Genomic DNA, 49,913 nt, shown 5'->3' on the forward strand with positions numbered 1-49,913 from the left:
TGTGCGCCGTCTCTTAAATGCACACCTGAATTTACAATTTTGATGTTTTCACTGCGCTCAAACAAAAATCCCATACCTAACGCATGATGCACGGTGACATCATCAAATACGATATTACGAGAGTTTTTAACCTGAAAGGCAGGGGCGTATCTATCACTATGACGATCACCTTTTGAACTGGTCAAAGAGCCAACCGGCGGATAGTGTTTTAGTTTTTCATGCAAGCGCAACACGCCATTCCCTAAGTCTTCAACCTTTGTTGGCTTACTGTGGCGATCAAAACCACCGTGTACAACACGCTTTTGCTCTTTTTCAAAGGCTAAGGTTGAACCCAAGTAGTCGTAATTAAAGCCATCGATATTTGGAAACAGTATTTTACTGTCTTGCAATTTCCAACTATGAGTGCCTGTCCAAGGTTTGATATCGCGGTATGCCTTTTCTTTATTCACGGCTAATATTTCAGCCACAAACGTAAACGGAATATCCCAATCAATCGTTAGGTTACTGACCTTTACTTGTTGGTTATTGTAAAGCTGGAATGGGGCAGTTTGGCCGTGAAAAATAAATTCCGAATGGTTACCTTCAATTTCTAGCGACTTAAAGTCAGACAACGGAAAAACAACTTTCTTCATCCCATTACCATGATTTGTCACAGCACTATAGCGGCTTAATGCGTATTCAGGCGAAAAGGTGTATACCCCCTTCTTAAACACTAATTTTACTTCATCATCAGTGACGTTATCTAACGCATCGCGGATGATAGGAGTCATGTCTTTCTCGGTTGCTTCAAATACCAAGGTTTGTTTTGCCTGAGCTGAGGTAACCATCATTGTTGTTATTGAAAAACATAATACAGCTAATGGTTTTGCTGTGTTCGAGAATAATTTCATTATTAAGCCTTTAAAATTTGCAGCAGTGAATTGCTTTTAATTAGTGCTAGTGTAAACAAAGGGATAACGTTATCCCTTTTAAAACCTAATAGTATCCCTTGAGTTGGCTAAAGTCTACAAGCTGATAACATTTGAACAACATTTTTAATGTTGGTTGAAGTAAGCAAAGAAAAGTAAATAACGACTCGCCTAAGTGCTAGACGAGTCGGTGAACTGCTTTGAAAACAGTATCTTACTGAAGATTTTTACGATATAAGTTTTCTATTTCAGGTAATGCTGGATGGTTGGGCTTTGGCAAATAATTGGGCCATTGTAAAGGTTTGTAAACTTGGTCACCCGGTAATTGTAAGGTATCAGCATGCTCACGTCTGTAAGTCTGGCACTCTTGACTTACGCATGATTTTCCCCAAAGGTCTAAGGTCTCCTTAATCGCTTGCTCTGACTCGGGATAAGCTCCCTTGTCATCGGTAGACTCAATCCAATCCTGCAATACTTTTCTATGCTCTAGGAGTGCAGCTTTGTATTCTTCGCTGCTGGCTAGGTTATTAATTTGATGAGGATCCTTTTCTAAATCATACAGCTCCTCAGCAGGTTTTGTTTTATCGAAGTAGCGAGCTTGAACAGGGGTCAACTTACCTTGTTTAAACAAAGTTGCAAATTCAATACTGAAAGCTTTGCCGTCTCGATACTGGGGCTGCGAGCGTGGTATTTCAGGATGAAAATTGCGGATGTAGCGGTATTTTTTACTGCGCACAGAGCGAGAACGATCAAAAGAGTAGTCCATTCGGTCTTTCGCAGAAATCACATAGTCACGGCCAGTAAAGTCATCGGCAAACAGATTTTTACCATCATAATATTCGGGCACTTCAATACCAGCTAAGGCTAAACTGGTGGCGGGAATATCTAGGCCACTTATTAAATCATCGCGCACCGAGCCTTTTTTAGTTAACAGATGGTTACCCGCTGGCCAATTCACAATAAAAGGCACTTTTACACCACCTTCGTATAAGTCTTGCTTATGCCTTAGTAAAATCATGCCGTGATCTGAAAACCAAAATATTGCCGTATTTTCTAGCAAACCATTATTTTCTAGGTTCGTCAGAATTTCCTTCAACTCCCTGTCTGACTCTTCTATCGTCGCGTAGTGTTTAGCCCACTCTTTTCTATGCTCAGGCGCGTCGGGGTAATATGGCGGTATAACCATTTTATCTGGATTAATTCTATCAACCGCTGCTTGTTTGACATGATGCTTACCACCTTTAAGCTGAATTTGCCCAAAGAAGGGCTTATCTTTTAAGGTCTTAGCCCAGTCAAACTTCTCACCGTCGTAAGCACCTTGCCAACCTTTTATGCCCTGTTGAGCGTTATATAACTTGCTTCTGTCATATTTAAAGTTGTAATCGTCTTTACCGATATTAAACGTTTGATAACCCGCATCCGCGAATAACTCTGGTACCGTTTTATAACCTTCTGGTAAAAATACACCATTGTAACTACTGCGATTCGACCTGTGCTGATGCAGTCCCAAAGTTGTTTGATACTGCCCTGTGATTAGTGCTGAGCGCGTTGCCGAACATACAGGTCCTAGTTGCATGGTATTGTTAAAACGAACACCAGTTGCAGCGAACTCTTTAATTGTAGGCGTAGACACAGTGTCATCACCATAGGCACTATTCCAAGGGTTTTGATCTTCAATATAGATCCACAAAATATTAGTGGGCTTTTTCATATTCTGCTCAGCAGAAAGATTTTTTTGCGTGGCAACAGGCTGAGAACAAGCGGTAAAAACCACTATGACTAAGAAGCCAATTATTCGTGTAAACATTTTGAGATCCTCTCTATTTTAAAAATTTATGTTGCAAAACTAGACTACGCAAGCTAACCCCTCACTAGTCAAAGTTCCATTTATCTATCCAAGAACGTGTACGGCTGGTATCCATTAGTGCCTTATATTTAGCCACTAAACTAGGATGAGAACTGGCTAAATCAGTAGTTTCAGCTACATCCTTTGACAGATCGTAGAGTTCAAACTCAGTGGTATACCCTTTTTCTTTAACACCTTTATACAACCGAATTGCTTTCCACTTACCATCACGGATGGCTTGCGCTTTATGTTTACCTTGCGGAAACTCCCAATATAAATAATTATGCTCTGCCTGCTCACCTTGGCCTAACAGGTCAGGTAAAAAGGACATACCGTCAGTTGATTCAGGGGCTGACTGTTGGGTCAAATCAGCCAAAGTAGGCATCACATCCCAAAATGCACCAATATGCGTAGACACAGTGCCAGCAGCTATTTTTCCAGGCCACCACGCTAACATGGGCATACGAATTCCCCCTTCGTATAATTGACGTTTAAAACCGCGCAGGTCGCCATTTGCTTTGAAGAATGCCATGTCTGCGCCTCCTTCTGGGGTAGCACCATTGTCGCTGGTAAATATCACTAAGGTGTTATCAGCAATATTTAATGCTTTTAATTTATTGAGCACTTCTCCCACATGTTTATCTGTGTAACTCACCATAGCAGCGCGCGTCGCTCTTGGTTTTTCGACAGGCATGTAATAGCCCACTTTTTCTGGCGGATCGACTTCGAAATCATATTGTTCTATTTCTTTATCAGGAGCCTGCAATGCTGCATGAGGCATGGCATAAGCGAGATATAAGAAAAAGGGTTGATGTTGGTTTTGTTCGATGAAATTTAGAGCATCTTGATTCATCCGTGCTTGAGCAAAATCAGTACGTTTAAATTGTGCGTAACTTTTGGGGTCGTTGTAATCAAAATTAGGCAGTTTAAGATGATGCATATCCAAAAAATCGTTATCTAAAGCGGTCCACTTTTGATTACGCCACAAGTGTGTGGGAGCATGGTTATGAGCTTGTTTTTGATCTAGGTAACCAAAGAAATAGTCAAACCCTTGCAGGTTAGGTCGGCCTACCGAATTCTGCCCTCCTAAACCCCATTTCCCAATGGCTGCCGTTTTATACCCTGCTTGTTGCATCATAGTGCCCAAGGTTACTGTGGCCGGTAATAAAGGCAGTTGGCCAAATTCAGTTTCGTCACTAAAGCCACCTAATTCGTAGTTACCACGAATATGCGCATGGCCAGAATGTTTGCCCGTCATTAGTGATGCTCTTGAAGGCGCACATACAGCACTACCGGCATAAAACTGAGTAAACCTTTTCCCTTCTTTAGCCATTTGATCTAGGTTGGGCGTGCGCATCACCTTTTGACCATAACTGCCCAACTCACCATACCCCATATCATCTACCATAATAAAAATGACATTCGGTTTGCGTTTATCCAGCACTTTATTGCTCAACTGCGGCTTTGTACTCGCGCAACTCAGTCCAACTAAAGCAAGGGATAACGGCAGTAAAATCCCGCGTAGTTTATTAATCATTTAACATACCTTCTTTTACAGTGAACAAATGCCACACTAGCGTTTTTGTACAATCTAAATAGCCGTCAATTGAATCGGAGTGACCTGTAAATTATCAGCATAGGCCGACACGTTGATCTTTCCTGTTTGACCTTTTTTAGTTTTGAGGATCAACATTGCCTTGCCATAAAACGCTCTACGATAATCAGCATTAAATGGTGCAGTAGTCGCCGAATCTCCATTGCCCACGGCTGCGACTTCTGCCGCTCCGGTTACCTTAAATTGAATTAAATTATCAGCATCGGGCACTAAGTTACCGTCTTTATCTTGCACTTCAACCGTAATATAAGATAAATCATAACCGTCTGCAGTCAGTTGTGATCGATCTGGAGTAAGCACTAACTTCGATGGGACTCCCGCTGTTTTTATATCCTTAGTGGCCACTACTTTACCTTTATTGTACGCCACGACTTTGATCTCATCAGGTTGGTAATCAACATTCCACAATAGTCGGTAAGGTGAATCAAAAAACGTAGTTTCTTTATCGTATTTTAACGCTACCGGTAATTTAACAGTGTCGACTCCTTTGGTTTGACGGCCCATCGAATTCCCGTTGACAAACAGTTCAACTTGTTCAGCATTGGTATAAACCATTACTGGTACGTTTTCTCCTACTTTGTTTGGCCAGTTCCAATGGGGAGCACGTGTACCATTGGCTTCTTTGTCCACTGACTTTGATACAAATAGAATCTATCTTTTTTGAAGCCGACTAGATCTACTGCCCCAAAAGATGAACTACGGGCCGGCCAATCTTGATTCCAGTAAAATGCGTTACCATGATCTCGACCTCCGTATGGTGTGGGCTCACCTAGATAATCAAAACCAGTCCAAATATATTCACCCATCACATTTGGATTCTTCTTCAAATTATCAAATTCGATATCAGGTACGTACGCCCAGAGAGGGGTTATCACATCGTAACTGGTGACATACTTAGACGGGTGTTTACGATACTTTTCAATAGGAAAATGATACACACCGCGCGTACTGACCACTGAAGATGTTTCGGTACCTAACATAATCCAATTAGGGTGATTCTGTTTAATCTCATCGTATAAATAAGCTTTGTAATTGAAACCTGCAATATCAATTTGTTCACCAAATCCATTTTCTGTCGGTTCTGGGTACATACTCATGCCATGCGTCACTAACCGAGTATGATCTTCATCATGCATAATGTCTGTTAGATGCTTAGCCAGTTTCCAACCTTCGGGCTCTTTTTGTTCATGCACTTCATTCCCGCTACTCCACATGATCACAGAAGGGTTGTTACGATTTTGTTTGATCATGTCGCGCAAGTCTTGTTCATGCCATTTATCGAAATCTTTGTGATAACCATTCACCACACTCGGCTTTTCTAATTGCCACATATCAAAAGCCTCGACTTGCAGTAAAATCCCCATTTTATCCGCTAGTTCCACTAGTTCAGGAGAGGGAGGATTATGCGAAGTACGCACTGAATTCACTCCCATTTGTTGCATGATTTGCAACTTTCTTTCAATTGCGCGGGTATTGGCAATCGCCCCCAAAGGGCCATTGTCGTGGTGTAAACAGACACCTTGGATCGGCACCCTACGACCATTCAACCAAAAACCATCATCAGCTTTGAACTCTATGTTGCGAATCCCTAGAGGCGTGTGATAAACATCTACTACCTGACCTGCCCGTATCACACTCGTCACAATGTCATAGCGATAGGGATTGTCGATATCCCATAGAATTGGCGAGTCGATAACAAACTCAGCAGCAAAATTTAGATCGGATTTTTGCGCTAAATTAAAACTTCTCTCCAGCGTCTGTACCACTTTTCCATCGGCTTGCTTAACTTCTGTAACAACCGAAACGCCAGTGGCCGACCCAGAGTTTTCAAGATGCGTATCTAATCTAACTGTGGCTTGGGATTTATTAACCATTGGAGTGTTAACAAATGTTCCCCACTTTTTGACGTGCACTTGGTCGTTGATTTCCAACCAAGTATTACGGTACAAGCCCGCTCCTGGATACCAACGAGCAGAGTAGTTTTCAGGAGATAGGCGCACGGCAATGACGTTTGCCGTACCGGCTTGGTTTAGATATGGTGTAATATCGTAACTAAAGGCAATATAACCAAAAGGCCGTTCGCCAACTAAGTGACCATTCACGTAAACCTTTGAATTTGACATGGCGCCATCAAATGTCACAGACACGTATTTATCAGTAGAGGTGTCTGGAAGGGTAAACTTTTTACGATACCAAGCCGTACCAAACACGGGCAAGCCGCCGTTGCGCGCACTGTACTTTTTATCAAAGGGCCCTTCTATAGCCCAGTCATGAGGTAAGTCGAGTGCTCGCCATTTGTCGTCTGCATAACGAACAGATTCAGCGCCCTCATTCTCGCCCTTAGCAAACAACCAACCTTGATTGAAGCTTTGTTTTTCACCAATGGCCATCGCATTTTGCGCATTTAAGATTAGAACTAATGGCGCTACCAGCCGACCTAGTAAAAGCAAATATCTGCTTCTCATTTTTATATTTAACATACACACACCAAAGGGATAACGTTTTCCCAAATAATAATCACAGATCCGTCACAGGTCAATTAATATTAATAAAATGTTAAGGAAAACGATATTCTCTTAATCTTAGGTTGAAGCAGGAACACGCTAGGTTGGTATTTTCTAGGCAAATAGCATATTTTATGCAGGGAACTAACAACAACGATAATTAAGAGTGCTTATGTTTAATCAATTCATGTCTAAGTGTTTATGTCTGCTATTTTGTTATATAGCTACTGCTTGTACCGCACTTCAGCCACCACAAAAAAGCGCGTTCCAACAACAAGAACTCGCCGACAATTGGCAGTTTCAAAAAAGCCCACATCTCGCCCAACAATTCCATGCTTCCCCGGAAAAATGGCAGACTGTTAATTTACCTCACAGCGCTAATATCGAAAATAAGGTCATTAAAACCCAGTGGCAAGGCCTAGCTTACTATCAAAAACAATTTATGATTGATCCGCAGCAGAAGGGAAAGCTAGTCTCACTGTATTTCGATGCCGCTATGAACATTGCCGAGGTTTGGCTGAACGGTAAAAAATTAGGCACACACTTAGGCGGTTACCTACCCTTTAGCTTTGATATTACTGAGGTTATTCACTTTGAGAAATCAAACAATTTGCTGGTCAAATTAAGTAATTTAGACAGCACCATTACCGGCCCTAAGCCAGTCTACAACCTAGATTTTAACATGTACGGTGGATTGTACCGTTCTGTTAGATTGCAGTTCAAACCTAAGTTACATATCACCGACCCCATCGCTGCAAACAAAGTGGCCTCTGGTGGTATATTCATAACACCGAAGGTAGATATAGTTAACGAACAACATAATAGGGCCAAGCTAGATATACAGACTCATATACAAAATAGTTCTGATAAGGCTATGCATTTTCAACTATTTCAAAACCTCACTTACAAAAACAAAGTGATTACGCTGACGGCAGAAAGTTACACCCTGGCTGCAGGCGCAGAACAGAGTATCAGGCAAAAACTAGAAGTAGATAATGCTAATTTGTGGCATCCGAATTCACCTAATTTATATCGGCTCACGACAAAACTGACGCTCGATAACCAGATATTGCAAACCGTAGAAAACGACGTTGGCTTTAGAAACTTCACTTTTGATAAAGACAACCAATTACAAATAAACGGACAAACGACTTTTCTAAGAGGGGTCAATTACCATCAAGATTACCCTTACATAGGCTACGCGAAGTCTGCACAGGCAGAATACCGCGACGCACAACTAATCAAATCTGCTGGTTTCGATTTTGTACGTTTATCTCACTATCCCCATTCTCCTGCATTTCTAAAGGCGGCTGACGAGCTAGGTTTGGTGTTGCTTAACCCGTTTTTAGGATGGCAATACTACAACGAAGATCCAGCCTTTAAACAAAATGCTTATCAAAGATGTAGAGACTTGATCCGCCGAGATCGCAACCATCCTAGTGTATTGGCATGGGAGTGCTCTCTCAATGAAACCGCTATGCCTAAGGAATTCATTGCGCAACTGGACAAAATAGTGAACTAGGAAAGCCCCAATTCATATTCTGCAGGATGGCAACAAGGATTCGATATTTACCTGCAGGCGAGACAACATGTATATAAACACCCAAATGAAGTCAAACCAAACCTTCCTTACTTAGTGTCTGAATACGGTGATTGGGAATACTACCGTTACAATGCTGGGCACAATCAAGCTAATTGGTACAAACTACCAGAAGAAGCACGTTTTAGCCGTCAATTGATCAGCGCAGGTGAACAGCGCCTACTACAGCAATCAACCAATTTACAAGAGGCCTATGTTGACAATAGTAAACACCGACCAGTGGCAGATAGCTACTGGGTGATGTTTGACTACAATCGCGGCAAATTTACTAACCTAGAATCGTCTGGCATTGCCAGTATCGATAGACTGCCCAAATACAGTTATTACTTTTATCAAAGCCAACGCAGCCCACAGGTGAAATCGACTAAATTTAAATCAGGTCCGATGGTATATATAGCTAGCGATTGGAATCAGCATTCTGCCCCCAAAGTCCGTGTATTTACTAATAGCGAACGGGTTGAGCTGTATTTGAATAACAAACTTGTTGCAACGCAGGTCCCTAGCCGTCAAGTTTCAAGCAAGGTACTACCTCATCCTCCTATGACGTTTGACTTAGCTAAATTTGAACCCGGTACCTTAACTGCTAAAGCCTATATCAAAGATCGTCTAGTAGCAGAACATCAAGTGTCTACAGCCAGCAAGGCTAGTGCACTGCAGCTGAAAATAGCCTCACACGGCGTGACTGTTGCTAGCAATGATACTGTGTTTGTGCATGCTCAGTTGATCGACAATAAAGGAAGGCCTGTGACAGACAACGACGTAGCCGTGCAGTTTACAATCGGTGGCGATGCATACGTGGTTAACCCTGAGAATTCTCAAGGGGTTTTGACGACCAAAGGTATTGCGAGCGCCTTAATTAGAACCGGCAAAAACCTGTCGAACATATCAATCGAAGCTAGAGTCGTAGACAGCTCTATATCGCCCGCAAAGATTGCGCTCTAGTTGCGCTACCTTCATTTAACATGGTCATGCCAGTGCTCGGTTAAATGTTGCTAAAAAATAGCCGTATCAATACGGCTATTCTGACTACTTAGACGAGAGCCTATTAGATTTTTCGCTTATGTAAGCCCATCTGGCTTCGAGCCACACTGCAAAAAATCGATCTCTAAAGGCGCCACCTTTTGCCGGCTCTGGCCAAGTATTCACTGCGGGTCGAATAAACACAGCATTAACTTGTTCATGTAAATTAGTGGCGATATTGAGCAACTCAAGCTGTTGATAAAAATTGTCGGTGCTTGCGATCAAATCGCTTAAAGGCCCAACGGGGTCGATAACCTTATTCAGTCCTAGAAACTCTATGGCTCTAGCTTTTACATGCAAACTATCATCATTGTTAGCCAGCTGCTGAATTTGTTGACTAAACTCTGCTGCCTGCTGTCCAAAACTAGTTAAGCCAATCAACGCCCAATATCTTTGCCACTGGTTAGTTGAACTGAGATATTGAGTCAACTGTGGCTTAGCTTGTTGATAGGTCAGCAATTGCAAATCAGCAATATCTATCAACTTAGCAATGGCAGACTTGCTAATTTGACCAAAGCCCACCGCCGTCAAGTCTTGGGTTGTTTGTTGCGAGACTAATTCAGACTCTGGATAAAAACCTAAATCAGGCCAAGATTTAACTTCTTTTTGCAACATATTACGCAATGTTAAGAGCTTGCCTTTGTATTCTGGCAATTGAGCAAGGTTGCGGGTTTCATGAGGGTCATTAGCAATATCGTATAAAGCTTCCGCTGCTTTAGGTTGAAAAAATGCAGCTTGCGCAGGACTCAGCTTTCCAGCTTGAAACAGAGACTTCCACTCTCTATAGGCATATTGACGATAGCGGTACTCAGCGAACAGGCTATCAGCATAGAAAGGTTGATAGTTACGTATGTATTTAAAGTTACCTTTTCGTACGGCCCGGACCAAATCAGACTTTTCATCAAAACGATCGGCATGGCTGAAGCTAACATCACGCTTATTTAGCGCTTCTAAACTAATATTTTTCCCTAGAAAAGCACGACCATCATGGTAATCCTTAGCTTCAATCCCTGCTAACTCTAGCAAGGTAGGAGCAAAATCAATAAAACTCACAAAGCCATCAACATGAGTATTACTAGGGTTTTGCATGTCTTTCGATAGTAAATGTCGGAAGTTTTTAGGCACTCGAACAATTAAAGGCACATTTAAGCCTCGTTCAAAAACATACCCTTTACTTGCAGGCAATACGCCGCCATGATCACCAAAATAAAAAACGAAAGTATTTTCCAGTTCGCCATCTTGTTTTAGCATATCCAACACTTTGCTCATCTCAGAATCAACGTCTTGATGGTAATCAAGATAACGAGCTTGCGTGTATCTAAATGCGGCTGTATCTGGGTAAATTGGCGCTAATTCCACTTCACTTGGTTGGTGTCTGGTGACAACATTTTGTACATCAGATTCAGCAAAATGTAATGTATGCTCATGAGTTTGTTTCCAAGACTGTATGTGAAAGAACGGCTGGTTTTCAGCCCTTTCTCTCCAGTTAGCCCCTTTTTCAGACTTATTCCAAAACGCTTCTAACCCTGCAAAATTGTAATCGCTTTTGAAATTATTGGTGGTGTAATAACCGGCTTTCTTTAAGGACTCACTAAAAGGTTCAAAGCCAACCGGTAGTTTTACAGGTTTGACTGTGCGGTGATTCAGTGTGCCAATACGCGGCGCGTAAGCGCCAGTCGCTAGAGTAGAGCGAGCAGTTGAGCAAACAGGCGCATTAGAAAAGGCGTTGTCAAAAATCAGCCCTTGCTCAGCCAATTCCTCGACCATCGGCATGCTAGCCCCCGCTTGGTTGTACAATTTAAGGAAATGTTTGGAGTTGTCTTCAGAAATTAGCCATAAGAAATTTGGCTGTTTATTATGACTAGTTCGCGCAGCGGATTTACCTGTACCCTCTCCTGTACCTGAACAACTCATGAAGGAAATAATGGCTACGCCAGCCAAAAACTTAACTGCTTTACTGAAAACGAAGTTGTATTGTTTGTTGAGCATATATCGTCCTAGGGATAACGTTTTCCCTAGGGTATGATCAGCCATCTCAAAACTCAACAATATTTACCCAGAGTTTACTATCACAACAATAGAGATAGACGAAACAAGCAGCTAGTTGATGTCTTTTACCGATTTCCGTTCGACTATGGTAGGCATAAACAAATGGGTTCTTTCAAACCCCTCGGGCTCTGAAGACGTCAAACTAAGTGACAACTTAGTGGCATACTCCGCCATTTCGACGATAGGGTAACGAATAGTAGTTAAGGCGGGACGGCATATTTGAGCAATATCTAAATCGTCGAAGCCGACTACAGAAACATCATTAGGTACGTTTTTACCCATATCAAATAAGGCATTCATCACGCCAATCGCCATTTCATCATTGTAAGCAACAACCGCAGTAAACTTAGCACCTCTGGCGTACAGCTCGTTTAAGGCCGTTACACAATACTCAGAAATGCTCAATTTATGAGGGTTATCATTACTAGCAAACATAATATTTTCATCTGGCACACTTATGCCTTTGCCAGCCAATCCTTGCTTTACACCTTGAATGCGCTCTTCTTGGTCCTGATTTTGCGAATTAAAACTGATAATCGCAATATCTCTATGACCCTTTTTATACAAGTACTCGGCGGCAAGGCGCCCGCCAGAAACGTTGTCTAACCACACACATCGAGGTGCAATACTGGGCATGAAACGACTAATAAACACTAAACCAGAATTTGTTCGGCTAACTCTGCAAGCTGCTCTTCGGCTCCATACTTAGAGTGAATAATAATGTTCTGGCAACCGTGTTCGCGCAAAGACGATACCGCATTTAATTCAGCATCCGTGTCATTCAATGAATTTAGGGTCATAACTCGAAAAGAGTGTTTATTCGCTTCTCGTTCTGCACCGTGAGCAATACTGCCGAAAAATGGCTTATGTAAAACAGGTGTGATAACCCCAACTAATTCTGACCGTCTGCTAACCAGAGCTCGAGCATTGGTATTGGGTCTGTACTTCATTTCGTCGATAACTTTTTGAACTTTAGCTCTGCACTTTTTGCCTACTTTCCCCTGCCCACGAACAACACGGGAAACGGTCGAGGGAGAAACCCCCGCTACACGAGCCACATCTTTTATTGTTACCATACTAAATATACACCGCTATCCATTGAAAATAAGCACTTTAAGTGTTGTTTAATTTTGTGCAACGTTATCCCAGCTAAGGCATTTTTGCAATGATATTGCTAGATAAGCATGTTATGAAATTTCATTTCCGTTAAAATGTTGTTAACGTCACGAGTTCATCAAATTAATTCGCCCCCTTGGAACACATTAATGGCATTTAGTTCAGCAAACGACAGCGAAAGTGTACAACTAAAACACAAGTTTATTTTAGGTTTTGGTTTTCTAGCGATATTCTTTTCTAATCAAGGCATAGGTATATTAGCGATCCCTTACTATCAAATGACGTTGGGCGTCGATCCGTTCTTATTGTCTATCGCTATCAAAGCGCCAGTCTTAATAGCCAGTTTCTTTGCGCCATGGATAGGACAGGTGTCAGATCGATTTCAAAGTCCGATTGGTCGTAGGCGACCTTTTCTATTTGTTTTTCCGTGGTTAACATCGTTGGTATTCGGATTTATTTGGATGGTGCCAAGCCACTGGGATCACAGTCAACAACTCCTCTATTTTTCAATCATGGCATTGTTATTTTACTTGCTTAGTGTTTGCTGGACAGTGCCCTTAAAATGCCTTGCTTACGAAACGTCTAGAGATTCCCACGAACGAACAAAAGTCATGGGCTTTATTACCTATTTTCTAAAATTTGCTGCAATTTTCTATCACTGGGTATTTCCGATTGCTCAGCTCAGTATATTTGGTGGAATCGTTATCGGCATACAATATGTTGGCTGGGGAGTGGCGCTAATATTCTTTGGGTTAATGGCCATGATCCCAGCCATATTCATCAAAGAACGACACTACGAACCCTGTAAAATCACCCAAAAAACTCCGTTACTAAAAAGCATAAAAGCCGTAATGCTGTCTCAAAATATGAAAGTATTGTTGGGCCTACTGTTAATTCAGATGACCCTAGGCAGTTTTGCCGCCAGCATGGATTATTACGTATTGGTTTATCACATGAGTGACGGAAATGTGGGGTTAGGTGCAACATGGAAAGGCATGTTGTCGACCTGTTATGCCTTAGCCGGCATAGTAGCGGTCCCTCTGGTTATTCGCGCATCAAAAAATTCGGCAAAATCACCACCATGAAAACCATCTATATAATGACGGTCATTGGCGGCATACTTAAATGGTTTATTTATCAACCCGGCAGAGAATGGTTTTTGGTGGTAGATGCTTTGCTTTGTAGCGGTGTATGGGTGGGTATGGCAGTTGTGGTATCGGCTTTAGTCGCTGATCAGATTGATCATGACGAGAATATCAATAACGTCCGCAGAGAAGGTATTTTTGTATCGCTACAAAACTGGATTATTTCTATTGCTGGCGCGGTCGCCGTTATTAGTTCTGGCTTAACCTTAAACTTAATTGGCTTTGAGGCATTGCAAGGAGCTGCGCAGACTGAAATGTCTATTCTATCAATGAGAATGATACTCGTGTTGGGTACCGTTATGTCTGCTGTAGGCGGATATATGTTAATAAAACGATACACACCACACCCGTCAAACCCAAGTTAACTGTAAGTATCTAAATTCATTGTTGTTAAGGACAAATAGTGGCTACGTTTAATTTTGACGAGAGACAAAAAAGTCAAGTTTACCTAACACTGTTAGCCAATTAATGAAATACAGGGACACTTACTCATGTAGTTTGGCCTTCGGGCAAAATAGGCTGAAACAAAATAAAATAAAATAAAGTAACCCTAACAATAAAAACAATCATATTGTTAATTGTTAAAAAAAGTAAAAATAATGTGAAAATGAACGAACTTGTATCTTAATCAATTCTTCCATAAAGAACGAAAGCCAAAAAGGAAAGACTTTGAACTTATTTCAACGAAAAATAATAAAACCTTCTGTGGGTTTAGCGCTACTAGGATTAACCTTGCAAAGCGCGCAGACCTTGTCTACTCCTTCTGAAGGGCAAACCTTGTTTGAAACAACTTGTGCCGCTTGTCATGGCAAGGACTTATCTGGAGGTGCTGGGTTTAATCTAAAGGATGAAACATGGGTCCACGGCAGTCAACCAGACGACATTTTGGCCAATATTAAAAAAGGCTTTGGTCAAGCTGGAATGCCTGGTTTTGCTGGTGTTTACAGTGAACCACAACTTAAGAGCATCGTGGATTATGTGTTGTCAAAACGTCAAGGCTTCGACAATTTAACTTACAAGATTTATCACCTCGATGACAACGCACCCGCTTCGTTCGCCATAATGGATAAGCTAGAAGTCGCTAAATCCGGTCCCTTAACGACTAACTTAATGGACTTTGCTATGCCAGAAGCAAAAGATTATATCATTGAGTTTGAAGGTGATTTATATGCGCCTAAAGAAAACCCTGGGCAAATATTTGCCATGATCTACAAAGAAATGTTTGAGCTAGAAATAGACGGACAAGTCATTAAACCTTCAAAGTTTGAGTGGTTACAAGTAGCTTGGCCAATTAAGGCTGGTAAACAGCACGTAAAAATTCGCTATTCAACAGTAGGTACCAGAGCTAATCACAATAAACAATTTTCGTTTTTTGTGGCAAACCAAGATCTTACACAAAAATTGTTTGGCATTAGCACACCTGGCAAACAGTTTTTAAATAATGCTACCGTTAATGTAAAAGCTGAAACACAGCCACAAGTGGTTCGCAAAAAAATCGTTAACTTGCCTGTTTCCTCTGTAGCAGTTGGCTTTCCAGAAAAAATCAACTACGCATTTAATACCAAAAATTGCACCATCAATGGTGCGTGGACTGGCGACCTGTTGAACGTAGGACCGAATATTGAAGGACGAGGCCGAGATGGCGGGGTTATTCTTGGAGATTGGCTGTTCCATTCGCCACAAGGCATAGCACCAGAGTCGAGCAATTGCATATTTACAAAATACAACCGACAGGGTAATCCTAGTTTTGTTTATGAAATAGATGGTAATCAGTATTCTGTACAAGTTAGCCCACAAAGCGCTAACGCATTGACCTTTACCTATACTTTATTGCAAGGCTCAAATTCTCGGCTAATGCTAAATCTACCCGAAGTAGACAAAGCAAACTTTACCAGCCAAGAAGGCAAAATAACTAACAATCAATTCAGCGTGCCGCTCAAAGTAGGCCAATCTTATGCAATAAGCTTAACGTTAAAAGGAAGCAAATAATGAAATTTCAACACTCAGTTATTGCCTGCGGTTTGATCTTAACCGGCCTATTTAGCGCAGCTACAACAGCAAAAACCACATACATTCCTAAAGGTTACGAAATTCAAACAATTGAAACCCCAAAAGATGTACGTTTTCACGCCACTGGATTAGATGTGAATAAACAAGGCCATGTATATGTTGCAACACGTTTTGGGGATGTGTGGAAATATAGCGATGCTACATGGAGTAAATTTGCGGATGGTTTGCACGAGCCCACAGGACTAATGTGTGAAGAGGATGGCAGCATTATTGTGGCACAAAAACCTGAGCTGACACGTTTAATAGACTTAGATAACGATGGTAGTGCCGATGACTATATTCGTATAGCCGATGGTTGGACCTTTCATGATAACTACCATGAATTTAACTTTGCACCAGTTAAAGACCAAGACGGAAATTACTACGGCACATTGAACTTAGGCCACGGTGTGCCAGATGCCTTAGCTCTAGGCGCAATGGACAGTGGTGGTGGCTATCGTGGTTGGGCTTATAAAGTATCGACTGAAGGCGAGTTTATCCCTTTCGCTAATGGTTTACGCTCGCCAGCGGGTATTGGCATGAGTCCAAATAACGAGATATTTTTCACCGACAACCAAGGTGATTGGGTTGAAACCTCAAAATTGCACCTATTAGAAGAAGGCAAGTTTTACGGTCACCCTGTCTCATTAAGAGATGATCCAAACTTTGGCCTAGAAAAAGTCATTGAGAATAAGAAGAATTTCAAATTATTCGACGATATGCGTGAAAAACCTGTTGTTTGGATCCCTCACCTTGAAGTCGCCAACTCCCAGGTAACCCCGAGTGGGATGTGACTAAGGGTAAGTTTGGACCCTTTGCCGATCAAATATTTATTGGCGACCAAACACAATCTAACTTATTTCGCGTAATACTAGACAAGGTCAACGGCCAGTACCAAGGGGCTGTCATAAACTTTATTGACGGTTTCCAAAGCGGCAATATTCGCATTAAGTTTGATCCACAAGGACAACTATGGGTCGGCCAAACAGCACGGGGGTGGTATGCTAAAGGCGGTAAACCATTTGGTTTACAAAAAGTGGTTTGGAATGGCGAAACGCCCTTTGAGTTGTTAGATATGAAGCTCACCAAGAGTGGCTTTAAACTAACATTTACCGAGCCGTTAAATGACCAAACGGTTTTAGCTAAACATTTTGATGTACACGAGTATAATTACAAATTTACGTCTAGATATGGCTCTGATAAACATAATAAAAAAGACTTAACAGTAAAGAGTGTCAGCTTGTCTAAAGACAAAAAAACCGCTGAAATTAAACTCGATTTAACTGCCGATAAAATAGTAGTTGTGAATTTCCCGCAGCTACAAAATGCCAATCAAGACAAACCGTCTGTGACCACTGTGTATTACACATTGAATCAGTTGTTGTAACCATCAAGTCAATTGAAACACAAAAAAGGTGACCAATTTGGTCACCTTTTTTGATCTCCAATAAGCACTGGCATACAAACGTTTTTTGTCGTAATCACAGTGATCATTCAAATAGGCCTTTAATTGCCTCACTACTTGCGCCTCAGCGGCAATAAAAATAGCCGTATCTTTTAATTGCTTAGGCTGGGAAGCCAACGCCGTTAAGAACTCTTCGCTTAGCTTGTTTGGCGTTACCAACCAGTTAATTTCGACATCGTCCGGCCCATTAAATTGTTGGATATCTGACTGTTCAGGTACTTGGATCCAAGCACGACCTTGAGCCTGCTTAGGCAGCATTTCTAAAGTCGCAGCAATGGCCGGTAGTGCCGTAAAATCACCAAAAAATAAATGCTTATCTGCGTTTAAGTCAGTATGTTTTGTATCACCTGGCCCAGCAATACCTAGATGATCTCCCACCTGTGCGTTGGCCGCCCAATTACTCGCTAAACCTTGATGATCGTTCACTGCAAAATCTAAAGTGAGTTGCAAACTCTGTTTATCAAATGCTCGAATTGTGTAAGAGCGCATGTATTTTTTAAACCCAAAATACAGCCCTAACCTAGGCATTTTATTTACGTCGTCTGGATGAGGGAAAATAGCTTTAACATGAGCGCTCTTTTTGCTTTCAGAGATGTCTGTCAGCTCTTCACCTGTGACAATAATTCGTTTCATGTGTGGTGATAAATCAACTACAGATACCACTCTACTCATTCGCATTTTAGGACCCATAAGTTTCTCCTATTCAAATATTTTTTGCGCTAAAGGCGATTTATTAGCTGAAGGCTTGTTGTTAGCTGAAGGCTCTTTACAAGCTGAAGACTCTGTCAAAAATCGTTCAAGTCTCGGATGCAACACTAATGTCATTGTGCAGGCAAATGTTATACCTACTGGTAACGCATATAGGAAACTGTTAATAAACAAACTCATGAATTGTCGTAAAGCTAACTGATCATGATGAGTAAAAGTTGTGACTATTGCCATAATAGACTCCATCACCACAGCCGCTAAAACGCCCTGAATGAGCTTTCTTTGGACATTGCTCCATTCAGCAAAGAACTGATTAACCAGCTCATTCATAGCGGCGAAGACCAACCCCCCAGCAGGTAACATCACGATAAAAGCAAAAGTAAAAGACGCCAACCAGGCCTTTGCAAAATCTTGCTCTACGGATATATTTACATAAGTCATAATACCGGTAATGGTGCCAATTAAAGTGAGCATGATGGGTAACATGACTAATACATTTTTTAACTTAATTTGCATTCCTATATCCAATAAATTATAGTTGATAAGGTCAACTATAATTTAAATTGGTTGATACTGTCAACTATTATTCAACCTTAACCTGAATTGGGGCACCAATGGAATTAAGCGAAGCACTTTTTAGTTTATTTCATGCAGTACGAAATAACATAAGCCAGCAAGTGAAATTGCTAGATCCAGACTTATCTCTGATGCATATGAAGTCATTGAAAATGATTTCTAGTATAGAAGATTGTACAGGACAGAAATTAGCTGACTTTATGGGCCGTGATAAAGCACAGATTAACCGTTTAATTAAACAGCTGGTGAACCAAGATTTGTTAATTAAAACAGACAATAAAAACGACGGACGCAGTCAAATTTTGTCACTAACCCAACGCGGAAAAGATTTCATCACAAAATTTAATCGAGTAGAAAAGCAAGTATTCAATAAGATGACCGATGGGCTGCCACAGGCTCAATTAGACAACTTTATACAGTTAGCGCAAACATTTAGAAACAATCTAAAATAGAAAAAGCCAAGCTTACTGGTTATAGTCGACTCATCGATTTACACAAACTGAGAAAATTGATGAGTACTATAGGCAAGTTCTTAATGTTTTCGGCATTAATCTGTTTAGCAATACTTTGTGCTTTTGTCGGCAGTGTCACTGGCGCCATCGCGTTTATTACCTTAGGGATATTATTAGAAGTGGCTTTTTGGCTTGGTGTTTTCAGCCGTAAAAAAGAGCCTCACCACAAATAATCCCCATAGTTGTGACTGGCAAGGTGCAATAATAGTCGTCAATCAAGTGGGCATTGCTGCCCTTTAACCTAGCGCTTGAAAATCACCGAAGAACCCCATGCCTACTTTGACATCTTTTATGATGTGCAGCTGATTGAAACGGCTATGTTCGGCACTATCTTTCTCTAACTTAAAACTGCGTTTGTTGTGTAGGGGCAAGCCTTCGTATTCTGCGACTATTTGGAATAGCCACATTTCTGGATCCCAAGGTAATTCTTGCTCAGCCAAATACTCCACACCGCTTACCGCTTCGCTACCATCAATCACATGAATAAAAAAGTCCTCTACATCTTTGGCGAGTTGCTTTTGCTCTGTGGCCACTAAACTCTGCACGGTTACCGCAAACCCATCTGTTTGCTTTTCTGAGTGACTATCTTGCTCAGGCTCACGAGGAATAGCCCGAGCAATTTCAGCCAGCGCATAAGCATCTTGAGCTCTATCTAAAGCGACAAAGGCTTTTGAATTGATACCATGAGCTTGATTAACAACCGTAGGCACCTGGCTTCGGTTAGCATAATCCCCCACTTGAAAATTAGGATGCTGACGTAAAAAGGCACTCATGCGGTTAATCAACAATGCCCTGTCTTGCTGATGACGAAAACGCGCCATCAATAACACCAAGCGCTTTTGTACTTCCAGCAATGAGCCTGAGTGCTCAGATATTCTGGCCTGCAGCTGACTAACTAGCAATTTACGCAATGTGCCGTCACTGCCTGCAAGTTGGATTAAGTCATCAAAATTAATAATTTTAAAGCCGTCTAGTATTCGCCTTAATTGACGTTGCGCTAGTTCAATCTCTAAAATTTTGTCATCTAAGCTACTAACAAAGCCAAACTCTGTATTCAGTCTATGCCAAAGGCTTTCAATTGCGTCACCAAACTGACCGGTCATATCGTGCACACGTTCCGTTAATAACTGAATATGATGCTCGCTGGCAGCATAGTCGCCTTTTTGCCTCGCTGCTTGCAATGACTGAACTCGGGTGTGAATTTGATCAAGGTGCTCACCTACATCAGAGTTAATCTGCCGTTTTCGTTCATCTTGCGTGAGACTCGCGATCAGCTCATTGACAATAGGCTTTAAGGTTAACGACTCTTGTTCATCGGGATAAAACACCACTCGGCTGTCTAACAGTTTTTGCAATCCCTGGGGTGAGAAGCTTGACTCGTCAACATGCCCTTGCAAATAGCCCTGCATTAACGCGTCTGCGTGTTTGCCGATTAACTCTAGGCGCTCTTTACCTAACGAAAACAGAGGGTTACTCTGTACCGTGTTTTTTGTTGCGAAAGTGTGACTCAAAACATCGCCTCTTGTTCAGGCATAGCCTCATCGATTGGCAGGTTTTCTTCATCTTTGATAAATCGAACCAACTCAATGAGTTGCTCTACTTTACCGGTCACAATATAAAATAGCCGGTCTTTATGGGGCTGATGCAAATAGCCCATTTCTTTAATACGTTTAAACACTTGTTTGATTTGCATATCTGGCTTTTCACTGCTCGATTTAAACAATTTATCGCCCGCTAGTAGAGCTAAACGTTGGATCAGCGATTGGTTGTCAACCACTTTAGATTCGAAATCTTGTAGTTTAATGGTATCGCCTGCACTCAATGCACCGTCTCGACCTAAAGCCTCTTGCACCATTTGCATCCACTCCAACATTGGTAATAGTGACTGAATGGTGCTAGTAAATTGCAGACTAAGGTGATGACGAGCATCTTGGGTTAAATCACAATAAGCCAAAAAGTATACCGAGCTATCTTCATTACTGGCCACTCGCCTGTTTAGCGGTCTTAAAAGTGATTTAAGTCTTCAACTAATGATTCATTCTGTAATTTATGAAAACTATGTTCGTCGGTGACGGCACAGATGTATTCGCCTTCCAGTAAACGTTCTAATAAAGGACCATGCTCAATCATGCGCTCACCTCTTGTGTTTCGGTCTTAGCGGTTTTATTTTGTTCTAGACGCTCGGCTATTCTACTGAGTTTAGGTTCAATTTTTTCCAATCGTTGCTTTTGTTTATCAATCAAATATCTATGCTTAAACAGCATTAACACATCTGACTCCGGGTTGGGGAAAGCGCCTAAAATATTGATATAATTGGCATCACACGCTTTAAATAGTTTTTCAACATTGTGATATGCCAAGGTACCAATTTCGTCAATTGGCCAATGAATATCGATTTTAGCTTGATTCCTTAACAATCGAGTAAAGGCCAATAAGAATTTACACAAGATCAAATAGGCCATGCCATGGCTAGAAGATTCGAGCAATTGCCTATCGTTTTTGATGACTAAATCAGACCCACCTTCATTTAAGTGTAGTTCTAAACGTAACAATGATTCGATACTGTAATTAGCATCATTGGGTAACACTTCAACTACGTCGGCTAACGTGTCTAAGTATGATTCACTTGGTAGAAACGCATCAGATGTGTTCCATTTACTGTATTGTTGAGCAAAACGCTGTAACGGCGTCCAAAAGTTAAGTTCATCAACCGTAGAAATGATTTTCACTTCTGAACGCGCAATGCCGTCTAAGGTTAAATCATCGGATACTTCGTCAGTTAGACGCTTACTTTGTTGCGATATTTTACGATTAATATCACTAAATACAGTGAAGAACTTGTTTAAATCACCACCAATAGTTTCGCCTTGCTCGACTATTTGTCTTTGTCGTGATTCTAAAATACTTAATAATCGTTGCAGAATTGGCAAACGCTCACGCACATTAGCCTCTTCATCCAACACACTGAATGCTTGCAACATGGTATCGAGGAAATCTTTGCCGGCATCTTTACCTAAGTTTGCTTCAAACTCAGTAAGCGACTCTTTTAGCTTTTTCTCACCTCGACTGCGGCTTTCTAGCGCTTCGGTACAGCGATTAATTCGTTCAGCTTGATCGCCTAAGTTAATATTGGCTTGCTCAGCAGGCGTAAATGAAAAGACAATACTGGCTAGTTGCCGCACCATAGGCTCTATTTCAGTAGTCAAGCTACCAAGGCCCGCTAAACTTTTCTCAACTTTACTTAATGCTGCCGTTAATTCACTTCGCTTAGTTTGATATTGATTACGTAAATTGGTCTGCTGTTGCTCGAGTTGTTGCGCCAATGCTTTTAGCTCAGCTTCTTGTTCAAGTAACTCAGGTCGCTGCTTCAGCCAATCTGTCTGCATAAAGGTTTTATATTCGTTTAGCTCATCACGTCTAACGGTAATAGTTTGAATGTGATTTTTTAGTGCTTCGGTTTGTTGCTTCAGTTCTCGCAAAGTATTTGGATCGATATCTTTATTGGCAAGCTCTTGATTAAAAGCATCTTCTAATTGTTTGATTTGCTGACGGTTTTGTTCACGTTTTTGTTCTACTTGAAGATCTAATTCCTCAATTTGCTCTTCAAGTACACCTAGCTCATCTTGCCAACCATTTTTAAATTCTAGCAATTGTTCTTCAAAATCAGATTTTAATAAATCGATAGCGTTACGCTTTTGCGATAAAACCTGTTGCTTGTCATCAATAAATTTCTGTAAGGCTTGCTGAGCTTGTTTTTTACGGGATGCTAAGACGGCTTTTAATTCATCAGAAAAACGTTGTTTAGCACTTTGAGCATAACTCACTTCTTGCTCCGCTTGCTCAAACTCTCTGTTTTTCTCCGCTAAAATATCTCGATGCAATTCAACTTCTTGATGGCATTCATCGAGCTCTGCTTCGGCTTGTTTTTGCTGCTTTTCAGCTGCTAATAACTGTTTTTTACTTTGCTCCAGCGATAATGCCAGCGCTGTTTCATCTTGTGCATAATCGGGGGCATCAATGACCGATAAGTTTATTTGTACTCCTAAAAAGCTTTGTTCAGCTTGTTCGTTCAAATCGCTAACTAAGGTAGGCAACAAGTGCTTTTGATCAAGCAAAGGAGCATGGATCAACTTTCCTATGTTTTGTTCCCACCCCGGTTTATTGTCCCGTAAGAATTGCCTTAAACTATCCTGTTCTGGCGACAGCTGCTTTTGCAATTGTTGCAAACGCTCTTTGGCTTGACGAGTACTTTGGCGCGCACTATGAAGAACTTTGTCAGCTTCCTCACGTTTAGCTCGCAATTGCTGAAAGGTGTTCTCGGATTGATTTTTTGCAGTGGAACTTTGTTGCCATGCTCGTTGAGCAAGCTCAATACGTTTATCTGCTAACGCACCGTTTTCCAATTCTTGCTCGGTTGCCGAGGCCTGCTTAGCTTGATGCTCTTGGCGCATAATACTACGCTCTAACTCTAATAATTGTTGATCAAACTCCTCCCCTTGTTGCTCCTTTCGTTGTTCAAACTGCCCTCGTAGATCATTCTCTTTGTCGTTCTGAGTTTTACGGACCGCTTCTTTTTGCTGACTTATCGTTTTTGCTTTGGCTTGATTCTTACGAGACAAACGCTCTAGAGATTCGGACAACTTGAACTTTTGCTGTTCAAGTTGGCTCTGTAAATCTTTATGTTGTTCAATTAACAAATTGTATTGTTCTAATTTTTGCTCATACTCTTCACGTTTTAGGGGTAAGGCGTCCATATCTTTTTGTAGTTGATCAATATCAGAATCTTGGTACTTTTCATACTGTTGCTGAATATGATCTAAACGTGATGACTTTGCTTTTAGGTTTTCACTGGTTTCACTAATACGGCTATTTAACACGCCTTCGGATTGTTCAAAAGACTCTTTATCAGCACTTTGTTGATGTTTGATTTGGTTTCTTTGTTCTTGTGCGTCAGCCTTGGCCGTGGTGAGTGCCTGTAGATCTTTTTCGAGGACAGGCTTAAGTTGCAACAATTGGCTTTCGATTGTATTCAATTGCTCCGTTTGTTGTTGAATTTTTTGATATTCATTTTGCATGGTTTGCAAACGCATGGTCTGGCGCATTTGCGTGATCCACTCACGCGCTTTGGTATTTTTGACTGTGGTGGTAGGTTGTACTAAACCGTCTTCTTCAAAGATAGCGGCAAGCATAGTACGCAAGGTATCCATTTTCCCTTCTTTTGCATGTACCGCGCTCACTAACTTTTCCATATGCCGAATTCGGTGTTGACTCGACACCAGACTAAAACGGCTAGCCAATTGTCTTAACTTGGTATTTTCGCGCCCTGCACCTCGGCCAACGTTTGCGTCATTTTGAATAATGCTACGGAATTCACTGGTGGCTTGGATTTTATGAGAAAAATCAACACCCAACTGTCTAAGCTGTTTTATCCATTGCTCTGGCAGCATCGCTTGTACGTTGCCTTCTTCGGTATCTACCAATATTTGTTCCTGGTGATATGGCGATTCAACAAAGCGATACTGTACTCCGTCGCTGCCTTTACGTGTCAACACGACTTGGCAGACTTGGCCGTCTTCTCGGGTGTACTCGTAAATTAGATAGCTATTGGCATGAGGCAGGTAAAAGTCGTCAAACTTTTTACGGGTTTTAGGCACCACTTTACTGGGTAACTCGCCATAGAAAACTGGGATCAAACGCTGCAAGGTCGTTTTGCCCGACGCATTGGTACCACAAATATTGCTATGGCCAGATACATCCAGTTCGACAAAACCATGAAGATGACAGTTTATTAATATAATTCGATGTAACCCATAGCATAGATGTCCTTTATTCGAGGGGAGTAACAGATAAAAATTTCAGCCTGCAATTTTACCTAGAAAAAGAACTTATTTATAGCTTATTGTGGCCCTTGTAGCCGTTTAATAATGTCTATGTTTGCCGCTGGAAATTCATACTGATCTAACTGTTCAATTGCAACCCATTTTGCCAGTTGACCTTCTTGTTGTCTGGCCTCCCCTTTAAAGTCATCTACTAAATGTACGTTTAGTTTGACTTTTTTATCACCATAGTCATGCTCAATGACTAATAGTGCTTGTTGCGATAGAACCTCGATACCAATTTCTTCTTTTAACTCTCGGCTCAAGGCTTCAGCGACTGTTTCGCCTGCTTCGCATTTCCCCCCGGAAATTCCCACTTACCGCCCTTAGTGCAGGGTATCAGCGCGCTTGCTGATATAAATATCGTTATTTCGTTTAATCACACCCACAGCTACGTTTACGGTTTTCACTTTATTGCTCCCAAAAAAATCGGACTTTCGTCCGATTTTACTGTTAATCACTAGATAAAATTAGCTTAATTTACCACAGCATTGTTTGTATTTTTTTCCCGAACCACATGGGCAAGGATCATTACGTCCTACTTTGGGCGTGTCTCGCACCACTGCTCGTTGCGCTTGTCCTTGTGGCGGCGGAGCCGAATTTTCATTTGGTGAGTCGTGCTCAAACTGCTTTGGTGTTTCATCGGCTTGGCGCCTTTGTTCTTCAACCGCTTCGACGTCTTCTTGCGCTTTAACTTGCACTTTACTTAAAATAGTAACGACTTCTACTTTAAGATTTTCTAACATTTCAGAAAACAACTCGAAAGACTCACGCTTATATTCCTGTTTAGGATTTTTCTGAGCATAACCACGTAAATGGATACCTGGCGAAGATGATCCATAGCTGCCAAATGTTCTTTCCAGTGACTGTCTAAATTTTGTAACATCACTGCTTTTTCAAACTGTCGAATAACTTGTGAACCGACAATTTCTTCTTTTGCTTTGTATGCATCGACAATTTCGGCAAGGATACGTTCCCGTAGCACTTCTTCATACAATTTATCGTCTTCATCAAGCCATTTTTGCACTGGCACTTCTAATAAGAACTCACCTTTGAAGCGCTCTTCTAAACCAGCAATATCCCACATTTCCTCGAGCGATTGTGGTGGAATATATTGGTCAATAATACCGCTTACCACGTCTTCTCGAATCGCCGCGATAGTGCTACTAATTTCACCTTCATCTAACAATTCATTACGTTGTTCGTATATGACTTTACGTTGATCGTTAGCCACATCATCATATTCAAGCAACTGTTTACGCATATCAAAGTTACGTCCTTCTACTTTGCGCTGAGCGTTTTCAATCGCCCGTGTCACCCAAGGATGTTCAATGGCTTCGCCTCTTTCCATTCCAAGGCGTTTCATCATGTTGCCCATTTTTTCGGAGGCAAAGATACGCATCAAGGCATCATCAAGTGATAAGTAGAAACGTGAGGAGCCAGCATCGCCCTGACGACCAGAACGTCCGCGTAACTGATTATCAATTCGACGAGATTCATGGCGCTCTGTACCTATGATGTGTAAACCACCAGCAGCAATAACAGCATCATGTGCGATCTTCCACTCTTCTTTAATTTTCTCTACTTTACTAGGTTTAGGATCATGAATTTTATCGATTTCAGCTTGCCAGTTACCGCCTAAAACGATATCTGTACCACGACCAGCCATGTTAGTAGCAATCGTAATTGCTCCTGGCTTACCCGCTTGAGCAATGATATCTGCTTCTTGCTCATGGAATTTAGCGTTTAATACTTTATGAGCGATTTTATTTTTCTTCAAAATACCCGAAATCAGCTCAGAGTTTTCAATAGAGACTGTTCCCACCAGTGCTGGTTGACCACGTTTAACGCAATCAAGTATGTCTTCAACTATGGCTTCGTATTTTTCTTGCGCAGTCAAAAAGATTAAATCGGCTTTATCGTCTCTTAGCATCGGCTTGTTAGTAGGAATAACTACCGTATCGAGGCCATAAATACTTTGGAATTCAAATGCTTCTGTATCTGCAGTCCCTGTCATACCAGCCAGTTTGTCGTACAACCTGAAATAGTTCTGAAAGGTGATTGAAGCTAAGGTTTGGTTTTCATTTTGAATATTCACCCCCTCTTTCGCTTCAACAGCTTGGTGTAAACCCTCAGACCAACGACGGCCTTCCATCGTACGGCCGGTGTGCTCATCAACGATAACAATTTCGTTATCTTTGACGATATAATCAACATCTTTAGCGAACAATTTATGGGCTTTAAGTGCCGCATTAACGTGATGTAATAGAGAGATATTAGCGGCGGCAAATAAAGATTCTTCTTCAGCTAAAATGCCTTCTCTTTGCAAAATTTGTTCGACGAAGATTTGGCCATTTTCAGTTAAATGGATTTGTTTGCCTTTTTCATCAATAGTGAAGTGGCCTTCACCTGATTTACCTTCTTCGTCTTCTTTTTCTTGTTGAACTAATTCTGGAATAACGACATTGATTTTGCGGTATAGCTCTGAGCTATCTTCAGCTTGACCTGAAATAATTAGCGGCGTTCTAGCTTCATCGATTAAGATTGAGTCAACTTCATCAATGACCGCAAAATGAAGTGAACGCTGTACCCTTTCTTCTGGGCTAAATGCCATATTGTCTCGAAGATAATCGAAACCAAATTCATTATTGGTACCGTATGTTACATCCGCAGCGTAGGCTTCCTTTTTTTGCTGATGATTCATACCTGGAATGTTGCAGCCCACAGTCAGACCTAAAAATTCGAATAACGGTCTACTCCAATCAGCATCTCGAGTGGCTAGGTAGTCATTCACGGTGATCACGTGAACACCTTTACCGGAAATGGCATTTAAATAGGTTGGCAATGTAGAGGTTAAGGTTTTACCTTCACCGGTACGCATTTCAGAAATTTTACCTTGGTGTAAAACCTGGCCACCCAACATTTGCACGTCAAAGTGACGCATATTGAAAACACGCTTACTGGCTTCACGTACAACAGCAAAAGCTTCAACTAGGATGTCATCAGTCGATTCGTCTTTTTCTAAACGCTGTTTAAACTCCCCCGTTTTGGCTTGAAGTTGTTCATCACTTAACCCTTCATATTCAGCTTCTAACTGGTTAATTAATGTGACAGATTTGCTTAGTTTTTTTAACGTGCGGTCGTTACGACTACCGAAAATTTTGGTGAGAATACTCGAAAACATCGATTTACAGCTTCCAATCTAAATAACTAATTAATTTCAATTACACACAAGTGTGTGTTAACCCCTAAGGCTCAAGCCCATGTACTAAAACAGACAATCGGCTCACTTGGAGCCGATTGCGAATAACAATTTTTGCTAACTATTTATATCAATATTTAATATATCAATAGCCAGTATATCAAATTTTTAGGAACCTTTTCGATATACAAAAGGCAATGGATCAAGTTGTTTGCCTTTACGTAATACTTCATAGTGAACATGAGCTCCAGTAGAGCGTCCAGTGTTTCCCATCAAAGCGATAGCTTGTCCTTTAGTGACAACATCACCAATTTTTACTTTTACTTCTTTATTGTGACCGTAACGGGTTTTTAAACCTTGGCCATGGTCAATCTCTACTAGCTGGCCATAGCCATAACGACTACCAGCCCAAGTGACCACTCCTGCACCTGTAGCGCGAACTGCTTCACCTTCTTTTCCGGCAAAATCTAATCCTTTATGCATGGCTGGCAAACCACTGAAGGGATCTTTACGTACACCATAATATGATGATAACCAACCAGACTGAATTGGCTTCCCCGTCAAGCGACTCTGTTTTTCTATATGGTGACTCAACATGATAGTTTCAAGAGCACTCAACTGTTGTGACTTATCTTGGAGTTGGCTTAACATACTTTCCATTTTGACGAGTAGCTCATCATGAACAGGCAATTCAACCTCTGTAGTTGAAACAGGTCCGCCAACACTGGGGTCTTGACCAAAGTTAAATTCATCAGGATTGAGATTAGCTTGTTCAACTAATTTCGAACCCAGTGCATCCAAACGCTGAATTTGACTTTGCATTTCGGCTAATTTTAACAGCATACCTGATAGTTTCTGTTGAGTGGCATCTTTGAGCAAAGTCACATCTTTGACTTGTTGTTGAAACTCCGCATTAGCCAACTGGACCCGGGCTATATTTTCTTCTGGAGAGGTAGTTGAACGACTAGAGACTAAAACTAAACCACATACCCCCAACAACAAAAGTGTGAGCTTTCGTCGATTAAGACTTAACGCCAATCGAGTGTTATTGCTTCTAAGAAGTAATGTTAGTTTCATTACAAAAAAAGACCTCAGGCATTAGTAAATAAAAGTAACTTAACTCACACAGGTGACTAAGCTTAACTGCAGGTTCACTTAACAATAGTCTAAATAGATACTAAGTGACTACTTACTTTACTTGTTCAAAGAGTAATAAACTCGAGTCACCTATCATCGCTGACCGGAGATTAACATACAAGTGACATTTACTAAAAAGCCAAGCTAACAGCAGAAATTAGCACGATAGCTTAGCTATTGAGTCGTTTTGTTAAGCGAGTTAGCCTACCAAAACTGGAGATGCGTAACTAATCGGCATTTCTTCGAGTGTCTCGTAACCAACAAACTCCCAACACTCAGCATTATTTAGCAAAGCATTAAGTAACTTATTGTTTAATCCATGCCCAGTTTTGTAAGCAACTAATTCACCCACAAAACTATGCCCACATAAATATAGATCGCCAATGGCATCAAGAATTTTATGCTTTAAAAACTCATCGCTATAGCGCAAGCCTTCAGGGTTTAATACGCGATATTCATCAAGGGCTACAGCATTTTCCATACTGCCACCTAAGGCCAAATTGAGTGAATTCATGTACTCAAGGTCTTTCATAAATCCAAATGTACGGGCACGACTCACCTCGTTAACATATGAAGAAGAATCAAAATCTAATACCATATGCTGACGAGTTTGGCTGATAACAGGGTGATCAAAGTCGATTCTAAAATCCACCCTAAATCCTTCATAAGGACGTAATTCAGCCCACTTATCGCCGTCTTCTACACGGATAGGTTTAGTTATTTTAATAAACTGTTTAGCGGCATTCAGTTCTTCAATACCAGCAGATTGCAATAAAAATATAAACGGACTTGCGCTACCATCCATGATAGGCAACTCGTCACTATCGACTTCTACTATTATATTGTCTATGCCCAGCCCAGCCAACGCTGATGCCAAGTGTTCAACAGTAGAAATCTTCGCACCATCAGCGTTACTAATACATGTACATAACATAGTATCACCAACAGAATCAGCTCTAGCAGGGATATCAGCGTAAGGCTCAAGATCAACGCGGCGAAATACAATTCCTGTATTCGCAGGCGCAGGCCGGAGAGTCATAGTGACCTTTTCACCTTTGTGCAAACCAATCCCTGTTTCTTGAACAGATTGTTTAATAGTACGTTGTTTTATCATAACCTTATTAAGCTCAATAACTTATTAAAATAAAAAGCGGCGCATATTCTAATCGAAATTGCGCATAATGTCAAAATTCTGTCATATTTTGTGCTTTATTGGTGCAATCATAACAAAAAATATGCAGCTTGGCATTTTCGCCTTTCTTTAGTCCGCTTGCTTACGCAAAAATGCTGGAATATCTAAATACTCCAAGTCACTACCTGCATCTGCTTTTTCTTCTGTTGCTGCCGATTTAGCTGCTTCAGGCATCGCGCTCGAACTTGGCATAGCGCCAGAACCATTTGCCTGTAGTTTAAATTCGCCTGCATCAGCCATAGTTTTAGTAACACGACTAGAAACCAATGAAATATCCGGTTTACGCTCAGCACCTATACCTGTGGCAACAACTGTGACTCTTAGTTCATCACTCATTTCCATATCGATAACAGTACCTACAACAACGGTAGCATTTTCAGAAGCAAACGCTTTAACGGCATTACCCACTGTTTCGAATTCATCAATTGAGAAATCGGGGCCTGCTGTGATATTAACCAAAATACCTCTTGCGCCTGACAAATCAATATCTTCTAATAGCGGACAAGCGATTGCAGATTCAGATGCTTCTTCTGCTCTATCTTCACCACTGGCAGTACCACTGCCCATCATAGCTGTACCCATTTCAGACATTACTGTACGTACGTCGGCAAAATCCACGTTGATTAAACCTGGGCGGGTAATGAGTTCTGCAATGCCTTGAACAGCTCCGCTCAATATATCGTTTGCTGCACTGAACGCCTGAAGTAAAGGGGTACCTTTACCCATCACTTTAAGTAACTTTTCGTTTGGAATAGTAATCAACGAATCAACATATTTAGATAATTCTTCAATACCTTGATCAGCAAAATCTGTACGCTTTCTGCCTTCAAACGGGAAAGGCTTTGTGACTACAGCTACCGTTAGAATTCCTAATTCTTTCGCTACTTTGGCCACTTCAGGTGCTGCCCCAGTACCCGTACCACCGCCCATACCGGCAGTAATAAATACCATATCTGCACCTTCTAGGCTTTGGCGAATAGTTTCTCTATCTTCTTCGGCCGCTTGGCGTCCAATATTTGGGTTAGCACCAGCTCCCAAACCTTTGGTCACACCTGAACCAATCTGTAATGTGACATTCGCAGCAGAGCTACGTAGCACTTGAGCATCAGTGTTGATTGCGATGAACTCTACGCCCTCTATGCTCTGCGAGACCATGTGTTCAACGGCGTTTCCACCGCCACCACCAACACCAATAACTTTAATTACTGCTTCTTCGTTATGACTATCCATTAACTCAAACATTTTTACTCTCCGGTTTGTACATAAAAGCAGTCAGGTAAAAGTCCTTGCCCGCTGCTTACTTCAATCATTTAACACAGAGTGTTTAAAACTCGTTGTTAAACCAACTTTTGATTCTTTGCCAAACGCCATCACTGGCTTTATTTTTGGCGCTTAATTGACTAACTAAATGCTCTTTTCCGTATTGTAATAACCCTACAGCCGTGGCAAATTTAGCGTCTTCTACATATTCTGATAAACCTTTCATTGCTATCGGTGCACCCACTCGAACAGGCATTTGGAAGATTTCTTCGGCAAATTCAACCGCCCCTTCCATTTTTGCCGTTCCGCCGGTTAGCACAATTCCCGCTGCAATTTGCTCTTCTAGTCCACTACTGCGTATTTCATCATGTACTAGCTCAAACAATTCTTGATAACGTGGCTCAATCACCTCAGCCAGCGTGTGTCGCGACATCGCTCTTGATGGACGGCCACCAACACTATGCACTTCTATACTTTCTTCCATGCTAACCATGTCTTTTAACGCGCATGCATAGTTAATTTTAATTTCTTCAGCATGGCTGATAGGCGTTCGGAAGATCTTAGCAATATCACTCGTTATTTGATTTCCAGCTGCGGGGATAACTGCGGTATGACGAATTGCGCCATCGGTGTAAACCACCAAATCAATTGTGCCACCTCCGATGTCAACCACGCATACGCCTAGTTCTTTTTCGTCATCAGTCACAACGGCATAACTTGAAGCTAGAGCTGAAAAGATCAATTGATCCGCTACTAATTCACAGCGCTCGACGCATTTAACGAGATTTTTTGCCATATCGTCAGCGCAGGTAATAATGTGTGCTTGCGCTTCCATCCTTACACCCGACATGCCAATTGGATTCTTAATCCCTTCTTGTACGTCAATAGTAAATTCCTGAGGCAAAACATGTAGCAATCTTCGTTCGGCCGCGATAGGTACTGAGCGTGCAGCGTGTACAACATTATCTACATCTTCTTGCGTGACTTCTTGATTGTTAATCGGCACCATGCCACTTTCATTCTGACACTTAACATGACGTCCTGAAATCGACATAAAGACCGATGACACACTGCAATCAGCCATAAGCTCCATTTCATGGACAGCACGTTTGACCGATTGCACAACCATATTCAGGTCGTTTACACCACCTTTGTCCATGCCTTTCGATGAATGGCTGCCCACGCCAACAATGCTAATAGAATTATCTTCTAACAGCTCACCGACTACAGCCTTAACATCGCTGGTGCCTATGTCTAAGCCGACTATTAGCTTTCTTTCTGAACCCTTAGACATATTGCTTCATTCTCACGGTAATTAACTCTCTATATTTTTAATATTAAGCAGCTTTGTTTGAGGCTTTCCAACCTACAGCTAACCCAGTGTCGTAACGTAAATCTACGTAATCAATTTGTTTCTTTTGTTGCGAAATAAGTGGCAATATGTCCACAAATCTCTGTAATCTGTCAATGAACTCTGTACGGCCTAAATTTAATTTAACGCCATTATTCAATTGCAAATGCCACGCGAAACGTTCGCTTAAAAACATTTCAACAATATGCAGCTCTGTCACATCTAACAAAGACTGCATATTGCGATATCCTTGCAATGCTGTTTGTTCGCTGCCACCTGGGCCAAACAACCGAGGCAAACGGATATTTTCTGCGCTGCCATCTTCTTCGACCTGTGCGTTAAAAGAATCGCCATATTGATTCAATAACATATCGCCATTCCAAATAGCCACAGGTTGCTGTTCAACCACATATATTTCTAAACCTGCTGGCCAACGTTTGCGCACAGACGCTCGGTACACCCATGGCATGGCTTCTACTGTTTGATGTGTTTTTTCAACATCTAACTCAAAAAGCTGCCATGGCTGTGTTCGCTTAATTAAACTTTCAATCTGTTGATCTTGAATAAAATGCCGTTCACCAGAAATAATAATTTCCTTTACAGGAGCCTGTTGCTCATCTTCAAGCCACGCACTTATTTTTACCCAAGCAAAAATCAACAAAACCAATACAGCGATAAAAAACGCGATGCCCACATAAAACTGGGACACTTTCCGCGGTTTATCGAGTACTGGCAAATTACTCATCTCAGTTGGTCCGAGGTACGTAATATCGCCAGAGACAACTCTGCAAAACTCAAACCAGCCTGTTTAGCTGCCATTGGCACTAAACTTTTTTCGGTCATACCTGGAGCGGTATTAGCTTCTAATAAATAGAAACGCCCCACTTTATCTCGCATGAAATCTATTCTTCCCCAACCACAGCCAGCAACAGCATCAAATGCCTCTAGCGCAAGCTCAGCTAATTGAGTTTCTTCTATAGCTGATAAATCACTGGGGCAAACATACACAGTATTATCCGACTGGTATTTGGCAGCATAATCATAAAAGTCACGTGGAGTAGACATACTAATCGATGGCAGTGCTTTGCCGTTTAATATGCTAACGGTATATTCAGAACCATGAACGAATTGCTCTATCAAGACTTTATTGTCGTATTTAAAAGCGTTTTGAACGGCAGTGTCTAGTTGTTGCGCATTATTGACCCGGGCCATTCCTATGCTAGATCCCTCTTGCGCAGGTTTAACCATTACCTCTTCCCCTAAGCTAGCCATTATAGCCTTGCATGATCCTGCATCAAAGCTTCTTTTATCAGCAATTTTATAATTGGCTGTAGGCAGACCTAAACTTTGCCAAATTTGCTTACTGCGGATCTTATCCATGCATAACGCAGAACCTAAAACACCGGTTCCAGTATAGGGCAAACCCAGTAATTGCAAGGCTCCTTGCAGGGTACCATCTTCTCCTCCGCGGCCATGTAAGGCTATTACCACTCGGTCAAAATTATTAACTAACAATTCAGTCAATGGCTGATCTGCTGGGTCAAAAGAATGGGCGTTCACTCCCATATCCAGTAGACCTTGTAAAACGGCTTTACCTGAATTTAATGAAACCTCTCTTTCTGCAGACAAACCGCCCATCATGACAGCGACTTTACCGTATTCAGTTGCGGATTTATCATTCAAACTCATCATTGCGCTAACCCTTTCTTTAACAATTCAGGTCGTAACGCTGTTTTCTGTAAGAACTTTGCAATTTGTCCAATGTTACCTGCTCCTTGGGTCAACATTATGTCTTGATCTTTCAGCGTCTTAGCTAACAGCTTTGGCAGCTCTTCAACATCAGATACGTAAATAGGCTCCAATTGCCCCCGTTGTCGAATCGACCGACATAGTGCCTTACTATCCGCGCCATCTATTACTTCTTCCCCGGCAGAATAAACCTCTAGTAACAGCAAGACATCTACATCAGACAGTACTTTGACAAAGTCTTCATAGAGATCCCGAGTACGGGTATACCTGTGTGGTTGGTAAGCCATTACCAACCGTCTATCCGGCCAATTATTTCTTGCCACCGCGATAGTCGCCGCCACTTCAGTTGGGTGATGACCATAGTCATCGACTAAGATTACTTGCCCATTAGAAGTAGAATAATCACCCAACAACTCAAACCGACGGCCAATTCCGGAGAAACTGCCTAAGGCCTCTACAATTGACTGATCATCCACACCTTCATCACTGGCAACAGCAATAGCAGCCAATGCGTTAAGCACATTATGATGACCTGGAATATTCACAGTGACATTTAGTGGTGGCAAATCCTTACGTAATACATCAAAACTACTTTGATTAAAGCCAAGCGTGATATTTACCGCTCTAACATCGGCAGACTCTGATACACCATAAGTTAGATACTTGCGCCCAATACGATTTAACAATTGCTGAATAATTGGATCGTCGATACATAGCACCGCTAAACCATAAAAAGGCAAGTTATGCAGAAAATCGATGTAGGTGTCTTGCATTTTATCAAAATCACCTTGATAGGTTTCCATATGGTCGGCTTCAATATTCGTTACGACAGACACCATTGGTTGTAGGTGTACAAAAGAGGCATCACTCTCGTCTGCTTCTGCAATCAAGTACTGACTAGCCCCCAGCCGAGCATTGGTGCCAGCACTATTTAACAAGCCACCAATAACAAAAGTAGGATCAAGATCCGCTTTAGCAAAAATAGTGGCAATTAAACTGGTGGTCGTTGTTTTACCATGGGTGCCTGCAATGGCTATTCCATGCCTAAAACGCATCAACTCGGCTAACATCTCAGCTCGACGAATAACAGGAATACGTTTCTCATTAGCAGCCGCTATTTCTGGATTGCTAGGATCGATGGCACTCGATACCACCACCACATTTGCCAACTCAATATTTTCAGCTACATGTCCAAAAAATATAGTGGCTCCTAAATTTCGTAATCGATCTGTCATACCATTTGCTTGACGATCTGAGCCCGATATTGCATACCCCTCGTTTAGCAATACTTCGGCTATTCCCCCCATGCCCGCGCCACCTATCCCAATAAAATGGATGTGCTTAATTCGTCTCATTTCTGGTACTTGATAATGAATGGGGTTATCTATTTTCATGCTGCTTGCTCACTTAACTCAATGCAATACTGTGCTACTTGTTGCGCAGCATCTAAACGGGCAAGGCTTTTAGCTTGCTTGCCCATTTCAACTAATTTTTCGGGAGAATGAATACATTCACGTAATATTTTTTCTAAACTGGCTGCCGTTAGTTCTTTCTGAACCAACATAAACGCAGCGTTCACATCGACTAGGGTTTGCGCATTTTTAGTTTGATGATCGTCTACCGCATGAGGTAGAGGAACAAAAATAGCTGGAACACCAGCAGCTGCAACTTCCGCTACAGTTAATGCGCCGGCTCTACAAATAATCAAATCTGCACGGGCATACGCCGCTGGAATATCGTCAATGAACTCTGTTAACTCATAATGACTTGCAGAAATACCAAGCTCTTTATACCGCCGCTCTGTTGTTTGTAAGTGCCCACTACCAGTTTGATGAACAACATGAATGTCAGCCAAAGCATTCATTGCCAAGGGGACTGTTTCATTTAACACCTGCGCGCCTAAACTGCCACCTACCACCAGTAGCTGTAATTTATTACCTTCTCTGGGGTGGCTCTCAAGGGTTAAGAACTCGCGCCTAACTGGATTGCCTACCCAGATATACTTCTCGGTACTAGCCTTTAATTGCTGGCTAAATGTGTGGTTAAAACCAGTTAGTATCTTATCTGCAATATTCGACAACCATTTATTGGTTAAACCCGGTACCGCATTTTGCTCATGCACCACCAAAGGAATACGATTCAACCATGCTGCCACACCTCCTGGGCCACTAGCGAAACCACCCAAGCCAATAACCACAGTTGGCTTGAATTGTTTGATCACTTGATGCGCCTGAGTAAATAGACTTAATAATTTTAAACGGCGCAGCCAACAGTTTGAGCAGGCCATTTTTACGCACACCAACAACATCAATAAAACTAATTTCATACCCGGCTTTAGGCACTATTTTAGCTTCCATTCGCTCTCGAGTACCTAACCAACGCACTTGCCAATTATGTTTTGTTAACTCATCAGCTACGGCCAACCCCGGAAATACATGTCCTCCGGTACCACCTGCCATCACTAAGATACGTTTACTCATGGTTAGCTCCAATGTTTCGATTGGAGTCTGACAATATGTCAGCGTCAACTATGACGTTTTCAATCTCGTCGACTACATCCTTTTTGGGCGCTTTAGTTGAACGTCTTTTCTTAGCTTTATTCGCCGCGCCTTTATTCAGCGCTTGTACACCGTCGACTCTTAGCTCAAAATCAATTCTTATTAACAATGCCATTGCCGCTGCCATAATAATGACACTCGAGCCTCCATAACTGAGCAATGGGAACGTCAGTCCTTTAGTAGGTAAAATCCCTGCACTTGCACCAACATTTACCGCTGTTTGTAAGCTAAACCATATGCCAATTGCATAAGCAAGATAAGCATCAAAAGGCCGCTCTTTAGTCAAGGCCACATTGCCAATACGCAATGCTTTTATGACGATGGTCAGCATAATAAGCAATACCACCAGTACACCGACAAAACCTAATTCTTCGGCCAATATGGCCATAATGAAATCATTATAAGCTTCTGGTAAATATTCTAGTTTTTGTAGACTGTTACCTAGTCCTTGACCAAATATCTCACCGCGACCATAAGCCATCAAAGACTGAGTCAGTTGATAACCACTGCCAAATGGGTCTGCCCATGGATCTAAGAACGAGGTCACACGTTTAACCCGATACTCTTCGAAAACAATTAGCACCACCACGGCCAAACTACCAGTAATAACCAGACTAAAAAACTGCCATAGTTTAGCGCCCGCTAAAAACAGCAATCCAATGGTGGTACAAAACATCACTACCACCGTACCTAAGTCTGGCTGCATGAGTAACAAAAAGGCCAACACAAAAAAGACCCCTAAAGGTTTAATAAACCCCTTAATATTTTCTGTAACTTCTTCATGGCGACGGACCAAGTATCCAGCCAAATAACAAAAGAAAAACAGCTTAGCCGGCTCAGCCACCTGTACCGTAATAGGCCCAATACCTAACCAACGGGTACTACCATTTACAGTACGACCAACAATCAAAACTGATACAAGTAGCACGATAGCCAATAACAGCAACCAAGCATTGCTCAACCGCCACCAGTTCATTGGTATTTGCACCACACACATAGCCGTACACAATGCTAATAAAATATAAATGCCGTGCTTAATAGCGATATGAAACGGATTCTGAAATATTCTCTCTGCAGCAGGCATTGAAGCAGAAGTAACCACTACCAAACCGATAGATAACAGAGCTATAGACAATAGAACCAACCAAATATCATAAGGTCTAAAATTCGTAGTTTGGTTAGTTTTATCATGCTGCAACACAAACAATTGCTTCAGCGAACTGCTATATTTTTCAGTCATGCTTGTCATGCAACACACTCCTGTACCGCTCGCACAAAAGCATCACCACGGGCTTGATAATTAGCGAACATATCTAAACTGGCACAGGCTGGTGATAGCAGCACTACATCTTCCGCTTGACTATGTTTGGCCGCTGTTTGCACCGCCTCTTCGATACTTGACACAGCAATGCTATTGTCTTTAAGAGCAGCAATTTTATCGCCATCTTTCCCTAACGTTATCAACATGCTAACTGACTCTTGCAGGCTACGTTGTAAAGGTGAGAAATCTGCTCCCTTACCTTCACCACCGGCAATCAAAATCAGCTTGCCTTTACAACTTGCGTGTAAACCGCTAATCGCAGCCAATGTTGCTCCCACGTTGGTGGCCTTAGAATCATTGATCCAACGGACATTATTGTTAATCGACACTGTCTGGCATCGATGAGCTAAGCCAGCAAAAGATTGTGCACCGAGTTTAATGCTATCAACATCGACGCCCGCTAATTTACACATAGCTGCTGCTGCTTGGATATTGAGCATATTATGCTCACCTACCAACAAACAGTCTTTAGCAGCAAGAAAAGGCTGTCCATTAAACTGGATATAACCGCTCGATTTATGCCACGAAAAACCAGCAGAACTAGGCGATAGCCCAAAGCTAAGATCGACTATCTGCTCTTTATCAAATGCTAACGGATCATCTCTATTGATCACTTTATAGCGTGAATGTTGAAATATCTTGAGTTTTGCTTGCTGATAATTAGCTAAGCTACCATGCCTATCAATATGGTCTTCACTGACATTTAGCACCGTTGCGACTAAAGGCGCCAGAGAGTATGTTGTATCTAACTGAAAGCTTGAGAGCTCTAACACAATTATATCGGCGTTTTGACCTAACAACTGCAAAGCAGGTACACCAATATTCCCCCCATCAAAACGTTTCTGCCAGCAGCCTTACACATTTCCATCACTAAATGTGTCACTGTTGATTTACCATTTGAGCCGGTAATTGCGATAACAGGCACGGTGTTGAAATGCGCAAACAACTCAATATCACCAACCACTTTGACGCCTGTACGAATGGCATGGCTTATCGCTGGAGTATTTAGGTCAATACCAGGACTAGCGACCAACAAATCAGCTTGCTCTAGAATGCTCTTATCAAACTCACCTAGTAGGACAGGAACATTGACCTCAACATTCAGCTGTTCGCGACTGTCCATGGCAGTTACATTCGCGCCTTTAGCTAATAAAAACGTACGCAAGATAAGCCCGTAAGGCCTAATCCTAACACTACAATATTTTTATTCACTAACGCCAAAGCCGTCACTTATCTTTCCCTTATCGCAATTTCAAGGTAGCTAAACCAATCAACACCAAGATTAAGGAAATAATCCAAAATCTAACAATCACTCTTGGCTCCGGCCAGCCCTTCAATTCGTAATGGTGATGTATAGGTGCCATCCTAAAAATTCGTTTCCCCCGAAGCTTAAACGAACCAACCTGCAAAATGACCGACAAGGTCTCGGCTACAAACAAACCGCCCATGATAACCAATACTATTTCTTGCCTAATTAACACAGCCAATATACCTAAGGTGCCACCCAAAGCTAACGAGCCTACATCCCCCATAAAAACCTGAGCTGGATAGGTGTTAAACCATAGAAATCCTAACCCTGCCCCCACCATAGCGGTACAAACAATCACTAATTCACTGGTTAGTGGGATATAGGGAATATTCAAATAGGCTGAAAAGTTCACATTTCCCGTAGCATAGGCAAAAATGGCAAAAGCCCCTGCCACCAAAATCGTAGGCACTATAGCTAGCCCATCTAAGCCATCAGTTAAGTTCACTGCATTACTGGTTCCAACAATTACAAAATAAGTTGAAACTAAAAAGAAAATACCTAATTGCGGCATAACATCTTTAAAAAATGGGATTAATAACGCGGTCTCCGCAGGGTTTTGTTGTGCCCAATACAAATACCCAGCAACGGCTATTGCGATGATGGATTGCCAAAAGTATTTCCACCGAGCAATCAGTCCTTTGGCATCTTTGCGAATGACTTTTCGATAGTCGTCGACAAATCCTATAATGCCGTATGTGACTACGACAAATAATGTCACCCAAACATAACGGTTACTTAAGTCTGCCCATAACAAAACACTGACCACAATAGCGGCTAAAATTAATAAGCCACCCATAGTAGGTGTGCCCGTTTTAGCTAAATGGGACTCTGGCCCATCATCTCTAACTGTTTGACCAATCTGTAGGTTCTGTAACCAACGGATCATTTTAGGCCCGATAATGACAGCCATAGCCAACGCCGTTAATGTACTTAAAATGGCACGCAAGGTTAGATACGAAAACACCCGAAAACTAGGTTCGTATTGTTGCAACCAATCTGCCAACCAAATCAGCATGCGATTCGCTCCCTAACCCTTTCAAGCTTTCCCACAGGTGATGCCTCCAATGCCTTTACCACTAACTCCATACGCGCACTTCTCGAACCTTTAACTAAAATACTAATATCCTGCTTTTCAAAAATGATATGTTCATTCAAAAACTCGACCATTTGATTCAACTCACTAAAGTGCTTACCTTTTGCTGCAAATACATCACTTGCACTTTGGCTGAGCACCCCTAAGCTATATAATTCGTCAATGCCTTTCTCTTTGGCATATACCCCCACTTGCTCATGGTAGAACCGTGCTTTTTCACCTAGTTCGGCCATGTCGCCTAGTAATAATAATTTACGACCCGCGAAACTCGCTAACAAATCAATAGCGGCATGTACAGACGCCACATTTGCATTATAAGTATCATCAATAATTTTGACCTGATTGGTCAGTTGCTTGACATTGAGCCGGCCAGAGACATGAGGCATACAACGCAATCCTTCAGTTATATCGTGCAACGTTGCTCCAACCTCTAGAGCTAAAGATGCAGCCACCAAAGCGTTACTAACATTGTGCAAACCATAAGCAGAGACAAACTTATGCCGCAGCAGCCTTTTGGTGTATTTAATTTGAATTGCGCGCAACCATCTAAGCCTAAGATAATATCTTCGGCGAATACATCAGCCTGTTTTTCGGCCGAGAAGGTCTGTACTTTATTGTACTTAAGCTTGCCTAACCAATAATCTGCAAACTGACTGTCAGCATTGACAATGGCTAAACCGGACTCATTTAAACCTTTGAATATTTCACTTTTAGCTCTTGCTACACCTAATAGACTGCCAAACCCTTCTAGATGTGCTGCCGCTGCATTAACAATTGTAGCCACATCGGGTTGTACTAATTTAGTGGTGTATGCAATTTCACCTAAATGATTGGCTCCCATCTCTATCACCGCAAACTCATGGTGTTTTTCAAGCCGCAATAGCGTCATGGGCACACCAAGGTCATTGTTCAAGTTTCCTTTGGTCGCTAACACTTTGCCACGACGGGAAAGAATAGCAGCGACCATTTCTTTCACTGTAGTCTTACCGCTACTACCGGTTATGCCTATAGTTTTTGGCGCAACCAACGCTTTAATTGCGGCACCAAATTCTCCCAAAGCGAGTTTAGTATCTTCCACTAGAATATAAGGCAAGTCGGTCTCGACGGGTTGACTAACGATTAACGCTATTGCCCCTTTTTCATTGGCTTGTTGTACAAATTGATGGCCATCAAAATTCGGGCCTTGCAGGGCTAAAAATACATCACCAGCTTCTATGCTTCTGGTATCCGTACTGACACCAGTTACCACTAAGCCCTGCTCAAATTGACCTTTAATATGACCATGAACTTGCTCTGCAACCCAAGAAAGTAAAACTGGGATCATATGGTTTTCCCCTTTTGAAATGTTGCAACGTACTGTCGTTCATCGTACGCCACTGTTTGATTTCCTACGATTTGATATGTCTCATGCCCTTTACCAGCCAGTAAAATCATGTCACCTTTTACGGCTAGATCAGCAGCCAGTTGAATTGCTCGTTTACGGTCATGTTCCACTTTGATGACTTCTGGATTTCTGCAGCCGGACAAAATATCTTGGACGATTCTTTTAGGGTCTTCACTGCGAACGTTATCGTCTGTTAACACAACATGATCGGCTAGCTGCTCGGCTATTTCCCCCATCAAAGAGCGCTTACCCGTATCTCTATCACCGCCACAGCCAAAAATACAAAACAACTTACCTGCGCAATGTTGTCGAGTGGCTTGTAGTGCTTTTTCTAAAGCATCCGGTGTATGAGCGTAGTCCACCACTATGGTGGCACGATTATGTTGACTGAAAAGCTCCATTCGACCTACGACAGGCGTCAACTTTTGTGCGACATAAGCAATCTGTTTTAAGCTTTTGCCCAAACATAATTGCGCGCTTATAGCAGCCAAAATGTTAGCGACATTAAATTGTCCCATCAAAGCCAAACGCATTTCACAGTCCCCCCAAGAAGACTGCAATGTCAACCTTAAGCCCGAACTTGTGTATTGCACATTTTTAGCCAAACAATACTTGTATTTTTTGGCAATAGATTGCGGATTAATATCTTGTCCATACAATACAACTGAAACAGTGCTAGGCACTTCCGCCAACCAATTTTTGTGTTCGATATCGCCAGCGTTAATGACGGCATAAGATAATTCAGGCTGAGTTAAAAGTTGTCGTTTTGCCGCAGCGTACTCAGACATTGACCCATGATAATCTAGATGATCGCGAGAGAGGTTAGTGAAAATAGCGACGTCGGTTTTGACAGCTTTGATACGATTTTGCACCAAAGCATGAGACGATGCCTCTAGTGCCACTTGATACACCCCTTCACCAATGTATTCAGCCATCAGCCTTTGCATACTGATCGCGTCTGGCGTGGTATTAATGGTAGTGTGCAAAGCTTGTTCAGATTCACTCGCGCGGTAAACACCCGAACCCAAAGTACCAATTGACGCCACTTTTTCACCCAACAAACTCGCCAATTGACTTGTAAGTTGCACGATAGAAGTTTTCCCATTAGTACCAGTTACGGCAACAACCGACATAGAATTAGCTGGGAATTGAAAGAAGTAACCGGCGAGCTGTGACAACTTTTCTACAAGCTGATAAAAAGCGATGATAATACTCTGCTCTCGCATCTCAATATTGCCGTGTTCTTGTTCAGTATCACATTCAGCCAAAATTACTTTAGCCCCCAAACTTACAGCCTGAGGAATAAAGTCTCGACCGTCACGACTATGTCCTTTGATCGCAATAAAAGCCTTATGAATAGCCACTTCTCGGCTATCCAAGACCAAATCACTTATCATGATATCCGGCGCATCAATGGCATAATGAGCCAACAAAGGCTTAATGCTTTGATCAAACGCTTGTGGAAATTGATTATCAATACTAACCATATCAGCCTGCATCATTACTCCTTATGATTTCTTGCTTAGGAGCTGACGCCAAAGACGAAACCGTCTTATCATCAGGTGGTACATTGAGTAACTGTAAACTAGCAGCCATGACCTGAGAAAAAACTGGGGCTGCCGTATGTCCTGCGTAATAGTGTTCACCTTTGGGCTCGTTGATCAAGATCACTACCGCCAACTGAGGATCAGACACAGGTGCAACCCCAGCAAATATATTCACGTAATCTTCACCATATCCGTTAGCAACCGCTTTACGACTAGTCCCTGTTTTGCCAGCTACTCGATAACCCGGTACTTTTGCTTTTTCGGCAGAGCCACCTTTTTGCACCACGGTTTCCATCATATTAAGAATTTGATGAGTACTTTGTTCACTAATAACTCGCTCACTTTCTACTGGTCTATCAGTCTTAATAATGCTTAGCGGGCGCTTCATGCCACCATCAGCGATGATGCTATACATACGCGCTAGTTGCAGCGCCGTTACAGAAATTCCATAGCCAAATGATAAGGTGGACAATTCGAAATCAGACCAGCGATTACGCTCATTGAAAATTCCACTTATTTCCCCCATCAGGTTTGCGCCGCTATCACTCATCAAACCTACGTTATAGTACATGTCAATTAAGAATTCTTTAGGCACAGATAGGGCTAATTTTGATGTCCCCATATTGCTAGATTTACGAATAATCTCCGTTAGATCAATTTTTCCGTAGTTTCGCGAGTCACGTACAATATTGCCGCCTAAATGCATCCAGCCTGGTGAAGTATTAATAATGGTTTCGGGCGTTGCCGAACCAAATTCTAACGCGCTCAAAACTGCTAGAGGTTTAACCGATGAACCTAGCTCATATGCATCTGTCACTGCTCGATTACGTACTTTATGCGGTAAAGCGCTGGACAAATTATTTGGATTAAAAGAAGGGCTATTGGCCAAAGCAAGTATTTCACCGGTTTTCACGTCAAGCACAACAGCTGAACCAGAAGCAGCACGGTAATATTGCACGGCTTGTTTTAGTTCTTTGTAGGCAATGGCTTGAATACGTTGATCTATAGTCAGGCGAATATCAGTAGGCTTCTCACCTTCATTATATTCAATAAGTTCAACCATACGGTTTTTGCCATCTTTACGAATGACGCGTGAGCCGCGAGAACCAGTAAGTAGTTTATTATAGAGCTTTTCCACCCCCTCTATACCCACGTCGTCGACGTCAGTAAAGCCTATAATGTGAGCAGACACTTCGCCACTAGGATAATACCTTCTGGACTCATTGCGCAGATGTACGCTACAGGTAATTTAAGTTGTCTTACATATTCAGCCATGGCCGGTGATACTTGGCGTTGTATGTATACAAAAGTGTCTTCAGGATCACTAACTTTGTCCTGTAAGTACTTCACATCTTTGCCTAGGATTTGAGCTAGTGCTTTCCAACGCTTTTTATTCGCAGCCAATTTGCCAGCAAGGTCAAATTCAGGATCTTTTTCAGCTTTTTTCCATAATTCAGCAATAGAATTAGCGATAGTCTCAGGGTTAGCCCAAACAGCTTGGACAGGCACACTCACGGCAAGTTGTTTACCATTTCTATCGGTAATGAGTCCTCTATGCAAAGGATTATCACGCTCGCGCAGGGTTCTACTATCACCCCGTTTAATCAATAGGTCAGGGTCAATCACCTGTATATAAACCGCTCTAACACTCAACCCTACGAAGACTAAAACAATCGCACCAATAACCACCATAAAACGCCAGCGCAATAATCCCGGCACACTGTTGCTTTTAGCGTGACTACCTGATTTATTGACTCTTCGTTTAGTGGTTCTGGTCATTTCAACCTCACCACTACTTCATCATTGGGATCGGGACGATGCATATCGAGTTTCTTCTTCACTAAATTCTCAATGCGGCTATGCTCCGCCAGTGCACTTTGTTCTAACACTAAATGTCGCCATTCCACATCCAAACGATCTTGTTCTTGCATTAAGCGTTCTATGGCCATTGACATTTGTCTATTATGGTGTGCACTGAGTATCACTAACCCTGCACTAACTAGTACCGCTAGAAACAACAAAACCCGCACTGGATGGCGGGCTAAATCAGCGAGAATAAAACTGAGTAGGTTAAAGTTTGAAGTGGCATTTTTCATAGTTTCTCTGCCACCCTCAGAACCGAACTCCTCGCCCGAATATTATGCTCCAACTCTAAAGCCGAAGGCTTAATTGCTTTACCAATCGTTTTCATAGCTTTGGCCGCATCAATTTCAGCCTGCATTATTGGCATACCGGCTGGCACGTTTAAGCCTCGACTTTGCTCCCGCATAAACCGCTTAACCAATCTATCTTCTAATGAGTGAAAACTAATCACGGCTAAACGCCCATGGGGAGCCAAAGTATTTAAGGCCGCTTTCAGTCCAGTTTTAATTTCGTCTAATTCACTATTTATGTATATACGGATCCCTTGGAAGCTTCGTGTAGCAGGGTGTTTAAATTTATCCTTAACCGGTACAGCCTGATCAATAATCTCGGCCAATTGCAACGTGTGTGTTATTGGTGTGATTTGTCTTGTATTGACTATTGCATGAGCAATACGCTTACCAAATTTTTCTTCACCAAACTCTTTGATAACTTGGCTAATATCTTGCTCTTCAGCGGTTGCTAACCACTGGGCCGCACTCATTCCTTTACTAGTATCCATACGCATATCTAAGGGACCTTCGCGCATGAAACTAAAACCTCTTTCAGCGTCATCTAACTGTGGAGATGAAACACCTAGATCCATCAATATTCCATCTATCTTACCCACTAAGCCCAGCTCGATAGCTACCATGTCCAACTTTGAAAAAGTACTATGATGAATAGAGAATCTTGGGTCATCCGCCAAAACTTCAGCCGCCTCAATGGCTGTAGGATCACGATCAATAGCAATCAGTCTACCGTTTGCTGATAAGTGACTTAGAATTTTCTTAGAATGCCCGCCTCTGCCGAAAGTAGCATCCAAATAGACGCCATCGGGTTTAATTGATAAACCGTCAATGGATTCCTGCAACAAAACAGATTGATGTGAGAAAGTCGGGTTCATTAAAGTGAGAAGTCCTGCAATTTTTCTGTTAATTCAAAACCACCTTCTAACTCAGTGGCCACATCTGCACTAATTTGTTTTTGCCATACGTCAGCATCCCAGATCTCAAATTTGTTGAGCTGTCCCACTAACATAATCTGTTTATCAAGTTTGGCGTGTTGGCGTAGTGGTGCACTTAGTAAAAAACGACCATTTTTATCCATATCACCTTCTGAAGCGTTGCCGAGCAACATTCGTTGCAATCTACGCTCTGTTTCTATCATGCTTGATAAACGGCTAAGTTTTAATTCAATTTCTTCCCATTCAGGAAGAGGATAAAGCAGTAAACAAGGTTGTTGGATATCAATGGTACATACCAGTTGCCCTTGACAATCATCCAGCAGGGATTGACGATACTTTGTCGGTATCGTAACTCGCCCTTTAATATCTAGATTGATTGCGCTAGCGCCGCGGAACATTCCTAACCCTTTTATATGTTTTGCATTAATAAGTTAATTTGGATGAGTAATTTTGACATTCTGATCCATTTAGATCCACTTTATGACACTTTTACCCACGAATGACAGTTTATGTACCACCCGACTATCATGTCAAGGACTAAAACGGGTCATTTGACTGGCGAATTTGTGCATTCTAAAAATATGCGTTGCGAAGTCTATGATATGGTTGGGAAAAGCGAGAAATGGCACTATTTAGCGACAGTAGCAATTAATTTCATACTTATTGTTGTACGAGTATACAATCTGTAAAAGATGATTTAAGTTGAAATTAAATCCCTTTAAACTGAACATTTTCCTTGCCGCTAAATAGGTTAAAAATTGATTCAATCTATCGCACTCACACACCAATTACCTGTAGCGAATACATTAGGCGAAGGAGTAATTTGGGACCACAATAGCCAGACCACATATTGGACGGATATTCAAAACAACGTTCTATATAGCTGGAAATTTGCTGCAACATCAGTCCAACAGTACCCTTGCCCTGAAAGGCTCGGTTGCTTTGGTTTTACCAGCGAACATGGCTGGTTAATTTGTGCTTTTGAAACTGGTTTTGCTTTCTTTCACCCTATAAGCGGGCAAACAGAGTGGATTGCCAAGATAGAAAGCGACTTACTTCATACCCGCCTAAATGACGGCAGAGTAGACCGTCAAGGCCGATTTTGGGCGGGCACTATGATGCAAGATGAAGGCGTTGATGAAAGCAAACATAAAGCAGCCTTGTATAGATTGGAGCACGACAAATCTGTGACGAGAGTTATCGATCAAGTTAAAGTATCCAATGGGCTTTGCTGGAGTCCTAAAGGCGACGTCATGTATTTTGCTGATTCTCCCACTCAGACCATTTCGCAATCAAGGCTTGATATACTAACAGGCGAAATAGGGCCGTTGACTGATTTTGCTCATACTAATAATGAAGTATTTCCTGATGGCTCATGCGTGGACAGTGAAGGCTGTATTTGGAATGCGCAATGGGGCAGTAGCACAGTCAAACGTTACTCACCTGAAGGCAAAGTGCTATTGGTATTAGATACCCCTTGTTTACAACCCACTTGCGTTGCATTTGGTGGCCCCAATTTACAGCATTTAATCGTGACATCAGCGCGACAAAACATCAACTCTGTACACATTAACGCCGAACCTGCCAACGGAGATGTATTCGTATTCCAAACACCTTACACAGGGCTGCAAGAATCAATTTGTACACTATCAAGAAGTATTTAAGGTAGAGGCTCTCTACTATTAACTAAACCAACAACAAACTGGTACCCATATTATGATCAAAAGTAGACACTTCGGAACGCTCGCAAACGGACAAGAAGTAACACAATATACGCTTATCAATAAGCAAGGCGTTTCTGTCGATATTTTAACACTAGGCGGTATTTTGAGGCGTTTTCAGCTACCTACCTCACAGGGCAATAAAGACATTGTCCTAGGCTTTGATACTCTTGAGGAATACTTAACCGACGGTAGTTACCTAGGCGCACTAGTTGGTCGATATGCAAATCGCATTGCTCAAGGAAAGTTTTCTCTTAATGACCAAGAGTTTCGGGTAGAAGTGAATCAAGCAGGTAATTGCCTACATGGTGGCAAAGTTGGCTTCAATGCTTACCCTTGGAACGTTGAAGTATTAGCAGAAAACGAAACTCCCAGCTTAAAATTGAGTATTTTAAGCTGGGATGGTGACCAAGGCTTTCCCGGCTCTATCCAAGTTGACGTAATCTATACGCTGACGGAAAACAACACACTTCGCATAGAGTACTTTGCCAAAACGGATAAAGATACCGTTTTTAACCCGACAAATCATGCTTACTTTAATTTAAATGGTCACAACAGTGGCTCTGTAAAAGATCACTTAATTTCACTAGTCGCAAGTTCGTACACACCTACTAATGAAAACGCTATACCTACTGGCGAAATTGCCTCAGTCAAAGGAACACCTTTTGACTTAACCGAATTAAGCCCTATAAAAATAGCATTAGCATCATCTCACCCACAAATTAAATATGGCAACGGATTAGATCATAATATGTGTTTAGATAACTTTAGTCCTATTCAAACGAAAGCAAACTTTGCTGGAACTTGTGTTAGTGACGAAGCACAAATAAAAATGGACGTTTTTACCTCTATGCCGGGTATGCAAATTTTTACGGCTAACCATTTCAAAGATATGCCGGGTAAATCCGCTGCGATTTATCAAGCCAATCAAGGAGTCTGCTTTGAGAGTCAATTCTACCCTGACTCCCCTAACCAGCCTCATTTCCCTTCGCCAATATTAAAGGCAAATGAA

The 49,913-nt window shown here is 41.8% G+C and carries 35 protein-coding genes and 7 pseudogenes (1 of these 42 running past the window's edge); 10 read left to right on the plus strand and 32 right to left on the minus strand.

The window, feature by feature from the left end; translation table 11 throughout:
- The 5 genes from RS130_RS23270 to RS130_RS23290 all read right to left on the minus strand — a co-directional run.
- A protein-coding gene (locus RS130_RS23270) for an alpha-1,3-galactosidase-related protein (protein ID WP_316027912.1) crosses the window boundary here: on the minus strand, positions 1-890 show its 5' portion. Its footprint begins 931 nt before the window's first position; only the first 890 of its 1,821 coding nucleotides appear in the window; its start codon is at positions 888-890; the stop codon falls past the left edge of the window.
- A 232-nt stretch (positions 891-1,122) separates the two neighbouring features.
- Complete coding sequence (locus RS130_RS23275; RefSeq protein ID WP_316027913.1) at positions 1,123-2,715, minus strand: sulfatase family protein; 1,593 nt, start codon at positions 2,713-2,715, stop codon at positions 1,123-1,125.
- Positions 2,716-2,779: 64 nt separating this feature from the next.
- Positions 2,780-4,291 carry an arylsulfatase gene (locus RS130_RS23280; protein WP_316027914.1) on the minus strand — a complete coding sequence of 504 codons (1,512 nt, stop codon included), beginning with the start codon at positions 4,289-4,291 and terminating at the stop codon, positions 2,780-2,782.
- A 54-nt stretch (positions 4,292-4,345) separates the two neighbouring features.
- Positions 4,346-4,999: a DUF4982 domain-containing protein gene (locus RS130_RS23285; protein ID WP_316027915.1), complete on the minus strand. Its 654-nt coding sequence runs from the start codon at positions 4,997-4,999 to the stop codon at positions 4,346-4,348.
- Positions 4,942-6,849, minus strand: coding sequence for a glycoside hydrolase family 2 TIM barrel-domain containing protein (locus RS130_RS23290; RefSeq protein ID WP_316027916.1), 1,908 nt, complete (start codon positions 6,847-6,849; stop codon positions 4,942-4,944). The genes RS130_RS23285 and RS130_RS23290 overlap by 58 nt, the downstream gene beginning before the upstream one ends.
- Positions 6,850-7,045: 196 nt before the next feature.
- Between RS130_RS23290 and RS130_RS23295 the strand changes: the two genes are divergently transcribed.
- A complete protein-coding gene (locus RS130_RS23295) occupies positions 7,046-8,395 on the plus strand; it encodes a glycoside hydrolase family 2 protein (RefSeq protein ID WP_316027917.1) in 1,350 nt (449 codons plus the stop codon).
- A gap of 114 nt (positions 8,396-8,509) precedes the next feature.
- Positions 8,510-9,415, plus strand: coding sequence for a DUF4982 domain-containing protein (locus RS130_RS23300; protein WP_316027918.1), 906 nt, complete (start codon positions 8,510-8,512; stop codon positions 9,413-9,415).
- A gap of 84 nt (positions 9,416-9,499) precedes the next feature.
- Here the strand turns inward: RS130_RS23300 and RS130_RS23305 are convergent, their stop codons facing one another.
- From RS130_RS23305 to RS130_RS23315, 3 genes are read right to left on the minus strand one after another with little or no spacing between them, the layout of a single operon-like run.
- Positions 9,500-11,539 (minus strand): sulfatase family protein, encoded by a 2,040-nt coding sequence (locus tag RS130_RS23305; protein ID WP_316027919.1) that lies wholly within the window; start codon positions 11,537-11,539, stop codon positions 9,500-9,502.
- Between the two features lie 54 nt (positions 11,540-11,593).
- Complete coding sequence (locus tag RS130_RS23310; RefSeq protein ID WP_316027920.1) at positions 11,594-12,178, minus strand: substrate-binding domain-containing protein; 585 nt, start codon at positions 12,176-12,178, stop codon at positions 11,594-11,596.
- 17 nt (positions 12,179-12,195) lie between these two features.
- The gene (locus RS130_RS23315) at positions 12,196-12,618 is read right to left on the minus strand and encodes a LacI family DNA-binding transcriptional regulator (RefSeq protein WP_316027921.1); all 423 of its coding nucleotides are present in this window, start codon (positions 12,616-12,618) and stop codon (positions 12,196-12,198) included.
- A 189-nt stretch (positions 12,619-12,807) separates the two neighbouring features.
- Between RS130_RS23315 and RS130_RS23320 the strand changes: the two are divergent.
- The 4 genes and pseudogenes from RS130_RS23320 to RS130_RS23335 all read left to right on the plus strand — a co-directional run bounded on the left by RS130_RS23320 (position 12,808) and on the right by RS130_RS23335 (position 17,239).
- A pseudogene (locus RS130_RS23320) lies at positions 12,808-14,168 on the plus strand (MFS transporter).
- Positions 14,169-14,472: 304 nt separating this feature from the next.
- Positions 14,473-15,792, plus strand: a complete 1,320-nt coding sequence (locus RS130_RS23325; RefSeq protein WP_316027922.1) for a c-type cytochrome — start codon at positions 14,473-14,475, stop codon at positions 15,790-15,792.
- Positions 15,792-16,646 (plus strand): DUF7133 domain-containing protein, encoded by an 855-nt coding sequence (locus RS130_RS23330; protein ID WP_316027923.1) that lies wholly within the window; start codon positions 15,792-15,794, stop codon positions 16,644-16,646. Before RS130_RS23325 ends, RS130_RS23330 begins: the two co-directional genes overlap by 1 nt.
- Complete coding sequence (locus tag RS130_RS23335; protein WP_316027924.1) at positions 16,643-17,239, plus strand: hypothetical protein; 597 nt, start codon at positions 16,643-16,645, stop codon at positions 17,237-17,239. The genes RS130_RS23330 and RS130_RS23335 overlap by 4 nt, the downstream gene beginning before the upstream one ends.
- Before the next feature lie 3 nt (positions 17,240-17,242).
- Here the strand turns inward: RS130_RS23335 and RS130_RS23340 are convergent, their stop codons facing one another.
- Positions 17,243-18,007, minus strand: a complete 765-nt coding sequence (locus RS130_RS23340; protein ID WP_316027925.1) for a siderophore-interacting protein — start codon at positions 18,005-18,007, stop codon at positions 17,243-17,245.
- Positions 18,008-18,016: 9 nt separating this feature from the next.
- On the minus strand, positions 18,017-18,541 hold the full coding sequence (locus RS130_RS23345; protein WP_316027926.1) for a DUF2798 domain-containing protein: 525 nt from the start codon (positions 18,539-18,541) through the stop codon (positions 18,017-18,019).
- A 98-nt stretch (positions 18,542-18,639) separates the two neighbouring features.
- Here RS130_RS23345 and RS130_RS23350 point away from each other — a divergent pair, with 98 nt between their 5' ends.
- Both RS130_RS23350 and RS130_RS23355 read left to right on the plus strand, forming a co-directional pair.
- Positions 18,640-19,053, plus strand: coding sequence for a MarR family winged helix-turn-helix transcriptional regulator (locus tag RS130_RS23350; protein ID WP_316027927.1), 414 nt, complete (start codon positions 18,640-18,642; stop codon positions 19,051-19,053).
- A 59-nt stretch (positions 19,054-19,112) separates the two neighbouring features.
- On the plus strand, positions 19,113-19,286 hold the full coding sequence (locus RS130_RS23355) for a hypothetical protein (RefSeq protein ID WP_316027928.1): 174 nt from the start codon (positions 19,113-19,115) through the stop codon (positions 19,284-19,286).
- Between the two features lie 63 nt (positions 19,287-19,349).
- Here RS130_RS23355 and RS130_RS23360 read toward each other — a convergent pair whose 3' ends face one another.
- From RS130_RS23360 to mraZ, 22 genes and pseudogenes are all read right to left on the minus strand, one after another.
- Positions 19,350-20,624: a hypothetical protein gene (locus RS130_RS23360; RefSeq protein WP_316027929.1), complete on the minus strand. Its 1,275-nt coding sequence runs from the start codon at positions 20,622-20,624 to the stop codon at positions 19,350-19,352.
- Positions 20,621-21,243 (minus strand): annotated as a pseudogene (locus tag RS130_RS23365) (hypothetical protein). Before RS130_RS23365 ends, RS130_RS23360 begins: the two are co-directional and overlap by 4 nt.
- Entirely contained in the window at positions 21,240-24,959 is a 3,720-nt protein-coding gene (locus RS130_RS23370; protein WP_316028138.1) for an ATP-binding protein, read from the minus strand. Before RS130_RS23370 ends, RS130_RS23365 begins: the two are co-directional and overlap by 4 nt.
- A gap of 50 nt (positions 24,960-25,009) precedes the next feature.
- A complete protein-coding gene (locus tag RS130_RS23375; RefSeq protein WP_428982837.1) occupies positions 25,010-25,306 on the minus strand; it encodes a (deoxy)nucleoside triphosphate pyrophosphohydrolase in 297 nt (98 codons plus the stop codon).
- Positions 25,307-25,459: 153 nt separating this feature from the next.
- A pseudogene (gene secA / locus RS130_RS23380) lies at positions 25,460-28,173 on the minus strand (preprotein translocase subunit SecA).
- A 186-nt stretch (positions 28,174-28,359) separates the two neighbouring features.
- A complete protein-coding gene (locus tag RS130_RS23385) occupies positions 28,360-29,268 on the minus strand; it encodes a peptidoglycan DD-metalloendopeptidase family protein (RefSeq protein ID WP_316027930.1) in 909 nt (302 codons plus the stop codon).
- 259 nt (positions 29,269-29,527) lie between these two features.
- Complete coding sequence (lpxC, locus tag RS130_RS23390; protein ID WP_316027931.1) at positions 29,528-30,442, minus strand: UDP-3-O-acyl-N-acetylglucosamine deacetylase; 915 nt, start codon at positions 30,440-30,442, stop codon at positions 29,528-29,530.
- 147 nt (positions 30,443-30,589) lie between these two features.
- A complete protein-coding gene (gene ftsZ, locus RS130_RS23395) occupies positions 30,590-31,762 on the minus strand; it encodes a cell division protein FtsZ (protein WP_316027932.1) in 1,173 nt (390 codons plus the stop codon).
- 82 nt (positions 31,763-31,844) lie between these two features.
- The gene (gene ftsA / locus RS130_RS23400) at positions 31,845-33,074 is read right to left on the minus strand and encodes a cell division protein FtsA (protein WP_316027933.1); all 1,230 of its coding nucleotides are present in this window, start codon (positions 33,072-33,074) and stop codon (positions 31,845-31,847) included.
- A gap of 43 nt (positions 33,075-33,117) precedes the next feature.
- Positions 33,118-33,876: a cell division protein FtsQ/DivIB gene (locus RS130_RS23405; RefSeq protein ID WP_316027934.1), complete on the minus strand. Its 759-nt coding sequence runs from the start codon at positions 33,874-33,876 to the stop codon at positions 33,118-33,120.
- Complete coding sequence (locus tag RS130_RS23410; RefSeq protein ID WP_316027935.1) at positions 33,873-34,823, minus strand: D-alanine--D-alanine ligase; 951 nt, start codon at positions 34,821-34,823, stop codon at positions 33,873-33,875. Before RS130_RS23410 ends, RS130_RS23405 begins: the two co-directional genes overlap by 4 nt.
- Positions 34,820-36,274: a UDP-N-acetylmuramate--L-alanine ligase gene (gene murC, locus RS130_RS23415; RefSeq protein ID WP_316027936.1), complete on the minus strand. Its 1,455-nt coding sequence runs from the start codon at positions 36,272-36,274 to the stop codon at positions 34,820-34,822. The genes RS130_RS23410 and murC overlap by 4 nt, the downstream gene beginning before the upstream one ends.
- Positions 36,271-37,360, minus strand: a pseudogene (gene murG, locus RS130_RS23420) (undecaprenyldiphospho-muramoylpentapeptide beta-N-acetylglucosaminyltransferase). The gene murC and the pseudogene murG overlap by 4 nt, the downstream one beginning before the upstream one ends.
- On the minus strand, positions 37,353-38,687 hold the full coding sequence (gene ftsW, locus RS130_RS23425; RefSeq protein WP_316027937.1) for a cell division protein FtsW: 1,335 nt from the start codon (positions 38,685-38,687) through the stop codon (positions 37,353-37,355). Before ftsW ends, murG begins: the two are co-directional and overlap by 8 nt.
- Positions 38,684-39,989, minus strand: a pseudogene (gene murD / locus RS130_RS23430) (UDP-N-acetylmuramoyl-L-alanine--D-glutamate ligase). The gene ftsW and the pseudogene murD overlap by 4 nt, the downstream one beginning before the upstream one ends.
- Positions 39,990-40,000: 11 nt before the next feature.
- Positions 40,001-41,083, minus strand: a complete 1,083-nt coding sequence (gene mraY, locus RS130_RS23435) for a phospho-N-acetylmuramoyl-pentapeptide-transferase (RefSeq protein ID WP_316027938.1) — start codon at positions 41,081-41,083, stop codon at positions 40,001-40,003.
- Positions 41,077-42,485 (minus strand): annotated as a pseudogene (locus tag RS130_RS23440) (UDP-N-acetylmuramoyl-tripeptide--D-alanyl-D-alanine ligase). Before RS130_RS23440 ends, mraY begins: the two are co-directional and overlap by 7 nt.
- Positions 42,482-44,044: a UDP-N-acetylmuramoyl-L-alanyl-D-glutamate--2,6-diaminopimelate ligase gene (murE, locus tag RS130_RS23445; protein ID WP_316028139.1), complete on the minus strand. Its 1,563-nt coding sequence runs from the start codon at positions 44,042-44,044 to the stop codon at positions 42,482-42,484. Before murE ends, RS130_RS23440 begins: the two are co-directional and overlap by 4 nt.
- A pseudogene (locus RS130_RS23450) lies at positions 44,034-45,871 on the minus strand (peptidoglycan D,D-transpeptidase FtsI family protein). Before RS130_RS23450 ends, murE begins: the two are co-directional and overlap by 11 nt.
- Positions 45,868-46,188, minus strand: coding sequence for a cell division protein FtsL (ftsL, locus tag RS130_RS23455; protein ID WP_316027939.1), 321 nt, complete (start codon positions 46,186-46,188; stop codon positions 45,868-45,870). Before ftsL ends, RS130_RS23450 begins: the two are co-directional and overlap by 4 nt.
- Complete coding sequence (gene rsmH, locus RS130_RS23460; RefSeq protein ID WP_316027940.1) at positions 46,185-47,120, minus strand: 16S rRNA (cytosine(1402)-N(4))-methyltransferase RsmH; 936 nt, start codon at positions 47,118-47,120, stop codon at positions 46,185-46,187. The genes ftsL and rsmH overlap by 4 nt, the downstream gene beginning before the upstream one ends.
- Positions 47,120-47,578 (minus strand): division/cell wall cluster transcriptional repressor MraZ, encoded by a 459-nt coding sequence (mraZ, locus tag RS130_RS23465; RefSeq protein WP_316027941.1) that lies wholly within the window; start codon positions 47,576-47,578, stop codon positions 47,120-47,122. The genes rsmH and mraZ overlap by 1 nt, the downstream gene beginning before the upstream one ends.
- Before the next feature lie 360 nt (positions 47,579-47,938).
- On the opposite strand from mraZ, the gene RS130_RS23470 reads away from it, so the two are divergent.
- Positions 47,939-48,844 (plus strand): SMP-30/gluconolactonase/LRE family protein, encoded by a 906-nt coding sequence (locus tag RS130_RS23470; RefSeq protein ID WP_316027942.1) that lies wholly within the window; start codon positions 47,939-47,941, stop codon positions 48,842-48,844.
- Positions 48,845-48,896: 52 nt separating this feature from the next.
- A partial coding sequence (locus tag RS130_RS23475; RefSeq protein ID WP_316027943.1) for an aldose epimerase family protein occupies positions 48,897-49,913 on the plus strand: 1,017 nt, incomplete at its 3' end.

It is taken from the genome of Paraglaciecola aquimarina (assembly GCF_032464635.1).
GTDB classification, from domain to species: Bacteria; Pseudomonadota; Gammaproteobacteria; order Enterobacterales; family Alteromonadaceae; genus Paraglaciecola; species Paraglaciecola aquimarina.

Excerpts from the sequence above, each read along its gene's own strand:
- ftsL (WP_316027939.1), bottom strand. The coding sequence starts at position 46,188 with ATGAAAAATGCCACTTCAAACTTTAACCTACTCAGTTTTATTCTCGCT.
- RS130_RS23410 (WP_316027935.1), bottom strand. The coding sequence starts at position 34,823 with ATGATGAGTTTGAATGATAAATCCGCAACTGAATACGGTAAAGTCGCT.
- RS130_RS23405 (WP_316027934.1), bottom strand. The coding sequence starts at position 33,876 with ATGAGTAATTTGCCAGTACTCGATAAACCGCGGAAAGTGTCCCAGTTT.
- RS130_RS23275 (WP_316027913.1), bottom strand. The coding sequence starts at position 2,715 with ATGTTTACACGAATAATTGGCTTCTTAGTCATAGTGGTTTTTACCGCT.
- murC (WP_316027936.1), bottom strand. The coding sequence starts at position 36,274 with ATGAAAATAGATAACCCCATTCATTATCAAGTACCAGAAATGAGACGA.
- ftsW (WP_316027937.1), bottom strand. The coding sequence starts at position 38,687 with ATGACAAGCATGACTGAAAAATATAGCAGTTCGCTGAAGCAATTGTTT.
- ftsA (WP_316027933.1), bottom strand. The coding sequence starts at position 33,074 with ATGTCTAAGGGTTCAGAAAGAAAGCTAATAGTCGGCTTAGACATAGGC.
- RS130_RS23330 (WP_316027923.1), top strand. The coding sequence starts at position 15,792 with ATGAAATTTCAACACTCAGTTATTGCCTGCGGTTTGATCTTAACCGGC.
- RS130_RS23315 (WP_316027921.1), bottom strand. The coding sequence starts at position 12,618 with ATGGTAACAATAAAAGATGTGGCTCGTGTAGCGGGGGTTTCTCCCTCG.
- RS130_RS23290 (WP_316027916.1), bottom strand. The coding sequence starts at position 6,849 with ATGTTAAATATAAAAATGAGAAGCAGATATTTGCTTTTACTAGGTCGG.
- mraZ (WP_316027941.1), bottom strand. The coding sequence starts at position 47,578 with ATGTTCCGCGGCGCTAGCGCAATCAATCTAGATATTAAAGGGCGAGTT.
- ftsZ (WP_316027932.1), bottom strand. The coding sequence starts at position 31,762 with ATGTTTGAGTTAATGGATAGTCATAACGAAGAAGCAGTAATTAAAGTT.
- RS130_RS23385 (WP_316027930.1), bottom strand. The coding sequence starts at position 29,268 with ATGAAACTAACATTACTTCTTAGAAGCAATAACACTCGATTGGCGTTA.
- murE (WP_316028139.1), bottom strand. The coding sequence starts at position 44,044 with ATGCAGGCTGATATGGTTAGTATTGATAATCAATTTCCACAAGCGTTT.
- RS130_RS23280 (WP_316027914.1), bottom strand. The coding sequence starts at position 4,291 with ATGATTAATAAACTACGCGGGATTTTACTGCCGTTATCCCTTGCTTTA.
- RS130_RS23340 (WP_316027925.1), bottom strand. The coding sequence starts at position 18,007 with ATGGGTCCTAAAATGCGAATGAGTAGAGTGGTATCTGTAGTTGATTTA.
- rsmH (WP_316027940.1), bottom strand. The coding sequence starts at position 47,120 with ATGAACCCGACTTTCTCACATCAATCTGTTTTGTTGCAGGAATCCATT.
- RS130_RS23345 (WP_316027926.1), bottom strand. The coding sequence starts at position 18,541 with ATGCAAATTAAGTTAAAAAATGTATTAGTCATGTTACCCATCATGCTC.
- RS130_RS23295 (WP_316027917.1), top strand. The coding sequence starts at position 7,046 with ATGTTTAATCAATTCATGTCTAAGTGTTTATGTCTGCTATTTTGTTAT.
- RS130_RS23355 (WP_316027928.1), top strand. The coding sequence starts at position 19,113 with ATGAGTACTATAGGCAAGTTCTTAATGTTTTCGGCATTAATCTGTTTA.
- RS130_RS23350 (WP_316027927.1), top strand. The coding sequence starts at position 18,640 with ATGGAATTAAGCGAAGCACTTTTTAGTTTATTTCATGCAGTACGAAAT.
- lpxC (WP_316027931.1), bottom strand. The coding sequence starts at position 30,442 with ATGATAAAACAACGTACTATTAAACAATCTGTTCAAGAAACAGGGATT.
- mraY (WP_316027938.1), bottom strand. The coding sequence starts at position 41,083 with ATGCTGATTTGGTTGGCAGATTGGTTGCAACAATACGAACCTAGTTTT.
- RS130_RS23310 (WP_316027920.1), bottom strand. The coding sequence starts at position 12,178 with ATGCCCAGTATTGCACCTCGATGTGTGTGGTTAGACAACGTTTCTGGC.